This is a genomic window from Hanamia caeni (genome assembly GCF_003721595.1).
GTDB classification, from domain to species: domain Bacteria; phylum Bacteroidota; class Bacteroidia; order Chitinophagales; family Chitinophagaceae; genus Ginsengibacter; species Ginsengibacter caeni.
The window spans coordinates 1-51,964 of record NZ_RJJR01000024.1 but is presented as its reverse complement, the minus strand read 5'-3'; the positions used below and the strand labels follow the sequence as shown (position 1 = coordinate 51,964).

The 51,964-nt window shown below is 38.7% G+C and carries 50 protein-coding genes; 37 read left to right on the top strand and 13 right to left on the bottom strand.

What is annotated here, in order from left to right; translation table 11 throughout:
• Positions 1–308 precede the first annotated feature (308 nt).
• From EFY79_RS20070 to EFY79_RS20030, 8 genes are all read left to right on the top strand, one after another.
• Positions 309–803, top strand: coding sequence for a peptidase associated/transthyretin-like domain-containing protein (locus tag EFY79_RS20070; protein ID WP_123122542.1), 495 nt, complete (start codon positions 309–311; stop codon positions 801–803).
• A gap of 311 nt (positions 804–1,114) precedes the next feature.
• Positions 1,115–2,284 carry an IS4 family transposase gene (locus EFY79_RS20065; RefSeq protein ID WP_123122541.1) on the top strand — a complete coding sequence of 390 codons (1,170 nt, stop codon included), beginning with the start codon at positions 1,115–1,117 and terminating at the stop codon, positions 2,282–2,284.
• 164 nt (positions 2,285–2,448) lie between these two features.
• Positions 2,449–3,117 (top strand): hypothetical protein, encoded by a 669-nt coding sequence (locus tag EFY79_RS20060; protein WP_123122540.1) that lies wholly within the window; start codon positions 2,449–2,451, stop codon positions 3,115–3,117.
• Positions 3,118–3,302: 185 nt separating this feature from the next.
• Positions 3,303–4,106, top strand: coding sequence for an endonuclease domain-containing protein (locus EFY79_RS20055; RefSeq protein WP_123122539.1), 804 nt, complete (start codon positions 3,303–3,305; stop codon positions 4,104–4,106).
• Between the two features lie 223 nt (positions 4,107–4,329).
• Positions 4,330–4,833 carry an STM3941 family protein gene (locus EFY79_RS20050; RefSeq protein ID WP_123122538.1) on the top strand — a complete coding sequence of 168 codons (504 nt, stop codon included), beginning with the start codon at positions 4,330–4,332 and terminating at the stop codon, positions 4,831–4,833.
• Between the two features lie 178 nt (positions 4,834–5,011).
• Entirely contained in the window at positions 5,012–5,563 is a 552-nt protein-coding gene (locus EFY79_RS20045; protein ID WP_123122537.1) for a transposase, read from the top strand.
• Between the two features lie 425 nt (positions 5,564–5,988).
• A complete protein-coding gene (locus EFY79_RS20040; RefSeq protein ID WP_123122536.1) occupies positions 5,989–6,819 on the top strand; it encodes a hypothetical protein in 831 nt (276 codons plus the stop codon).
• Between the two features lie 362 nt (positions 6,820–7,181).
• Positions 7,182–9,767 (top strand): M1 family metallopeptidase, encoded by a 2,586-nt coding sequence (locus EFY79_RS20030; protein WP_158605266.1) that lies wholly within the window; start codon positions 7,182–7,184, stop codon positions 9,765–9,767.
• Positions 9,768–9,904: 137 nt separating this feature from the next.
• On the opposite strand, the gene EFY79_RS20025 is transcribed toward EFY79_RS20030, so the two are convergent.
• Both EFY79_RS20025 and EFY79_RS20020 read right to left on the bottom strand, forming a co-directional pair.
• The gene (locus tag EFY79_RS20025; protein ID WP_123122534.1) at positions 9,905–10,375 is read right to left on the bottom strand and encodes a hypothetical protein; all 471 of its coding nucleotides are present in this window, start codon (positions 10,373–10,375) and stop codon (positions 9,905–9,907) included.
• 51 nt (positions 10,376–10,426) lie between these two features.
• On the bottom strand, positions 10,427–11,200 hold the full coding sequence (locus EFY79_RS20020) for a carboxylesterase family protein (RefSeq protein WP_123122533.1): 774 nt from the start codon (positions 11,198–11,200) through the stop codon (positions 10,427–10,429).
• 166 nt (positions 11,201–11,366) lie between these two features.
• On the opposite strand from EFY79_RS20020, the gene EFY79_RS20015 reads away from it, so the two are divergent.
• A complete protein-coding gene (locus EFY79_RS20015; protein ID WP_123122532.1) occupies positions 11,367–12,593 on the top strand; it encodes an NAD(P)/FAD-dependent oxidoreductase in 1,227 nt (408 codons plus the stop codon).
• 99 nt (positions 12,594–12,692) lie between these two features.
• Here EFY79_RS20015 and EFY79_RS20010 read toward each other — a convergent pair whose 3' ends face one another.
• The 3 genes from EFY79_RS20010 to EFY79_RS20000 all read right to left on the bottom strand — a co-directional run bounded on the left by EFY79_RS20010 (position 12,693) and on the right by EFY79_RS20000 (position 14,539).
• Positions 12,693–13,085 (bottom strand): YidH family protein, encoded by a 393-nt coding sequence (locus EFY79_RS20010; protein WP_123122531.1) that lies wholly within the window; start codon positions 13,083–13,085, stop codon positions 12,693–12,695.
• A gap of 29 nt (positions 13,086–13,114) precedes the next feature.
• The gene (locus EFY79_RS20005; protein ID WP_123122530.1) at positions 13,115–13,696 is read right to left on the bottom strand and encodes a TlpA family protein disulfide reductase; all 582 of its coding nucleotides are present in this window, start codon (positions 13,694–13,696) and stop codon (positions 13,115–13,117) included.
• Between the two features lie 132 nt (positions 13,697–13,828).
• Positions 13,829–14,539 (bottom strand): TMEM175 family protein, encoded by a 711-nt coding sequence (locus EFY79_RS20000; protein WP_123122529.1) that lies wholly within the window; start codon positions 14,537–14,539, stop codon positions 13,829–13,831.
• 215 nt (positions 14,540–14,754) lie between these two features.
• On the opposite strand from EFY79_RS20000, the gene EFY79_RS19995 reads away from it, so the two are divergent.
• A complete protein-coding gene (locus tag EFY79_RS19995; protein ID WP_123122528.1) occupies positions 14,755–15,981 on the top strand; it encodes an MFS transporter in 1,227 nt (408 codons plus the stop codon).
• 104 nt (positions 15,982–16,085) lie between these two features.
• Positions 16,086–16,247, top strand: coding sequence for a hypothetical protein (locus EFY79_RS21515; RefSeq protein ID WP_158605265.1), 162 nt, complete (start codon positions 16,086–16,088; stop codon positions 16,245–16,247).
• 531 nt (positions 16,248–16,778) lie between these two features.
• Here EFY79_RS21515 and EFY79_RS19990 read toward each other — a convergent pair.
• The 4 genes from EFY79_RS19990 to EFY79_RS19975 all read right to left on the bottom strand — a co-directional run bounded on the left by EFY79_RS19990 (position 16,779) and on the right by EFY79_RS19975 (position 19,792).
• A complete protein-coding gene (locus EFY79_RS19990; protein WP_123122527.1) occupies positions 16,779–17,225 on the bottom strand; it encodes an Hsp20/alpha crystallin family protein in 447 nt (148 codons plus the stop codon).
• Positions 17,226–17,422: 197 nt separating this feature from the next.
• The gene (locus EFY79_RS19985) at positions 17,423–18,499 is read right to left on the bottom strand and encodes a hypothetical protein (RefSeq protein ID WP_123122526.1); all 1,077 of its coding nucleotides are present in this window, start codon (positions 18,497–18,499) and stop codon (positions 17,423–17,425) included.
• A gap of 127 nt (positions 18,500–18,626) precedes the next feature.
• A complete protein-coding gene (locus EFY79_RS19980) occupies positions 18,627–18,935 on the bottom strand; it encodes an AraC family ligand binding domain-containing protein (RefSeq protein WP_123122525.1) in 309 nt (102 codons plus the stop codon).
• 287 nt (positions 18,936–19,222) lie between these two features.
• Entirely contained in the window at positions 19,223–19,792 is a 570-nt protein-coding gene (locus EFY79_RS19975; RefSeq protein WP_123122524.1) for an HdeD family acid-resistance protein, read from the bottom strand.
• 345 nt (positions 19,793–20,137) lie between these two features.
• Between EFY79_RS19975 and dnaK the strand changes: the two genes are divergently transcribed.
• From dnaK to EFY79_RS19875, 19 genes are all read left to right on the top strand, one after another.
• Positions 20,138–22,051, top strand: coding sequence for a molecular chaperone DnaK (gene dnaK / locus EFY79_RS19970; RefSeq protein WP_123122523.1), 1,914 nt, complete (start codon positions 20,138–20,140; stop codon positions 22,049–22,051).
• Positions 22,052–22,357: 306 nt separating this feature from the next.
• Positions 22,358–25,039 (top strand): 4-alpha-glucanotransferase, encoded by a 2,682-nt coding sequence (locus EFY79_RS19965; RefSeq protein ID WP_123122522.1) that lies wholly within the window; start codon positions 22,358–22,360, stop codon positions 25,037–25,039.
• Positions 25,040–25,057: 18 nt separating this feature from the next.
• A complete protein-coding gene (locus EFY79_RS19960; RefSeq protein WP_123122521.1) occupies positions 25,058–26,074 on the top strand; it encodes a dipeptide epimerase in 1,017 nt (338 codons plus the stop codon).
• Positions 26,075–26,404: 330 nt separating this feature from the next.
• Complete coding sequence (gene hisG, locus EFY79_RS19955; RefSeq protein WP_123122520.1) at positions 26,405–27,256, top strand: ATP phosphoribosyltransferase; 852 nt, start codon at positions 26,405–26,407, stop codon at positions 27,254–27,256.
• 10 nt (positions 27,257–27,266) lie between these two features.
• Positions 27,267–28,550, top strand: a complete 1,284-nt coding sequence (gene hisD, locus EFY79_RS19950; RefSeq protein WP_123122519.1) for a histidinol dehydrogenase — start codon at positions 27,267–27,269, stop codon at positions 28,548–28,550.
• Complete coding sequence (gene hisC, locus EFY79_RS19945) at positions 28,550–29,602, top strand: histidinol-phosphate transaminase (protein WP_123122518.1); 1,053 nt, start codon at positions 28,550–28,552, stop codon at positions 29,600–29,602. Before hisD ends, hisC begins: the two co-directional genes overlap by 1 nt.
• Positions 29,595–30,737 carry a bifunctional histidinol-phosphatase/imidazoleglycerol-phosphate dehydratase HisB gene (gene hisB, locus EFY79_RS19940; RefSeq protein WP_123122517.1) on the top strand — a complete coding sequence of 381 codons (1,143 nt, stop codon included), beginning with the start codon at positions 29,595–29,597 and terminating at the stop codon, positions 30,735–30,737. Before hisC ends, hisB begins: the two co-directional genes overlap by 8 nt.
• On the top strand, positions 30,734–31,345 hold the full coding sequence (gene hisH / locus EFY79_RS19935) for an imidazole glycerol phosphate synthase subunit HisH (RefSeq protein ID WP_123122516.1): 612 nt from the start codon (positions 30,734–30,736) through the stop codon (positions 31,343–31,345). Before hisB ends, hisH begins: the two co-directional genes overlap by 4 nt.
• Entirely contained in the window at positions 31,345–32,067 is a 723-nt protein-coding gene (hisA, locus tag EFY79_RS19930) for a 1-(5-phosphoribosyl)-5-[(5-phosphoribosylamino)methylideneamino]imidazole-4-carboxamide isomerase (RefSeq protein WP_123122515.1), read from the top strand. The genes hisH and hisA overlap by 1 nt, the downstream gene beginning before the upstream one ends.
• Complete coding sequence (gene hisF, locus EFY79_RS19925; protein WP_199727598.1) at positions 32,067–32,828, top strand: imidazole glycerol phosphate synthase subunit HisF; 762 nt, start codon at positions 32,067–32,069, stop codon at positions 32,826–32,828. The genes hisA and hisF overlap by 1 nt, the downstream gene beginning before the upstream one ends.
• Positions 32,829–32,907: 79 nt before the next feature.
• Entirely contained in the window at positions 32,908–33,537 is a 630-nt protein-coding gene (hisIE, locus tag EFY79_RS19920; protein WP_123122514.1) for a bifunctional phosphoribosyl-AMP cyclohydrolase/phosphoribosyl-ATP diphosphatase HisIE, read from the top strand.
• 67 nt (positions 33,538–33,604) lie between these two features.
• Positions 33,605–35,434, top strand: a complete 1,830-nt coding sequence (locus EFY79_RS19915; RefSeq protein ID WP_123122513.1) for an ABC transporter ATP-binding protein — start codon at positions 33,605–33,607, stop codon at positions 35,432–35,434.
• A gap of 180 nt (positions 35,435–35,614) precedes the next feature.
• A complete protein-coding gene (locus tag EFY79_RS19910) occupies positions 35,615–37,537 on the top strand; it encodes a chloride channel protein (protein WP_123122512.1) in 1,923 nt (640 codons plus the stop codon).
• A 180-nt stretch (positions 37,538–37,717) separates the two neighbouring features.
• Positions 37,718–38,098: a response regulator gene (locus EFY79_RS19905; protein WP_123122545.1), complete on the top strand. Its 381-nt coding sequence runs from the start codon at positions 37,718–37,720 to the stop codon at positions 38,096–38,098.
• Positions 38,091–39,131, top strand: a complete 1,041-nt coding sequence (locus tag EFY79_RS19900) for an adenylate/guanylate cyclase domain-containing protein (protein ID WP_123122511.1) — start codon at positions 38,091–38,093, stop codon at positions 39,129–39,131. The genes EFY79_RS19905 and EFY79_RS19900 overlap by 8 nt, the downstream gene beginning before the upstream one ends.
• A 516-nt stretch (positions 39,132–39,647) precedes the next feature.
• Positions 39,648–40,316 carry a peptide-methionine (S)-S-oxide reductase MsrA gene (gene msrA, locus EFY79_RS19890; RefSeq protein ID WP_123122509.1) on the top strand — a complete coding sequence of 223 codons (669 nt, stop codon included), beginning with the start codon at positions 39,648–39,650 and terminating at the stop codon, positions 40,314–40,316.
• A gap of 30 nt (positions 40,317–40,346) precedes the next feature.
• Positions 40,347–40,892: a peptide-methionine (R)-S-oxide reductase MsrB gene (gene msrB / locus EFY79_RS19885; protein WP_123122508.1), complete on the top strand. Its 546-nt coding sequence runs from the start codon at positions 40,347–40,349 to the stop codon at positions 40,890–40,892.
• 288 nt (positions 40,893–41,180) lie between these two features.
• Positions 41,181–42,095 carry a Rieske 2Fe-2S domain-containing protein gene (locus EFY79_RS19880; protein ID WP_148041984.1) on the top strand — a complete coding sequence of 305 codons (915 nt, stop codon included), beginning with the start codon at positions 41,181–41,183 and terminating at the stop codon, positions 42,093–42,095.
• Between the two features lie 51 nt (positions 42,096–42,146).
• Positions 42,147–42,335, top strand: coding sequence for a hypothetical protein (locus EFY79_RS19875; protein WP_123122506.1), 189 nt, complete (start codon positions 42,147–42,149; stop codon positions 42,333–42,335).
• A gap of 116 nt (positions 42,336–42,451) precedes the next feature.
• Here EFY79_RS19875 and EFY79_RS19870 read toward each other — a convergent pair whose 3' ends face one another.
• A complete protein-coding gene (locus tag EFY79_RS19870) occupies positions 42,452–42,835 on the bottom strand; it encodes a hypothetical protein (RefSeq protein WP_123122505.1) in 384 nt (127 codons plus the stop codon).
• Positions 42,836–43,063: 228 nt separating this feature from the next.
• Between EFY79_RS19870 and EFY79_RS19865 the strand changes: the two genes are divergently transcribed.
• The 4 genes from EFY79_RS19865 (at position 43,064) to folE (ending at position 45,397) form a co-directional block, all read left to right on the top strand.
• Positions 43,064–43,609, top strand: a complete 546-nt coding sequence (locus EFY79_RS19865) for a DUF4142 domain-containing protein (RefSeq protein ID WP_123122504.1) — start codon at positions 43,064–43,066, stop codon at positions 43,607–43,609.
• A 101-nt stretch (positions 43,610–43,710) separates the two neighbouring features.
• On the top strand, positions 43,711–43,983 hold the full coding sequence (locus EFY79_RS19860; protein ID WP_158605264.1) for a plastocyanin/azurin family copper-binding protein: 273 nt from the start codon (positions 43,711–43,713) through the stop codon (positions 43,981–43,983).
• Between the two features lie 57 nt (positions 43,984–44,040).
• The gene (locus tag EFY79_RS19855) at positions 44,041–44,718 is read left to right on the top strand and encodes a sigma-70 family RNA polymerase sigma factor (RefSeq protein WP_123122502.1); all 678 of its coding nucleotides are present in this window, start codon (positions 44,041–44,043) and stop codon (positions 44,716–44,718) included.
• Positions 44,708–45,397 (top strand): GTP cyclohydrolase I FolE, encoded by a 690-nt coding sequence (gene folE, locus EFY79_RS19850; protein WP_123122501.1) that lies wholly within the window; start codon positions 44,708–44,710, stop codon positions 45,395–45,397. Before EFY79_RS19855 ends, folE begins: the two co-directional genes overlap by 11 nt.
• A gap of 365 nt (positions 45,398–45,762) precedes the next feature.
• On the opposite strand, the gene EFY79_RS19845 is transcribed toward folE, so the two are convergent.
• The 3 genes from EFY79_RS19845 to EFY79_RS19835 form a co-directional block, all read right to left on the bottom strand.
• Positions 45,763–46,929: a DJ-1/PfpI family protein gene (locus tag EFY79_RS19845; protein WP_123122500.1), complete on the bottom strand. Its 1,167-nt coding sequence runs from the start codon at positions 46,927–46,929 to the stop codon at positions 45,763–45,765.
• Positions 46,930–47,028: 99 nt separating this feature from the next.
• On the bottom strand, positions 47,029–47,601 hold the full coding sequence (locus EFY79_RS19840) for a helix-turn-helix domain-containing protein (protein WP_123122499.1): 573 nt from the start codon (positions 47,599–47,601) through the stop codon (positions 47,029–47,031).
• Positions 47,602–47,682: 81 nt separating this feature from the next.
• Complete coding sequence (locus tag EFY79_RS19835; RefSeq protein WP_123122498.1) at positions 47,683–48,255, bottom strand: helix-turn-helix domain-containing protein; 573 nt, start codon at positions 48,253–48,255, stop codon at positions 47,683–47,685.
• A 138-nt stretch (positions 48,256–48,393) separates the two neighbouring features.
• On the opposite strand from EFY79_RS19835, the gene EFY79_RS19830 reads away from it, so the two are divergent.
• The 3 genes from EFY79_RS19830 (at position 48,394) to EFY79_RS19815 (ending at position 51,556) form a co-directional block, all read left to right on the top strand.
• The gene (locus tag EFY79_RS19830) at positions 48,394–49,719 is read left to right on the top strand and encodes a multicopper oxidase family protein (RefSeq protein WP_123122544.1); all 1,326 of its coding nucleotides are present in this window, start codon (positions 48,394–48,396) and stop codon (positions 49,717–49,719) included.
• Positions 49,720–49,743: 24 nt separating this feature from the next.
• Complete coding sequence (locus EFY79_RS19825; protein ID WP_123122497.1) at positions 49,744–50,412, top strand: DJ-1/PfpI family protein; 669 nt, start codon at positions 49,744–49,746, stop codon at positions 50,410–50,412.
• Between the two features lie 289 nt (positions 50,413–50,701).
• A complete protein-coding gene (locus tag EFY79_RS19815) occupies positions 50,702–51,556 on the top strand; it encodes a GNAT family N-acetyltransferase (RefSeq protein ID WP_233578066.1) in 855 nt (284 codons plus the stop codon).
• Positions 51,557–51,964: the final 408 nt, after the last annotated feature.

Here is a 51,964-nt window from a genome sequence, read left to right as displayed (position 1 = left end):
TCCGGCGTTTTTTTTTCGTTGTCATTTTTAAAGTTTTAGTGAATGCTAAATTTACGGATAGTTGCGGAAGGCTACCGTAGGTTTAGTTCAACATTGGGTTTGGCAATAGCAGGGCTGACGTGCATTTCATCGGCTTTTGGACTACTATCATTGGTAGTTCCTGCTGAAATTTCTTTACTCAATTTTTTGTTTATAACTTCATCTTTACTACTTTTATTCGGACGTTTGGGCTAAAGAATATAAATTTTCCTGCCATCCAATGCGTACCGTTAGGTGCAAGGCGAATGTGACAGTCTTCATTTTCAATCATGATATTAAAAGCAACCATTCTATTTTCAGTACTACTTTATGTGACACATACTATTGGGCAGACAAAAACTTTGACCGGCAAAGTGATTGATAACGAGTTCCGTCCGATTTACCAAGCGAGTATATTCAATGCCGACACAGTTCTTTTAGGGAAAAGCGATATAAACGGCAATTTCAGTTTAAGTATTTCTTCAGACACGAAATCACTAATAGTTGCCTGGGTTGGTATGGAATGGAAATTCATTGACTTTTCAAGTGAATGCAATAACCTTGAGATTATTCTACAGCCAAGCGCAACATATGATTTTATGTCAGTCAGAAAAATAGACAAATTGCGTAAGAAGGAATTTGATAAATTGCCGGTTCTCCATCAACAAGCATTTGAAAAAGGTGTCTTTAAAATGAATAAACCTTGCTTCGATGACAAGTTTATTTCGATTAAAAAAAGTTTCGAGTACATAAAGAAAAGTCGGACACGAATGCCCAGCACCTAATAACTAAGGTTTCGTTTTGCCTAACGGGCAAGAAATGAAACCATAGTTGAACGAAACCGGGCAATAACAATTTAGTATGGATTTGTTGCAGAGCAGTTGCAGGGTGGCTGAAGGAGCAATTTATTATATTAAAAATAATTTTGGTATGGATTGTCCTAATAACAATACAAAAAGTATCACTAGCGTTTTGATGTTATAATAAAAAGTTCTTTGAAAGTATTGTCAATATTGAGTTTGCGAGGATTTTATCTTGGAAACGATTTGAAATTTTGAAATTTTTTTTTCGTACAATTGATTGATAATCAATCAATATGAACGAAGGCAAATATGTATTTTCTCAAATTATGGGATTAGTTTCCTACAAAAAGTTTCAAACCTTTGTCAATCGCCACTCTGGCGAATATAAAGTAAAGGGTTTTAGCTGTTGGAAACAATTTTTATGCATGGCATTTGGGCAATTAACTCACAGAGAAAGTCTTAGCGATACCATCATGTGTTTAAAAGCTAATGCAGCTAAAATGTATCATTTAGGCATTGGTGAAGTAGTGGCAAAAAGCACTCTTACAAAAGCAAATGAAAATCGTTCTTACCTGATTTATCAGCAGTTGGCGATGTCGCTTATTAAAGAAGCAAAACAATTATACCTAGCCGATGACGATTTAGAAGTATCACTAAAAGGAAACGTATTTGCCATAGACGCTACTACCATTGATTTGTGCTTATCCACTTTTTACTGGGCTACTTTTCGCAGTACAAAAGGAGGAATAAAACTCCATACACAAATAGATTTAAAAACATCTATTCCGGAATTTATTTTATTTTCAAATGCTTCTGTTCACGACGTAAATGCTCTCGATCTGATATCTTTCGAGGCCAATAGTTTCTATATTATGGATAGAGGATATGTAGACTACAAAAGGCTTTACAGGATTCATCTCTGTGGAGCATTCTTTGTCACAAGAGCAAAAGATAATATGAACTATCGGCGTTTGTATTCCCATCAAAAAGATAAAGATGCCGGAGTGATATACGATCAGACCATAATGCAAAATAACTTTTATGCTTCAAGAGATTATCCGGAAAAGATGAGAAGAATAAAATTCAAAGATGCAGAGACGGGAAAGGTCCTTATATTTCTTACTAACAATTTTAATCTGACCGCAAATGAAATTGCTCAACTGTATAAGCACCGATGGAAAATAGAATTATTCTTTAAGTGGATAAAACAACATTTGAAAGTAAAATCGTTCTGGGGACATTCAGAAAATGCAGTAAAAACACAAGTATGGATTGCTGTCTCTGTTTATGTTTTAGTAGCCATTGCAAAAAAGAAATTTATGCTAAAACAAAGCCTCTACGAAATTCTACAAATTATAAGCATATCAATTTTTGAAAAAATGCCCATAAATCAACTGTTTCAAGAAACTCAATTACAATATTTCAAAGAACAAAATCATAACCAATTGAAAATGTTTGACTAATATCAAAACGCTAGTGAAAAAGTATAATGATAAACAATTGATTTTTAAACACAATTTTTTTTTTACGGATAGCGTCTTATAACATAAATTAGCGTGTTGCATGCTATGTTCCGACAGCTCGTAATTCACAAATGTTTTAATATCAAAATCAACTACTAAAACTTTTGAAAAAGACAATTTTTATAATTATTTCCATTGCTGTTTTAGGTTTAGTTTTTTATTATTTCAAAAATATTTATGGTTGGATGGAATTTCACAAAAACACCGATACGCCAGACCAATTTATAAATAAGACCGTAAACAAAAAAGAAAATTACACAAAGGACAGTTTGACAATATCTCTTGAGTTAAAAAACCTTTTATTGCGACACGAAGATTTCTTTTATAGCAAAGAATATTTTGACGGGACTGAAATAATCATTGACACAATTGTTTATAGCCCTGACTTTAATAAATTAGGAATACTAATCCTTACTAAAAATCCAACGTCAAGACAATTGGAGCCAATCAAAGGCGACGATTATTATTTTAATGCAACAGCTTATTTGGGAATTAGAGAAAAGGATACGCTCAGTTTAAGTTGGCTTGGACCAAACTTTTCAAACTCTACTGACATAGGGGAATTATCAAATGATATTAGACAAGCTTGCTTCAGGACGTTTGTTTCTAAAGACACAACTGAAAAATATGCTTATAAATTTAACCTTAACGACACCCGTTTTTGGACAAGTAGCGTATGGCAAAGAATTGAAGCTGACAAAATAAAAAGGGAAGAATTTGAAGAAGAGAAAATAAAGCATCCTGAAAATATTTATGAACCACCAAAGAAATAACAAAGCAGGCAACACTCGCATTTATGCAAGGCTGGCTGAAGTGCTAATAATGAGCTGTGGTGCAGATTTCAACAGCAGTCCGGGCTGAAAAAACTTTGTTGAACATAGTAGTAACAATGAACTTTTAATTTATAAATTTGGCAACGGTTCCAGGCAGACGGAATTCTAATTCCAGTCCTGCATAAATGCGTGGCCGTAAGCGGCAAGCTCGACGTAAAATCTCTCACAAAAAGCATCTTGAAATGGATGATGAAAATGAAAAAATAGAAGGATGGACAAAATTAAGCGACCTAATAAATGACAATTGGGAAGGCATGATTAAGTATATCTCTACATCAGGTAAGTTACAAGCCGCTTTAGAAAACTCGCATAATTATTTTGACAAACTGAAAGCACTTAAAGATTTCTACTTAACTAATCAAAATGAAATTTTACAGACGTACAAGGAATCAAAGCACCTCTGGTATGTCAGTTACCCCGCAGATTGGACTAGTCATTTGACAAAAATTGAATATCAAGCTTGGTGTACAATACGAGAAATTGGAAGAATCGTTTTATATCCACAATTCCCAGTTGCAAATTACTTTCTTGACTTTGGAAACCCTGGATTAAAGATAGGCCTTGAATTAGATGGAAAGGACTTTCACAACGACGAAAAAGACAGAGAAAGAGATAAAGTATTGAAAGAATTTGGATGGACTATTTATAGAATTTCTGGAAAAGAAATGTTCCGAACAAATTATAAAACACTATCCGAAATGAATTTTGATGATTATGACTTTCCTGATATTCAGAAACATTTGTCCTATTGGTTACTTGAAACTGGCGATGGCGTAATTCAAGCAATGAAAGAAATATACTTTGAAGAACAGATTGATTGGGGATATATTGACGATGAAGAGTATTATGATAATGAAGATTATTTTAGGTTGCGAAAAGAGTATATAAAACTCTGCCATGAATCTTTAGACCTTCACCGATATTGTTAGACTATTTTCCAACCGCCAGCCGCTTACATGTGGTTTTGTGCAAGTGGGGCTGAAGAAATAAACATCGGCTATTGTGCAGCCATCATCAGCAGTTCCGGCTAACGGAATTCTATCAGCAAACGAACAAATAATTAGCTTTTTAATTCTATATTCGGCAGACGGTTCGGCAGAAGGAACATTGAATTCCCCACCTGCACAAAGCCCTGTTCGTTAGCTGAAAGCCATGACAAATACTCTTCAAATAAAGTATAATAAGGTTTTTGTTTATTTAATTTCTATTTTTCTAGTTGGACTCATCCTTATTATAAATTTAGCAAAGCATGTAGACGATAAGCCATTTATTATTTTGAACATTGGATTAGGAGTCTTGACGTTATTTGTTTTTTTAAAATTTTTATTTCCTGCAATTAATAACAAAATCGCTTTGGAATTAAATAATGAAGGCATTTATGATTTTGTACGCAATCAAGAAACTTCCTGGACAAATGTTACAGGGATAACAAAGATATTTTTTGGTAGAGGGCAATCTGGTTTGGGCATTTTATTATCCGACAAAAAACAATTTATTTCTCAAAAAACATTATTGAAAAGGCTATTATTGAAATATAATTCTTTTTGGTATTCAACACCATTTATAATTCTTTTTTCCTTTTTGGAGGGAAACAATGACGATATTCTTAAAGCGTTGCAAAATTATTATGCAGAAGTTCAACAGCAAACTAAATAATTTAAACACCCCGACAGCATTCAGCTTACATTGGTATTGCTAAAAGCAGGGCTGACGTGCATTTCATCAGCTTTAGTTCTTTGGTCATCTTGGGTTTCCCTCCAAGGCCGTGTCCTACTCAAAGCCTTGGAGCAAGGACATGGACGGTTAATGCAGGATAAAATTATTAGCTTAGAGTATGGCTGTAAGAACTCCGATAGAACAAACTGAAGGACTTTATTTTATAACATTTACGTGTTGCCAATGGCTTCCTTTGTTTGAAATTACTGATGGATATGATACGGTTTATAAATGGTTCGATTATCTTAAGTCGAAAAACCATTTCCTTAAGGGATACGTTATTATGCCTAATCATCTGCATGTGCTTATTGATTTTTCAGCTTCCCCGAAAAGTATTAATGCAATAGTTAGTAACGGGAAAAGGTTTATGGCTTACGAACTGGTGAAAAGATTACAAAAAAGTGGAAATGATGAAATGCTAAAAAAGCTTATGCAGGCAGTAGCAGCTTCGGATAAAGACAGGGGAAAGAAACACCAGGTATTTGAGAGATCATTTGATTGTAAGTTAATAACAACAAACCACTTCTTTTTGGAGAAACTAAATTATATTCACAACAATCCGTGCAGTGGAGTGTGGGGATTGGTGGAAAATCCGGTGGATTACAGATATAGTTCGGCAAAATATTACATCGGGGGAATGCAGAGCGAATACCCTATTAACAGTGAATAATTCAGCACGGCCGTGTCCTGCATATGCACAAAGCTGCGAGTAGACACGGCCTGGGATAAATTAATATCAATTGCAGCATTCGAAAAAATCCGAACGAGGAAGAAGGACAACGAAAAACCTAAAAAATAGAACAAGGCGAATACTTTCTCAGAAAAGATTGGGACATGCTGTCGCATCAGTCAACTGATTTCAGGACGAGACACATACTGATCGAGCCGGTTACTTAAATTCTAACGTCCCGTTTATCGATCATTTTGATGTAGTCAGAAATACAGACAACCCGGCTAACTACCAGACATCCTTTGTTTTAAGCCGTTCATCAATTACAACAAGGTAAGGCAGTTTGTAATATCGTTATGAAGTACATAGACCCGATGTTGTAATCCCAAAAATTATCCCTTTCATTTGATGAAAATTGAAACTATATGCGCTATAAATTCTTACTCCTCCCAGTAATTTCAGCCCTTTTATTTTCCTGTAAAAAAGAAAAAGGTACATATGATCCTCCGGTATCGCTACCCTCACCCGTTGTTCCGGTCCCGACAGTTTTGCTAAAGGACGTAATCATTGCCCGTCTGCCTAATCCGTATTATCATTTTGAGTATAATGCAGAGGGCAATGTCAACTTTATATCTTTTGCATCTGAATTTACCAGGTACGACGTAAACTACGATGGAGGCAGGATCAGTGAAATGCGAAATACCATTCTTGTGAATAAAGACAGATTGCAATATTTCTATGACGATGCAGGCAGGGTGAATGCCATCAGGTATGTCGATACATTTGGAATAGTGTTCAGAAAGATTAGCCTAACGTATAATGGATCAAAGCTGATTAAATTGGACAGGGAGACGAAGTCAGGTAATTTCATACCCGATAAAACAATCACCATGTCTTACTATCCCGATGGCAATCTTTCGGATCTTACCGTGCATTTTTGGGCCACGACCGGGCAGCCAGAATTCATATATACAGATCACTATGAACAATATGACGATAAACTCAGCATCGAAAACTTCAGTTTGCTGCACGACGAGTTTTTTGATCACTTCGTTTTCCTTCCGGGAGTGCAATTGCAGAAGAATAATCCTGGCAAAGTAACTCATACCAGTGCAAACGATAGCTATCGCGTAAATTATACTTATACCTATAATAACCATGAAGCCCCACTGACAAGAAACGGAGATCTCATATTTACAGGCGGCCCTAATGCAGGGCAGCAATTCCAGCTAAGCGCTGTCTATACTTATTATTAATGGGGTGAATTTTATTAATTAGCGGTCATTGTAACTGACGACACACGAACAGCAAGACGAACCAGAAATGACAAAGAAAGATATAGCCCAAGACTTTTTAGACTTGCTTCCAAAAGACATTCGCCAAAAGCATTGAACTTTCTTTTATATATTAATTCATTTTTTACTTTGAAGCGCTTTTGAGTTCCCCGAACTGCTGGGATTATTTCGTCTTTTCCTAATTGAAAAATTTGAAAAAACTGCCACAATAGCCAGGCATTCTTAATTTTTTTATAAAATTCCGCTTAATTCAAATCCGCATCTGCAAAATCGCTGCTTTCCATCGGTTTAATATTTTACCTTCGCGCCTCTAAATTTTTACTATGAAAAGAATTTTAATTGCATCATTTTTATTGATTTTTTCAGGCGCTGTTTTCGCTCAATCAGAGGACAACGGCAGCAACTACGACCAGCACAAGGCGTTTGCCCCATTTTTTTATCATTCAAATGGAAATCAATACCGCAGCGCCAGCGGCCAGCCCGGCCCGGCTTATTGGCAAAACCGTGCAGATTATAAAATAGCTGTTACGCTGGATACTACGCAGAAAGTAGTTAAAGGAAATGTTGTAATTAAATATAAAAATAATAGCCCTGACCCATTGAAATTTTTATGGCTTCAATTAGATCAAAACATTTACAGGGAAGATAGCCGCGGCCAGGCCACTACACTTGTATCCGGAGGCCGGTGGGCAAACCGCTCTTTTACTGAAGGCGATGAATTGCAATCTGTAGAAATTGTAATGAATGGGAAGACTACCAAAGCCAAATACAAGATTACTGATACAAGAATGCAGGTTTGGTTGCCCCAGCCACTGGCTGCAAAAACGGGCTCAGTAGAATTGAAAATTAATTATTCTTTCAACGTGCCTCAATACGGAACCGACAGGATGGGTAGGTTGAATACCAAAAATGGCTGGGTTTATGAAATAGCGCAATGGTTTCCCCGGATGTGTGTTTACGATGATATCGAAGGATGGAATACGTTGCCTTATTTGGGAGCGGGAGAGTTTTACCTTGAATATGGCAATATTGACTACACGATTACCGCTCCCGCAAACCTGATTATTGTAGGCTCAGGGGCGTTGCAAAATCCTGAACAATGCCTTACTGCAACTGTCAGAGGCCGGTTGGAGCAAGCCAAAAAGAGCGATAAAACAGTTACTATCGTGGGTGAAGATGAATTAAATGGCACTTCTTATTACCCTAAAAAATCAACCTTAACCTGGCATTTTGTATGCAACAATACCCGCGACGTGGCCTGGGCAGCTTCCAAAGCTTTTATCTGGGACGCAGCAAGAATTAATTTGCCAAGTGGTAAAAAAGCGTTGGCGCAATCAGTTTATCCGGTAGAAAGCGCAAAAGAAGACGCATGGAAAAGATCGACAGAATTTGTAAAAGGATCAATAGAAATATGTTCAAAGGATTGGTATGAATACACCTACCCGGTAGCAACCAATGTAGCCGGAATTGTAGGCGGAATGGAATATCCCGGAATTGTTTTTTGTTCCTATAGAAGCAGTGGCTCCGGATTATGGAATGTAACCAATCATGAATTTGGCCACAACTGGTTTCCTATGATTGTTGGCTCGAATGAGCGAAAATTTCCCTGGATGGACGAAGGCTTTAATACCTTCATAAACGGGGTGGCCACTAAACAATTTAACAATGGTGAATTTTATGAAGAAAGCGATTTGAATAAGACCGCTCCTTCTATGTTTAGAGAAGGCGCCGATGCCATTATGACTATCCCCGAGGTGACTCAGCAGGGCAACCTTGGAGTGGCGGCTTATCAAAAACCGAGCGATGGCCTGGATATTTTAAGAAAGCACATTCTTGGCCAGGAACGCTTTGATTCCGCTTTCAGAATTTATATTGACCGCTGGGCATTTAAACATCCTACCCCCTGGGATTTTTTCAGGACGATGGAAAATGTGGGAGGTGAAGATTTATCCTATTTCTGGAGAGGATGGTTTTTCACAAATTCCAAATTAGACCAGGGAATTAAAAGTGTGAATTATGTAGACAATGATCCTGCAAAAGGCGCGCTCATTACCATAGTGAATAATGATCAAATGGTTCTTCCTGTGCCTATCAAAATTGTACAGGAAAATGGAAAAACCGATTCGATTCAACTTCCTGTTGAAATATGGCAACGTGGTGGAGAATGGACTTTTCAATATCCATCTACATCAACTATTAAGACTATAACCATTGATCCAAATCATGATTATCCTGACATTAATCCTGACAATAATATCTTCTCAGGCGCGCCTTTGAAAAAAGTTCCGCAAGGCGTAACAGCAAATGATGTTATCAATAATTATTTAAAAGCAATTGGTGGAAAAGATAAAATCCAGTCGATAAAAGATTTTACGTATTTGGCGAAAGGAAATGTGCAAGGACAGGAACTGGAACTTGTTCAAAAATATAAAGCGCCAGACAACTTTTTATTGACCATTTCTTTGCCTGCCAACAATATGCAGATTCAAAAAGAATTGGTCAAAGGAGATAGCGTTTCATTAATGGCTATGGGACATGAGCAGCCTCTTGATGAAGAAATCAAAAAAAGGATTAAGGCTTCGGCGATGCCTGTACCAGAGATACAATATGAAAAATCCGGCACTGGCATTAGTTTACAGCCAACCATGGCAAAAGTGGATGGCAGAGATGCTTACGTTTTGGAAATTAATAATGAGGAAGGTGCTATCAAAGAATTTTTTGATGCGGAAACAGGATTGAAAATCAAAAAAGAAGTTGCCGGGTCGCAATCCACTACCTACGGTGATTACAAAGAAGTGAACGGCGTAAAATTTCCCTATACGATGACCGTTGTGTCACAGTTCGAGATTCCGTTTAAGGTAACAGATATAAAAATAAACAGTGGCTTAAAAGATGATGATTTTAAATAACCGATTTTACTTTTTTACTTAAATAAATGGGCGTCTGTAAAGGCGCCCATTTTATTTTCAATAGTAAACAAAGAAATTTTATTAATTTTTATTTTGGGTGAAACCAGGTGACGAAAAGCTTCGTACGCTTTGAATTTTTATTTGCAATCTGTTTTTTGCAATACAAATTTGTTATCAAATTGAATTTTAGAATGATCGGAAAAGTCCGGCTCGCCCGATTTTTCATTTAAGGGAGCATATCCTTCAATGGCCTGGTCACCCTTAATCAAAAATGAAACATATCGCTGGGATTCTAAGCCTTCGGACATGAAAGTATATTTTGCAAAAACAGTGTCACCAATCTTCTCGCCGGCCAGCGTTCCAATATTTTTGTCTTTTTCAAAATAATGATACATCAGCTTGCCCGCAACATGATCCCCCACGAGCACAAGGTTGAGCGACACAGTATCCTTTTCATTTTGCAAAGCGTAGCATAACATTAAATTCATTCGACTTATTGATTGCGTTGAATCGCTTACAATATTTTCATTAGATTTTGTTGAATCGGAATTGCAGCCTGCACACAAAATGATAAAACAGCAGGTGATAGAAGCTAAAATATTTTTCATCTTATTCTTTTAACCAAAATAGAAAATTATTTTTAAAAGAAAGTCGTCGTTTTATTTATGCTGGCGAAAAAGCCACGCCATCATCGCAGGGTCGCTGTAAGCCGCAATCCAGGAAAAATGACCGGTTTCAGGGTACATCGTAAGCCCTGGATGAGCACCGGCTTTTCGCAGCGCCTCCGCCATATCCAAAGAATATTGCGGGTTCACTGTGGGATCTTCTGAACCATGAAAAATCCATGTAGGAATATGCGCAGTTGTCGCTGCTTTCGATACATCTCCGCCGCCACAAACAGGCACTGCCGCAGCAAACATTTTTGGATAACGCTCTATGGCATCATAGGTGCCGAATCCACCCATAGAAAGGCCGGTAATGTAAATCCGATTGGTATCTACGGGAAGATTTCTTTCAACGGACTGGATAAGCGCAATTAATAACTCCATACTTCGGGAGGGAGAAGATTGCAACTTCATGTTCCCTTTATTTGTATTTGAAAAATTTGACCAGCCCTGGCCTGACGGGCATTGCGGCGCTATTACAATTGCCGGGTAGAGTTTCATTGCTTCATCTGTTGCAAAATTGCCAACACCCCATTTTAACTGCGCTTCATTATCATTGCCGCGCTCTCCTGAACCATGAAGAAAAATTACAAGAGGATATTTGCGAAGCGTATCGTAATCAGGAAACAGTTGCCTGTAAAGCAATGTATCACCATTCTGAATAAATTTTTCATAACTAAATCGTGAAGGCGCCTGGGCAGAAATTTTCTTAGCTGTAAAAGAAATTACAGAGATTAAAATTAGGAGGATTGGTTTTTTAAATTTCATCTGATTTAAATTTTGATAAAGAATTATTTTTTAATGATAGGGGGAAGTTATAACAAAAATTGAATGCCATTTTTAGAAAAAAAACTTCGATATTTTTTTGTTTACTATACTTCTCAGAAAAACAACTGAGCTACTATTTCAATAAGTTGTATTTTTCCGCATTTATATGGAGAAAGAAAAATTTGATGTAGCTATAGTAGGAGCGGGACCCGCCGGTTGTGCCGCGGCTTACAGGCTTTCAGGCAACGGGCTAAAAATAGCGCTGATTGAGAAAGAGACTTTCCCGAGGGATAAAATTTGCGGAGATGCTTTAGGCGCAGATGTCACCAAGCAATTCCATCTCATAAGTGAATCTCTTACGCAAAAATTGGCTGAGTTTACGAAAAAGATTCCTTCCAATGGCGTCCGTTTTTTTACACCAACATATCAAAAACTGGATATTCATTTTTCAAAACCCAAAAATACTTTTGGTGGTGGGTTTGTTATAAAAAGAATTGATTTTGATAATTTCTTTTTTAGCGAAACGGCAAAACTTCCGGACATTACCGTCTTTCAAAATCAAAAAATAACTGCTGTTGAAAACACGGAAAGCGCGATATTTTTAAAATCATCCGACAAGATTTTTGAAGCTGCCATCGCGCTGGGCGCGGATGGAGCGCATTCCGTTTTAAATAAAAGACTAACGGAAAACAAAGTTGAAAAAAAACATTTTTGTGCAGGAGTAAGGCAATATTTTTCCAACGTTAAAGGTTTTAATCCGGAAAATCATATCGAGCTACATTTCTATAAAGAAATCCTTCCCGGCTATCTCTGGATATTTCCGCTGGCTAACAACCAGGCAAATGTAGGCCTGGGAATGCTTTCAAGTGTCGTGAGTAAAAAGCAAATCAATCTTAAAAAAGAAATGACGCACCTGCTTGAAACCATTCCCTTCTTAAAAGAAAGATTTAAAGATGCAGTTCCGCTGACTGAAATCGAAGGGTATGGCTTACCGGTTGGATCTACAAAAAGAACTTTATCGGGCAATCGCTTTTTGTTGTTGGGTGACGCTGCGGGCCTAATCGATCCTTTCACCGGCGAAGGAATTGCAAATGCGATCCGAAGTGGAAGAGTGGCGGCCTCTCATGTGCTGGATTCTTTTCAAAAACAAAAATTCGACGCTGAATTTAACCGTGGATATGATAAAGAAATTTATTATAAAATGTGGAATGAATTTAAATTTAGCCACACACTGCAAAAACTTTTTCGTCATCCGCGCATTATAAATTTTGTAGTAAAAAAGGCAAACAAAAATACATCTGTGCAAATGCTTATCAGCAGCATGCTGAACGATATGAATTTGAAAAAAGAACTGTTAAAGCCTTCGTTTTATTTCAAATTATTTTTTACCTAAGATGATGGCAAGTAATTTCTTATTCAACTTCCCGAGCATTTGTAAGCCAAATAAAAATTCTGTTTATTTATGGCTTTACTCATCGGCCTTCCCGATTAATTATAAACCTGCACTAAAAACGAGGTAAGCGATCAATAACAGGCTCGCAATTAAAATGAAAACTGAAATAATTGTTACCAAAACTGTAGAATGAACATAAGCGCCTGCGCGTATTTGCTTTTCTGATTGCCTGTACCTGGCGTAAGAAAAGATGAGCGTGATAGTACCCACTAAAACCAACACGATGCCGACAATAGCCGAAAGACCGTGCGTCGCAGGAGGATTCAAATCAGTTTTGCCAAACAGCAACGCGATTCTTTTTACAAACAATGAAAATTTCACCACCACAAATCCAAACGCCATGATGCCAATGCTTGTTCTCATCCAGGCAAGAAAAGTCCTTTCATTTGCCAGGTGGTCTGTCGTGTTTCCTTTGCTTTTATTCGCATCCATCTTTAATTAGAATATTTTTTCAAAAATAATCACAGCAACGATTTCAATTGACTGATAAATTTTTCATTATCATAACCGGCAAGGCCGGTACGCTTCATCACAATGTTTCCTTGCTTATCCACCACAATTGTAGTAGGCAGCGTACCGCTAAACATTTCTGGCGAAACCTTGTTGCGATAATATACCGGAACTGAGAAATCGTTTTTTTCCAGATAGGCCGAAGCCTTCGTGCGATCAGCATCTTCACTCACAAAAAGAAAAACAAAACGGTTATCATTTTTTAGTGTTAGATACAAATTATTTAATGAGGGCATTTCTGCCCTGCATGGCGGGCACCACGAAGCCCAAAAATTTATGAAAACCACCTTGCCCCGTAGCATCGATGAACTTAGGATATTTCCATCGTGTGAAGAAAAGGAAAAGTCTGTGCCAGCTTGCTGTTTGATGGGCGCATCTTTTTTTATGGCTGTGTTCAACACACCTGTTGAAATGATTTGCTGAAGCACCCATGATTTTGCATTGGTATTAAAGATGAAAATTAATATTATCGCATAAAAAATTATACTACCCCAATATTTCTTAATTTTCTGAAAGGTGGATTGCAAATTCATTAATACTTTTTTGTGGTATCATTTAAATATACAAAGTAATCCCGGCTCAATAGCTGTGACAGATATAGTTTAGCATTTCACTCTTAGAGGATCAACAGTATTTAACAAAAACCTTTCGAAAAATGAAGCTTATCATTCAGATTCGGGAAGGATAACGGCTGTTTTTGCATTCACTTTTTTGGAAAACATTTCATCTGTTTCTGCTTTTTTCTCAAGGCTTCTCATTCCCCAATGGAGTAGTACAGGGATCAGCAATAAAAATAATTTTGAAAATACAGGGAAGGCAAAGGAGATTAAAAATGAAATTACAAAAACAACAGGAATAACAAGGCTTCTGTATAATCCAAGCCTGATGCGGGCTGGCGAAATTATACGGGAGAGCATTTTTCTTTTCGGATTGCTGACATACAGCCACAGCCAGCAATTCATAAAGCCGGTGAGGCACATATTAAATGTGTAAACACCGTACGGCAGTTTCAGATTTGGGTAAGAACTGTATTCACCCAGAAATCCCGAACTGAACGGAAGCAAAACAACTGTAAAGAGAAATGCGAGATTGAGCCATAATAAACCGGTAGTATATTTTATCACATACCCAAAGATGCGATGATGAACAGACCAATAATGGCCCACAATTCCAAAACTGATTACAAAACCTAAAAAGCGCAAAGACATGTGTGAAAGCGACTTCCATAAAAGTGCATCAGTCGGTGCCGTTAAATCAGGTACTCTTATTTCGATAATTAATAAAGTAATGCAGATAGCACAAACGCCGTCTGTAAAAAAAGTAAATCGTTCTAATTGAAAATCCTGTCTTTCCTTATCATGTTTTGGCTCGCGCATGCTTTTTATAATTTTATCAATTCATGGCTGTGTAAGGATTGGATTTTAATCTTCGAAATGGCTGTCCCGGCAATTCGCAGATTTTTTGAACTTACAAATATGCCGCTAAATTAATTTTTTTTATTTCGATATATACATTTTCATTTTTAGATCTAAAAAAATCCATTTTACATGTTCCATGCATCTTATCTAAATTTGCATTTCGAAAATTGAAAATGGAGAATTCAGCTACATTAGAAACTAAGCTTCAAAAAACGGTTTACCCTATTTTATTTGCCATCAGTTTTTCGCATTTATTAAATGACACAATTCAATCTTTAATTCCGGCGATATACCCGATTTTAAAAACAAATTACCACCTGAGTTTTTCGCAGGTAGGGTTAATCACGCTGACCTTTCAGATGGCCGCCTCACTTTTGCAGCCATTCGTAGGCATTTATACGGATAAAAGGCCACAGCCTTATTCTTTAGCAATCGGTATGGGATTTACACTAACCGGCTTAATTGTGTTATCCATGTCTCATCATTTTTATCTTGTGCTGGTTTCTGTTGCGCTGATAGGCATTGGATCATCTGTTTTTCACCCGGAATCTTCGCGCATGGCACATTCTGCTGCCGGAGATCAGCCCGGGCTCGCTCAATCAATTTTTCAGCTCGGTGGAAATCTTGGTAGTTCAATCGGGCCGCTGCTTGCCGCTTGGATTATCGTTCCGCATGGACAAATGAGTATTATCTGGTTTTCGTTAATTGCGCTGCTGGCGATTTTTGTGCTCACAAAAGTGGGGCATTGGTACAAGATTGTTGTTATCCGGCGCATCAACAGGGCTAAAAATAAACCAGTTGTTTTTCATCCACTATTTTCTAAAAGAAAAGTCTACTGGTCCGTGCTGATATTATTGGTGTTGATTTTTTCCAAATATTTTTATCTCGCAAGTCTTACCAGTTACTTTACTTTTTATCTCATCAATAAATTCCATGTGGGCATCCAGGCTTCGCAAATTTATCTTTTCGTATTTCTGTTTTCAGTAGCCGGAGGCACATTAATAGGTGGGCCTTTGGGCGATAGGTTCGGCAGAAAATATGTTATCTGGTTTTCTATATTGGGAACCGCGCCTTTTGCACTGGCTTTGCCTTATGCCAATCTTTTCTGGACGATAATATTGGTGGTTCCCATAGGCCTGATACTATCCTCTGCATTTTCTGCGATTTTGGTATATGCGCAGGAACTAATTCCGGGAAAGATTGGGCTGGTTTCAGGCTTATTCTTTGGATTTGCTTTTGGAATGGGAGGAATTGGTTCAGCTTTGTTGGGAAGCCTTGCTGACAAAACAAGCATCATTTATGTTTTTCATGTATGCTCATTTTTGCCATTGATAGGAATAATAACAGGCTTTTTGCCCAACATCGAAGGCACAAAAAAACGATTTAGAAAAGTAGCATGATAAATAAAAAAAGAACAGATAAGTTATAGCAAAGAAACAAATACCGCCCTTTTTAATTCCTGCATAATTATTGTATCCTGTTATTAAACTTAAAAATAAATATCATGGGCATTTTATTTATATCAATTACAGCAGGAGTAGTAATCGTGGCTTTTATTCTCATAACCTATTTCAGAAAAAATAAAGTCAAAAATAAACCAGGCGGCCCGGCCTCACAAAGTGTTGCAGAAGAAGAAACCGGCGTTGAAAAGGGAATTTATGATTAAGAGAAAGGGAATTCAAAACAAGAGTTTTTAAAAAAAAAGAAAAGTTTTTCTAAACCAATTTCTGATAATTAATAAACGGATTACCGATAAGCCGGACTCTCAGAATCCGCTTATTACAAAAAATAAGAGCCGGATAGAAATCCAGCTCGTTTTAATCCAATATCCTATGAAAAACCTGCTGCAAATATACTACCGTTTTCAATATTTAAAAAACATTTTCAAAATAAATAGTCAGGATTTAAAGGCTTTTAAAACAAAACATTGTTAAAAAATATGATTTTTAAACGCCTATGTAGAAATTCGGTAGCAGCAAATTACAAGAACCAACTTGTTTATCAGATGGGAAAGAATGAACAGCAGGCAATTTTGGTTTTTTTAAAAATTTAAACGGGAGATTTTCTGTTATGTAAAGTAAAAAAATGCCATGTATTTTTTTGCATGACATTAAAAATTTGCGCGCATTTAAAACCCACCATCACCAAAATAATAAAAAAAACACTATTTATCTTTTTACTGTTTCCCGAAAAATAATTAATATACAATTATTCGTGTGTGCGCATTGTTCACCGGCCGTGAAGCTTTTGGAATATGCAATACTACAATCCCCGATTTGTATTCAGCACTGATGAATGTGGAATCCGCATCTTCAGGCAACAGCAAATGACGGTCAAACCACTTATAACTAAATTCTTCAACTTGTTTTTTCTTTAAGGACGAGTTCATCTTATCATTATTTACAGCACAAATAGATAAAATATTCCCCTTGACATAAATTAATAATTCATCTCTTTTCACTCCTGGAATCACCACTTCAATTTTGTAGGAGCGATTTTGATCAGTGATGTTTACTGCAGGATGGTCAATATCCTTCCTGTCTGAACATTTAATGGCTTCTTTGATTTCTTTTTCGTTGAGAAGTGGAACGTATTCTCCGGGGTAGATTGAATAGTCCGGTTTACGATAAATTGTGTGTTGCATGGCCGGTTATTTTTAGTTTGATGATTACATATTTCTTTCGGTTTAATTCTAAATGCTACAATTAAAATTATTGATATTCATTAATTTATGCAAGCAAAAATTGTGCCCTCATTCTTCTGTATCGATTAATTTCATTTAAGTAGAATTGTGGAATTTTTTTCACCTGCAAATTATAATCTTGCCTCAAATGGGAATACTCAATAAGAAATAATTTCTTCAATGTTGTACATCCGGGTCGCTTTTTGAATTTCGAACGCCGGGCCATCATCTTTGATTAATGCAATTCCCCCTAAATTTTCGAGCAAACCGCCCTCAGTGATTTCAATCCGGTTACCCCGCGCGAGGAATTTTTCTATTTCGTTATTCAATTTTCGGGTAGCAGACTGGAACTGCAGGTCTGCTGATGTGTTATGAATTTCATCTTTCATAAAACTATCCACCAGCAACAGGCCATCATCTCCCTTTTTTAGAGAACTAACTACTTTGTAAAGATTACTGATTAAAGAGTGGGCTTTTTTTGCAATCTGTATTTGTCCCTTTATCAATTTGTTTTGGTGATGCTTCCATTGAGTCACAATTTTTTTCTCGAGCAATTTAATAGTGGAAGCAATTTCACCTTCATAAATTACATTTATTTTGAAAGCAATTTCATTAAAACAAAAGTTTTGACAAAATTCGTCAGCATATTGTCCATCAGTCGAATATACGAAAATTGGCTTTTCGTTTTTACCATTTACCTGCTTGATAATATTCGAAATCCGGCTGATTAAACAATTATTTTTTTCCTTGCAGAAGCTATGATCCTGGGCAAAAACCCTATGAAGTGAATTATTAAAATATTCATAGAGTTCTGCCCGGTCATTGTGAAAAACCAGCAATTCAAATTCGGGATTTTGTGAAGAATCACCCACGAGGTCAAGCAGGGAAAAAGTTTCATTAAATTGAAATACCGGCTTGCCGCTGTAATTAAGATAGATAACGTTCTCCTCTTCTTCACCTTCCAATATTATAGCCACGCTCTTCCGGTGCGAATTATAATTTAACCGGCGGAAAATGTTTTCTAATTTTATAACGATGCTATTAATTTCAGATTGGTCAAATTTCCGTTCCAACTTTAGCTGAACCATTTCCAGCGTATAATCTAAAATGGCTTGGATGGTTTTCTTTTCAACTATTGAAGGCTGAAAGGGGATAACAAGCCCCACGGATTCTATATTTACTTTGCCTTCAGCAAACTGTGTCTTTCCGGTTTGAATGTTGGATAAGGTATTCATGGTGACTTTTTTTGCGATGAATATTAATAATTTTTAGGGCCCAAAAATTTTCACTTCCCTTGCGGATGTGAAACACGCCAGGAGCATACAATCATTTTAGTTTGCCTCAATGCTTTGTGACAAATGGCTAAAAATTCAAAACCAATTCGCTTACTTTTGGTTTTATAAACTCAATTTGCCCATCATTTTCAAGCGTAATACAAGTATTAAAATCTTCCAACACCTCTAATTTATGTTCCTCATTCGCATTGATTAAAAGGGTTTCACCTTGCCCGATTTCAATTATCCTGTCCGAAAAGGTAATTCTTCCTTTTCCTTTCTTGCATATCAACAATGCATCGGACGTTGCGTGGTGCAGCGGCATTTTTTCGCCTTTCGTTAAAAAAACATTCAGCACTTTATACTTTTCACAGCTATACAGTTCTATTATTTCCATACAATTAAATTTTAGAATTCAAAGGTAGGCCAAAAGTTCATAATAAAAGTATTTAATTACTTTTATTCCTTGTAAAATCCTTACGAAATCAGAAACTTTTTCGCCGGTTTTGTTTAGGAACTTTAGGTGTTTTCTTCTGGAATAAATAGTTAAGCTGTTCTTCTCCTACCAAATGCAAACATATGTTCAATACAACAAATAACAGGTGATACTGATCAGCAAGACTGCTGATTGAGGTCATCAAAATAGAAGCCTCTAGTGAAAAAAAAAAGCGGGATGCAATCAATTTAAATTTCCTGGGTTGGGCTGGAATCTATAATGGAATTTTTATGTGCCCTGCTAATCTCAAGAGAGAAAAGCGTAAGAAAAAATCCCTGCACGATAAACAAAATCCCGATAAAAGAAATAAGGCTGAGCATGGCGATGAAAGGCCTTAAAAAAATGAATACACCAGCGGCAATGCTTAACAAGCCGGCGAGCAACACCACGGCCCAGAATTTATATTGATTTCTTCTAAAAAAAACTGATTGAAATATCCAGAAAATACCGGTAAGAATTCCGTAAAATGCAAATACATACGGAAGTGTGACAGCCGTAAGACCAATGTTTAAAAGAAGGATCAACGCTAAAATTATATCGAGAATGCCATCTGCCAATTGCCAGCGCCACCCTGTATGAATTTTCCTGGTTATAAAAGCAAACACGGCAAGAATAAACCCTGAAATAAATAAGCAGATACTGCCATATATAATCAGGCCAAGCATTCCGCTAATGGGGAACTTTAAAACATAAAAGCCCAGGAAAATAAAGATTAAACCTTTTATTGTAATAAGCCACCAGTTTTGTGATTTAATCATCGCCTGATTTTTAGTAAGATTTTTTTGTTTTCACAAAGCTAATTCTCAAAAACCATTTCGTATTATTAAAGATATAGCAAAATTTACCCACGATTAGATAAAGTTCCTAATCACTACACTCTTAACTTTTCTCTCTTTAAATTTATTCAATTAATTTGGCGGCAACCAAGTCATTGATAAACGGGAAAATAACAATCGCATTTGTTTATTGATTTACTGCAAATGGGAAATCAAATTTCATGTGATACGCCCAAACATTATCTGTCCCTGACAATTTTTCACTTTTATTCTGTTGGCACAAACCTTGTCATATATGCAGAAAATAATAAATAAAAATTACAAGTTATGGCAAAGATTATAGGCATTGACCTCGGCACTACAAACAGCTGCGTGGCAGTAATGGAAGGAAATGAACCAGTGGTAATACCCAATGATGAGGGCCGCCGTACGACGCCTTCTGTAGTTGCATTTTTGAAAAATGGAGAAAGAAAAGTGGGCGATCCGGCCAAAAGGCAGGCAATCACCAATCCTCAAAATACCATAATGAGCGTCAAACGTTTTATGGGCCACAAGTGGAATGAGGTGACAACTGAGGCAACGCACCAAAGTTATAAGTTAGTGAAGGGTGACAACGATACTGTAAGAATTGACATAGAAGGAAGACAATATACACCACAGGAGATTTCGGCAATGATTCTTCAAAAGATGAAAAAAACTGCTGAAGATTATCTTGGGCAGGAAGTTTCTGAAGCAGTTATTACCGTTCCTGCTTATTTTAATGACTCACAAAGGCAAGCCACAAAAGAGGCTGGCGAAATTGCAGGCCTCAAGGTGCGTCGTATTATCAATGAGCCAACCGCAGCTGCGCTCGCATATGGGCTTGATAAAAAAAGTGTTGATCAAAAAATTGCTGTATTTGACTTGGGTGGCGGTACTTTTGATATTTCAATTCTGGAATTAGGAGATGGGGTTTTTGAAGTTAAATCTACAAATGGTGATACACATTTAGGAGGCGACGATTTCGACAAAGTCATTATGGATTGGCTTGCTGCAGAGTTTAAAAAAGACGAAGGAATCGATCTTCATAAAGACCCGATGAGCTGGCAGCGATTGAAAGAAGCAGCCGAGAAAGCAAAAATTGAATTGTCCTCTTCTACTGAAACCGAAATTAACCTTCCGTACATCACCGCTGTAGACGGAGTTCCCAAACACCTTGTAAAAAAATTAACCCGCGCACAATTTGAAAAATTAGCTGACGAACTTTTTAGCCGTTGTCTAAAGCCGTGTGAAGCTGCATTGAAAGATGCAGGTTTGAGCAAAAATGATATTAATGAAGTCATCCTGGTAGGGGGTTCTACCCGTATTCCTAAGGTACAGGATTTGGTGGAAAACTTCTTTGGAAAGAAACCGCATAAAGGTGTAAATCCGGATGAAGTAGTAGCAATTGGGGCAGCTATCCAGGGTGGCGTGTTAACCGGTGAGGTTAAAGATGTATTATTACTTGATGTTACGCCTCTTTCTTTAGGTATTGAAACTATGGGTGGCGTAATGACCAGGTTGATTGATTCTAATACCACCATCCCTACTAAGAAAACCGAAGTATTTTCAACTGCGAGCGATAACCAGCCTGGTGTGCAAATACACGTGCTGCAAGGCGAGCGGCCAATGGCATCTCAAAATAAAAGCCTGGGTACTTTCAACCTTGATGGAATTCCTCCTGCTCCGCGTGGCGTGCCTCAGGTAGAAGTTACGTTCGATATAGATGCTAACGGTATTTTGAATGTTTCAGCGAAAGATAAGGGCACAGGAAAATCTCACAATATCAGGATTGAGGCCGGAAGCGGGCTTAGCAAAGAAGAGATTGAAAAAATGAAAAATGAAGCGAAGGCAAATGAAGCGGCAGATAAGGCAGAAAGAGAAAAAGTTGATAAAATGAACCAGGCAGACAGTCTGATATTCCAGACTGAAAAACAATTGAAAGAGTTTGGCGAAAAAATTTCTGCCGATAAAAAAGCTCCGATTGAATCTGCATTAAGCAAGCTTAAAGAAGCCCATAAAACTCAAAATATAAGCGATGTAGACACAGCAACCGCAGAATTAAATTCAGCATGGACTGCGGCAAGCGAAGAAATGTATAAATCAACCCAAGGTCAGCCACAGGACGGAGGTGGTCAACAAAATGCAGGCCCTGAACAAAATACAGAAGCAAATGCCGGCGGAGATAATGTAACGGACGCAGAGTTTGAAGAGGTGAAATAGTTTAAAACGGAATAAAATGAAAAGGCTGTCTTTCTAAAAAGGACGGCCTTTTTTATTACTTCAAAACATTATTGGATAATCATTTCCCGAGTAAGTTCTTTTTTTTTATTTACTTCGCGGCAAAATCATGTACGTCACGAAACCGTAAAGCACGCAGGTTTTATAATTAAAAGATTGGTAGGAGAAATAAAATAAAAACTTCGCTTTTTTATTTATTTACTGTTATCTCCGCGAGCTTCGGCATAATTGTGTACGATTTACATTTCAAACCAAAGAGGTAAATTGCTTCTTTAAAAATGACCAACAATGAAAATAAGTTTTTATTTAAGATACTATACCGTGATGGGTGAAGAGTTGTATGTAACAGGAAACAATAAATATTTAGGTGATAATATGCCTGAAAATGCGGTCCAAATGCGGTGGCTGGACAACGATACATGGACGGTTACTCTTGATTTACCCGATGATTTTGATGATGAAATCCACTATAAATATATACTGAAAGATTTAAAAAGTGTTTACGTTGTTGATGGAGAAGAAGATCGCTTCATTAATTTATCCGTTAAAAAGAAAAATTCTTACTTCGTTTTTGATACATGGAACAGTGCGGGCGCAATCTGGAATGTTTTCTTTACAAAAGCTTTTCGGGATATTCTTCTGCCGCCAGTCGTCAAAGTGAAAGCTTCTTTCCCCAAAAAATTTACACATATTTTTAGGGTAAAAGCGCCTTTATTAAAACCCGGCGAAGTGCTATGCCTTTGTGGATCCACTCTCCATTTAAACAGTTGGAATACTGAGGCGCCGATTTTTATGGAGCCTAAAAATAATTGGTTTACCGCCAAAGTTTTTTTAGACGAAAACGAATGGCCTGCCAGTTATAAATATGGTATATATAATATTGATGAAAAGAAATTTGTTCGCTTTGAACAAGGTGAAAACAGGTTAATAAGAAAACTTGAAGAACCCGAAAATTCCATCACTATTTTAAATGATGGCTTTGTCAATTACCAGCCGGCGTTGTGGAAGGGAGCAGGCGTGTCTATTCCTGTATTTTCGCTCAGAACCAAAAAAAGCTTTGGTGTAGGAGAGTTTATTGATCTCAAACTGCTTATTGACTGGGCAAATCAAACCGGGATAAAATTAATACAGGTGCTTCCTGTAAATGATACGATATCAACTTATACCTGGAAAGACTCTTATCCATATGCAGCAATATCTGCATTTGCCTTACATCCTGTTTACATCAATCTTGAGAAGGTGGCAGGAAAGCAATTTGCCTCTGTCATCAAACCTTTAAGCAGGAAACAAAAGCAGTTAAACCAGCTAAAAAAATTTGATTATGAGCAGGTGCTGAAATTTAAATTAACTGCGCTCAAAGAATTATTTGAGGCTATGAAAATGGACCTTATCAATGACCCCGGGTATTTTGAATTTTTTGAACTGAACCGTCACTGGCTGGTGCCTTACGCAGCATTCAGCTACCTGCGTGATAAATACAAAACTCCTGATGCGGCAACGTGGAAGAGCAATAAAAAATATAATGAACAGGCCATTCAAAAGTTTGTTGCCCCTTCACAAAAACATTACAATGAGATTTTGTTTTTTTATTTTGTCCAATATCATCTTCATCTCCAGTTAAAGGAGGTTGCAGATTATGCTCATAAAAAAGGAATTATTTTGAAAGGTGATATTCCGATTGGCGTTTCGCGTCATAGCTGCGATACATGGATTGATCCTTCTTTGTATAATATGGAAGAACAGGCAGGCGCACCGCCTGATAACTTCGCCAATAAAGGGCAAAATTGGGGCTTCCCCACTTACAACTGGAAAAAAATGGCTGAAGATCATTTTTGCTGGTGGCGCCGGAGGTTCGACAACATGAGTAATTATTTTGATGCTTTCAGGATAGATCATATCCTTGGCTTCTTCCGGATTTGGAGCATTCCGCTTGAATCGGTCGAAGGGATTATGGGCAGATTTGTTCCCGCAATTCCTGTTGACATTTCTGAATTTTTCCAAAGAAATATTTCGTTTAACCATGACCGTTATTGCAAGCCTTTTATCACACAATCGATTCTTGAAAATACTTTTAAGACCAGAACTGAAGAAGTTAAAAAGAAATACCTTGAACAGGTTTCAGGCGATCGATATGCATTAAAAGAATTTGTAAACACGCAATCAAAAGTTCTCAAAGAATTAAAGAAAAACGATGATACTGAATTAAAGCAGGGATTGTTTGACCTTATCAGCAATGTAATCCTTTTTGATGCGGAATGTTCGGGCGAACAAAAATTCCATTTTAGAATTTCTTTGGAACAAACATCTTCCTTTCATTGGCTTGACGACCATACAAAAGGCGCGCTTTGGAATCTTTACATTGATTATTTTTTTCATCGTCAAAATGATTATTGGAAGAAAGAAGGAATGGAAAAATTGCCTTACTTAAAAAGAAATACCAATATGCTTGTTTGCGGTGAAGACCTTGGAATGGTTCCTCCCTGCGTGCCGGAAGTAATGGGGCAGTTGGGAATTCTCGGTCTTGATATAGAAAGAATGCCAAAGGCTGCGGGCAAAGAATTTTTTCATCCGGCTGATGCCCAATATCTATCTGTGGTAATGCCATCAACGCATGACATGAGCACCGTTCGTGAATGGTGGCAGGAAAATCGGGAGCAAACTCAGCGGTTCTACAATTATATGCTTGGTCAATATGGCGAGGCCCCCGAAACATGCGAAACCTGGATCAGTAAAAAAATAGTTTTGCAACATTTATATTCTCCGGCAATGTGGAGTATTTTTCAGCTCGCTGATTTGACATCACTAGATGAAAACTTACGCGTGGAAGATCCTGCAGATGAAAGAATCAATGTGCCCGCTGATCCTAATTATTATTGGCACTACAGGATGAATATAAATGTTGAAGATTTGATTAAAGAGAAGGATTTCAATGAAGAATTAAAAAAATATATTGCGGACAGTGGCCGCTAAAATCAGTATTAAATAGAAATGTACCTCGAATATAAAAAGTCCAACTTAAAATTTAAGCATCCGTTTACAATTTCAAAAGGAACCAAAACACATCAGCCTTCTTTATTGGTAGAATTGGAATTATTTGGGTTAAAAGGTTATGGCGAAGCGCCTGCTATCAGTTACTATAATGTATCTGTAGAGGAAATGATTTCAGTAATTGATCAAAAGAAGAAAATGATTGAAAAATTTTCTTTTACTGAGCCCGAAAGATACTGGCATTATCTTCATCACCTGCTTCCACAGCATCCTTTCCTGGTATGCGCTTTAGACCTTGCTGCCTGGGATCTTTATGGTAAAATGAAACGGAAGCAACTATACCAGTTGTGGAACCTCGACATTTCAAAAAATCCGTTAACCGATCTCACCATCGGTATCGATACAATTGAAAACATGGTGGCAAAAATAAAAGAGACTCCGTGGCCGGTTTACAAAATTAAATTGGGAACCGATAAGGATATTGAAATAATGGAAGCGTTAAGAAAGCATACGGATTCTGTTTTCAGGATTGACGCAAATGCTGCATGGAAAGCGGACGAGGCTCTTGAAAAAATAAAAATTTTTGCCGGGCTTGGCGTTGAATTTATTGAGCAGCCTTTGGCAAAAGATGACTGGGAAGGAATGAAATTTTTGTTTGAAAATTCGCCATTGCCTTTAATTGCTGACGAGAGTTGTGTTTCAGAACATGATGTAATAAAATGTAACGGCTATTTTCATGGCATTAATATCAAGCTTACAAAATGCAGCGGCATCACGCCAGCGCTTAGAATGATACCCCAGGCGCGGCAGCTTGGAATGAAAGTGATGGTGGGAAGCATGAATGAAAGCTCCATAGGCACGGCGGCAATAGCTCAGTTATTACCATTAGTAGATTACGTAGATATGGATGGGCCTTTGCTTTTGGAAGAAGATGTAGCAAAAAGCGTAACTTTTGATTATGGTAAAATTATTTATGGGGAAGGATATGGATTGGGAATCACAGTTGATGCGTTCTGAATTTGTTAAATGAACCCAAGTACCAACTCAAAAACGACATTGCGACGCAATTACACTAATCGCTTTTGATTTTACAGTGAAGCAATAAATTTATAATTTTTTTATTTTGTTGCCAGAGGCTGTTTATTGATATTCTTCTTTTACAATTTCATTTAAAAAAAATTTTGCTCAAATAAATTTTCATCCTTTACTTTGCAAACTCAATGAAGCAAAACGTTCACATACACCATCATCATATATTACCAAACTGGTAAGCTTGTTGATTTGTATGAAAATATATCTAAAAGGGCTTACTGAAAAGTGAGCCTTTTTCATTTTTAAAAACAACAAATGTTAAAAATTGCGATTCAGAAATCAGGAAGATTGTATGAACAATCCGTGCAACTCTTAAAAGAGTGCGGAATAGAACTGAACAATGGCAACAGGCAATTGAAGGTGAAAGCGTTTAATTTTCCTGCAGAAGCCTATTTTTTGCGTGACGATGATATTCCGCAGTACGTGGCTGATAGCGTTGCTGATGTAGGCATTGTTGGCGAAAATGTGGTGTTCGAAAAAGAAAAGGACTTAAACATAGTGAGCAAGCTTGGCTTCGGCCGTTGTCGCTTGAGTATCGCCGTACCTAAAAATATGAATTATCAGGGCGGATCCGATCTCAACGGATTAAAAATTGCGACCTCCTACACAGTTTTGTTGCAAAAATTTTTAACTGAAAATAATTTAAAGGCTGACATACATGAAATCAGTGGGTCAGTAGAAATAGCGCCGGGCATAGGTTTGGCCGATGCGATATGCGATCTGGTCAGCAGTGGAAGCACCTTGTTTACCAATAACCTGAAAGAAGTAGAAGTGATATTGGATTCGCAGGCAGTATTGGTGGCCAATAAAAATCTTGATGAAGAGAACCGGAAAATTCTTGAAAATCTGTTGTTGAGAATTAATGCGGTAAAGGCTGCCAAAAATTATAAATACATCATGATGAATGCGCCGGACCATCAGTTGAAAAATATTTGTGCTTTGCTTCCCGGTATGAAAAGCCCAACCATAGTGCCATTGGCAGAAAAGGGATGGAGCAGTATTCAGAGTGTGGTGAATGAAAATGATTTTTGGGAAGTAATCGAAAAGCTCAAACAATTTGAAGCGCAGGGAATTTTAGTCGTACCCATTGAAAAAATGATTTCTTAAAGAAAAAAGTATGAACACGATTATTGAAAATCCGCCGGAAGCTGAATGGAAAGAATTGATAAAAAGGCCCGTTATCAATGCATTAAATCTCACAGAAACAGTTTCTGAAATTATCAATACTGTAAAACAGCAGGGAGATTTTGCCGTGAAAGATTATTCCTTAAAATTTCATGGGTTTGCCCCGGATGAGCTTTGGGTAACTGAAGATGACATCAAAAAATCTTCGCAGCTCATTTCTAAAAATTTGCAAAAAGCCATTTTGCTTGCAAAGAAAAATATTGAAAAATTTCACAGGCAGCAACTTTTAAAAACAAAAAAAATAGAAACTACTACGGGCGTTTCCTGCTGGAGAAAAAGCGTGGCAATTGAAAATGTAGGATTATACATTCCCGGCGGCAGCGCTCCTTTGTTTTCAACTTTGTTGATGCTTGCTATTCCGGCAAAGCTCGCAGGTTGCAAAAATATCCTGGTAACAACGCCCGCAAACGCAGGCGGCAATGTTGATCCGGCGATTTTATATGTGGCAAAAATTCTCGGCATTAAAAATATTTACAAGGCAGGTGGCGCACAGGCGATTGCTGCAATGGCTTATGGAACACAAACGGTAAATAAAGTGGACAAAATATTTGGGCCCGGCAATCAGTATGTAACTGAAGCAAAGCGTATTGTAAATATCGATCGGGTTGCGATTGATATGTTGGCCGGTCCCAGCGAACTTGCAGTGTATGCAGACGACACCTGCATTCCCGGATTTATTGCAGCAGATTTATTAAGTCAGGCCGAACATGGCGGCGACAGCCAGGTGGTGTTGGTAGCAGTAAATAAACAAATAATTGAAAAAATTATTTTGGAAATCCACGCGCAACTTCCCTCGCTTCCACGTAAGGAAATCGTTGAAAACAGTTTTCTAAACCGGCGATTTTTAGTGATTGAAAAGGTTGAAGACGCATTTGATTTTCTGAATCAGTATGCTCCCGAACATTTAATCATTGCTTCGGAACATGCAGACGTCCTTGCCGAAAAAGTGATTAACGCAGGAAGCGTTTTTCTCGGGAATTATTCGCCGGAAAGCGCCGGCGATTACGCATCCGGAACCAATCACTCTTTGCCTACCAACGGCACAGCAGTTACGCAAAGCGGCGTTTCGGTGGATAGCTTTGTAAAGAAAATCACGTTTCAAAAGCTAACTCCGGAAGGATTAAATAATATTGGCGAAGCAGTTGAATACATGGCTTCTGCAGAAGGCCTAATGGCTCACAAAAACGCGGTTACAATCAGAAAAAACAAACAATAATGGGAAGTGTAAATGTAGAATCATTGATCAGGCAGAATATAAAAAATTTAGCCCCTTATTCTTCTGCAAGAAGTGAATTCCGTGGCAATGCGGAAATATTTCTGGATGCTAATGAAAACAGCTACGGATCACCGTTAGAAGTAAATTACAGCCGCTATCCCGATCCGCTGCAATGGAAATTAAAGCAGGAAATTTCTAAAATCAAGGGCCTTCCTCCTCAAAATATTTTTATAGGGAATGGAAGCGACGAAGTGATTGACATCGCATTCCGTATTTTTTGCGAGCCTTCAAAAGATAATATAATCATTTGTCCGCCCACGTATGGAATGTATAAAGTTTGTGCGAACATAAATGATGTGGGAGTAAAAGAAGTTTTATTGACATGCGATTTCCAGTTGGATATTGAAGGCATTTTATCAGTGATTGACAATCGTACTAAACTGCTTTTCCTTTGTTCGCCAAATAACCCAACCGGCAATAATCTTCGCCGCGATGACATTGAATATTTGATAAAAAACTTCAAAGGCATTGTGGTAATTGATGAGGCGTATATTAATTTCTCAAGTCAAAAACCTTTTCTGCAGGAACTCACCAAATATGAAAATCTTATCATCATGCATACGCTTTCAAAAGCCTGGGGGCTTGCAGGACTGAGGCTGGGATTAGGTTTCGCTTCTGAACTGATAATTGATTATTTTAATAAAGTAAAGCCGCCGTACAATATAAATGGTTCATCCCAACTGTTGGGCCTTCAGGCGTTGGAAAAAATAAACGAGGTAAATAATAATATAAAGACGATTGTAAGCCAGCGGAATTTTTTGGAACAAGAACTGAAGCAATTTGATTTTATAAAAAAAATATACCCATCTGATGCGAATTTTATTTTATTGAAAGTTTCCGATGCGGGTAAGTTATATCAACATTTATTGATGAACCGTATCATTGTAAGAAACAGGAGCAGTGAACCTCTGTGCGAAAATTGTATACGGGTAACAATAGGCACCCAATCAGAAAATGAAAAATTATTAAATTCCCTGAAAAACTATGAGTAAGAAAGTTTTATTTATTGATCGTGATGGCACCCTAATTATGGAACCTCCTGTAACCAACCAGGTAGATGCATTTTCAAAGCTGGAATTTTATCCTCATGTATTTGAATATTTATCACGAATTGTGAAAGAGATGGATTATGAACTCGCAATGGTGACCAACCAGGATGGTTTGGGCTCAGAAATTTTTCCTGAAGAAACATTCTGGCCGCTTCAGAATTTCGTAATTAAAACTTTCAGGGATCAGGAGATTGTTTTTTCAGATATTTTCATCGACCGAACCTTTCCGCACGAAAATAAAAATACACGCAAACCCGGTACCGGTATGCTGGTTCAGTATATCGAAGACGAGAATTATGATCTTCAAAATTCCTTCGTTATTGGCGATAGGCTTACTGACGTAGAGCTTGCAAAAAATCTTGGCTCACAAGCCATCTTCATCAATAACTTCCAGGAATTGGGCACTTCAGAAATTACCGTTCCGCATGAGGATCTTAAAAAAGTGATAGCTCTCGAAACGCAAAAGTGGGAGGATATTTATAATTTTTTAAAACAACCGCCACGCAAAATAAGTCATCAGCGAAATACGAACGAGACGAAAATAAAAGTGGAACTGAACCTGGATGGATCAGGAAAATCTGAAATTAGAACAGGTATAGGCTTTTTTGATCACATGCTTGAGCAGGTAGCCCGCCATTCAGGTATGGATGTTAGTATTTATTGCGAAGGCGATCTGCATATTGATGAACATCACACCATAGAAGATGTGGCACTTGCGTTTGGAGAAGCCATGTTAAAAGCTTTGGGTGATAAACGCGGAATTGAAAGGTATGGTTTTTTGTTGCCGATGGATGATTCATTAGCGCAGGTGGCCATTGATTTTGGAGGAAGAAACTGGCTGGTGTGGGACGTTGATTTTAAACGGGAAAAAATAGGAGAGATGCCTACTGAAATGTTTTATCATTTTTTTAAATCGTTCACTGATGCCTCCAAATCAAACTTAAATATTAAAGCAGAAGGAACAAACGAGCATCATAAAATCGAAGCGATATTCAAAGCGTTTGCTAAATCGATCAAAATGGCAATACGACGAGACCCGTTAAATAACAGCTTGCCATCTACTAAAGGAGTATTATGAAAGTAGCTATCATAAAATACAACGCCGGAAATGTTCAGAGCGTTTTATATGCATTACAACGGTTAGGCATACACGCTTTTGTGACGGATGTTCATGAAGAAATCAAGTCCGCCGATAAAGTTATCTTTCCGGGAGTGGGAAATGCGTTATCCGCAATGGAGTATTTAAAAAACAGGAAGCTTGACGAATTGATACGCTCGCTGCAACAGCCCGTACTTGGTATTTGCCTTGGCCTTCAGTTGCTTTGTGAACGCAGTGAAGAAGGCGATACTTCGTGCCTCGGCATTTTTAAAACCACGGTGAAGAAATTTGATAATAATGTTTTTCAAAATAAAAATCTTGTTCCTGTAAAAATCCCTCACATGGGCTGGAATACAATTCGCAATCTTTCTTCACCATTAATGGAGGGCCTTTCAGAAGAATCTTTTGTTTATTTTGTTCACAGTTACTATGCAGATGTATGTGATGAAACTATTGCCTCAACTGAATATATAAATCCTTTTAGTGCTGCATTGCATAAAAATAATTTCTATGGCGTTCAGTTTCATGCCGAAAAATCTGCAGTAATTGGCGAGCGCATTCTCTCAAATTTTTTAAATAATAGCTGATGGAAATTATTCCCGCAATTGATCTTATAGGCGGTAAATGTGTACGTTTATCAAAGGGTGATTTCGATCAAAAAATTATTTATAGTGATGCTCCTTTGGAAGTAGCAAAAAGTTTTGAAGCCGCCGGGATAAAGCGCTTGCACATCGTGGATCTCGACGGCGCCCGTGGAAAGACTTTGAGCAATGTGAAGGTGCTCGAAACTATAGCAAAAAACACTTCTCTGATAATTGATTTCGGAGGAGGTATTAAAAAAACTGAAGATCTCAGGCGGGTGTTTGATGGAGGCGCTTCGATGGTAAGTGTGGGTAGTGTTACGGTTAAAGATCCTGGTATGTTTGAAAATTGGATTTGCGAATTTGGTGCGGAAAAATTTTTACCTGGCGCCGATGTTTTAAATAAAAATATTAAAATTCATGGATGGAAAGAAGACACAGGCATTGACATTTTTTCATTTATTGAAGCATTGATGGAGAAAGAAATCAGCCAGGTATTTTGCACCGATATTTCAAAAGATGGAATGCTGCAAGGGCCGGCCACAGCGCTTTATAAAGAAATATTGCTCCGCTTTCCATCATTAAAACTTATTGCCAGTGGCGGTATTTCTTCTTTTTATGATTTAGTGATTTTAAAAGAAGCAGGATGCTCCGGGGCAATTGTGGGTAAGGCGATCTATGAAAATAAAATCAGCCTCAAACAACTTGAAAATTTTATAAAAAATTAATGATGCTTGCAAAAAGAATTATTCCCTGCCTGGACATTAAAGATGGCAGAACGGTGAAGGGTATTAATTTTGAAAACATCAGGGATGCAGGTGATGCTGTGGAGCTGGCATTGTATTATTCACAGCAAGGCGCCGATGAATTGGTATTTCTTGATATAACGGCCACTGTGGAAAAGAGAAAGACCTTTGCAGAATTGGTAAAAAGAATTGCAGCAAATATCAATATACCTTTTACAGTAGGCGGCGGCATATCTTCCGTTGAGAATGCTTACGAACTGCTTCAGAATGGTGCTGATAAGGTTTCTGTTAATACGGCTGCTTTCCGTAATCCTGAACTGGTGAGTGCGATGTCAAAAGAGTTTGGAAGCCAGTGCGTGGTTTTAGCTATCGATACAAAAAAAGAAAGCGATGGCAAATGGTATGTTTACCTTAGCGGCGGGCGCACCAAAACTGATACGCTGGCTTTTGATTGGGCTGAAAAAGGGATAGATGCAGGTGCAGGAGAAATTTTGTTAACCTCAATGAATAATGACGGCACTAAAGATGGCTTCGCTCACGATATTACCGCGTTGTGTTGCGATAAATTGTCCGTGCCCGTGATCGCATCAGGTGGTGCAGGTAGTATGGAGCATTTTGCAGATGTTTTTCTTAAAGACAAGGCCGATGCAGCTTTGGCAGCAAGTGTGTTTCATTTTGCTGAAATTAAAATTCCTGAATTGAAAAAATATTTAAACGAAAAAGGAATCGCAATAAGAATTTAATTAATAAGCAAATCATTCTAAAATAAATTTCTTGCTTATTTCTGCTTTTACTGTTATTTAAAAATATATTCATCATCTCATGAAAAAAAATTATACAGATCTCGTCAATAGAATAGACTTTAACAAATCTTCCAGTGGAACGGTTCCTGCCATCATCCAGGATGCCTCCACTAATGTAGTGCTCATGCTTGGTTATATGAATAAAGAGGCTTTGCTCGAAACGATTGATTCGGAATTGGTCACATTTTTTAGCAGAAGCAAAGGCAGGCTTTGGGTGAAGGGAGAAACCAGCAAGAATTATTTGCATGTAATAGAGATTAAAACAGATTGCGATTTTGATACGCTACTTATAAAAGCAAAACCTGATGGCGTAGTATGCCACACCGGCGCTGAAACTTGTTTCAATGAGGAAAATTCCGGCCAGGATTTTTTGCGGGCGCTTGAAAAAATTATTGAAGGAAGAAAGAAGCATCCTGTTTCCGGTTCATACACTTCCACATTATTCAAAGAAGGAATTAACAGGATGGCTCAAAAAGTAGGCGAGGAGGCCGTTGAGTTGGTGATTGAGTCAAAAGATAATAATTCTAAATTGTTCCTGAATGAAGCCGCTGATCTCATGTTTCACTACCTCGTTTTATTGCAGGCAAAAAATAAAACGCTGGATAATGTAATAGAGGTTTTAGAAAAAAGGCATAAAGACGTGAAGTGATAAATTGAAATTTACGGTGAAAAAAATAAATGCTGATGGCTATACAAACGTTTAATGAAAATGAAATATGCCGAAGCCGCCCGTAAATACGCTTCCAAAGCCAACGCTAAAAGAAAAGTTTGCAGCGCTAAGTAATCTTCCGCGATTTTTCAGGCTGGTATGGGATACCAATCGTTATTATTTCATACTAAACATTTTGCTTCGCTTAATTCGTTCAACCATACCCGTTAGTATTCTTTACATTGGTAAGCTTATAATAGATGAGGTTATTTTCTTAACGCAGAATCATTCTGCGGACCATAGTTATTTGTGGAAATTAGTAGCAGTTGAATTTTTATTAGCCATAATTTCCGATGCATTGGTTCGGGCTACTTCTCTTGTGGACGGCCTTCTGGGCGACAGGTTTGCTCTTCACACCTCGGTGAAAATTATGGAACATGCAGCCACGCTTGATCTTGAACAGTTTGAAGATTCAGAATTTTATGACAAACTGGAACGGGCACGGCAACAAACCACCGGCCGCACGGTGCTCTTATCGCAATTGATGACGCAGGTGCAGGATATTATTACCATGGCTTTTCTGCTTGTAGGCTTGATGGCTTTCAATGCGTGGTTAATCCTTTTATTACTAATCGCTATTATTCCTGCATTTCTGGGAGAATCCTATTTTAATGATCGGAACTATGCGCTGACACGCGGCCAAACGCCGGAGCGGCGCGAGCTCGACTATATGCGATTTCTCGGCGCCAGCGATGCCACAGCCAAAGAGGTAAAGCTTTTTAATCTTTCTGATTTTCTGATTGACCGGTTTAAATTTTTAAGCGACAAGTTTTACCTTGATAATAAAAATCTTTCTGTCAGGCGCGCATCGTGGGGAACAGTTTTCGCATTGATTGGAAGCATGGGCTATTATGCTGCATACATTGTGATGATTGTAAAAACTGTAGCTGGCGCGATTACTATCGGTTCGCTTACCTTTCTCGCCGGTTCGTTCAGACAACTGCGTAGTTTACTTGAAAATATTTTATCCCGCTTTACCACTGTATCGCAAAGCGCAATTTACCTGCGCGATTTCTTTGATTTTTTTGAAATACAACCAAAAATTTCTGTGGCACCAAACCCGTTGCCATTCCCTAATCCGATTAAGAAAGGCTTTACTTTTGAAAACGTTGGCTTTAAATATAGCAACACTGAAAGCTGGGCCAACAGGCATTTAAATTTTACGCTGCAGGCCGGTGAAAAAGTAGCGCTCGTTGGCGAAAACGGCGCGGGAAAAACAACCCTGGTGAAATTACTTTCCCGTTTGTACGACCCTGTTGAAGGCCGCATTTTACTGGATGGTATCGATCTGAAAGAATACAATATCATTGACCTAAGAAAAAATATCGGAATTATTTTCCAGGATTTTTTGCGTTACCAGATGAGCTTTGCACAAAATGTCGCCGCAGGAAATATTGATGAACAGTTTAACCGCCCGTTGATAGAACAATCTGCAGAAAAAAGCCTGGCTCATCTTCTTGCAGAAAGATTGCCTGACAAATATGACCAGGCGCTTGGCCGCCGCTTCAACAATGGAGTGGAGCTTAGCGGTGGCGAATGGCAAAAAATTGCAATAGCAAGAGCTTATATGAAAGACGCTCAATTATTGATTTTAGATGAGCCCACAAGCGCTTTGGATGCTCGTGCAGAATATTCGGTGTTCCAGCGTTTTGCAGAATTAACGAAAGGTAAAACCGCGGTACTCATATCCCACAGGTTTTCCACGGTTCGCATGGCTGACCGGATAATTGTTTTAGATAAAGGGCAAATTATAGAGATGGGAAGCCATGAAGAATTAATAAAAAAGAATGGCCATTATGCAGAATTATTTATGCTGCAGGCCAAAGGGTATAAATAACAAGAACAATTTTCGGCATCTGTTCAATCAGGATTCAACCAAATTCTCCACAAAAAAAAATTAGAAAAAATATTCTAATTTTCAGCAAAATATATTTCCCGGCAAAATTCTTTCACCAGAAAAGATTAAATTGTGTAAGATTTTACCGTTTATTTTTCCAATTGATCTAAGCAATCCCGTATGAATAAAAAGGGAGATTCTGAAAAAAGAGCAGAAAAGCAATTTAACCACCATACACCTTCCTCAAGCGTTGCCCGTAAACTAAGTGATTTTACTACAACTCCATCGGTTATAAAATTAATTCCACTGTCTGTTATAATCGGAATTTTTGGTGCTTTTATCGCACTCATCCTTCTCGATCTCATCGCTCTTATCACCAATATTTTATATTATCAAACATTTGATTTCACGCTTGTTTCGCCGAGAAATAATACCATAGGCTGGTGGGCAGTTTTGATACCAATGGCTGGCGGTTTGATTGTCGGATTTATGGCGCGTTACGGTTCAGAAAGAATTCGCGGCCATGGAATACCGGAGGCCATGGAAACTATACTGGTGGGTGGAAGCAAGGTAGAACCAAAATTGACCATCCTTAAGCCAATAGCAAGCGCTATCAGCATTGGCACCGGTGGCCCGTTTGGTGCTGAAGGCCCTATAATATTAACCGGCGGAGCCGTGGGCTCAGTGCTGGCGCAGTTTTTAAGTCTCACGGCAATTGAACGGCGAAGCCTTTTGGTGGCAGGTGCTGTTGCGGGAATGAGCGCTGTATTCGGAACTCCTATCGCCGCAGTTATTTTGGGAGTAGAATTACTTTTGTTTGAATGGAAACCGAGATCGTTTATTCCTGTTGCGATTGCAAGCATTGTGGCAGACGCTGTCCGTCATTTATTCGTTCAGCAGGGATGGATGCGTGCTGAGCCTTTGTTTCCGGTGGGAAATATGATGGACTTGCCTACCAGCGGCCTTTTGGACGCGCTGGTATTGGGTGTGGCCTGTGGCCTGATGGCGTGGTTGCTCACAAAAGCGGTTTACGGTGCCGAAGATGCTTTTCGAACATTGCCTATACACTGGATGTGGTGGCCGCTGATCGGCGGTTTTATTGTTGGGATAGGCGGCATAATAGAACCTCATGCGCTGGGCGTAGGTTATGATACAATTGCGGATGAACTCGGGGGCAACCTTGCTGTTACAACCCTGATAAGCATTTTCGTTGTCAAATTAATTATCTGGGCCGTTGCTTTAGGCTCGGGAACAAGCGGAGGTATTCTCGCGCCAATCTTAATCATGGGCGCCGCGCTTGGAGGCCTGCTAGGAGTAATTTTTCCCGGAAAGATTCCATCAGAGTGGGCTTTGCTTGGTATGGCCGGCGCTTTGGCAGGCGTAATGCGTTCTCCTTTCACTTCCATTGTTTTTCCCATTGAACTTACACACAGCACTAATTTATTTCTTCCTCTTTTGATAACGGTCACGCTGGCTCATCTCATTAGCGTACTTACGCTGAAGCGTTCCATTTTGACTGAAAAGGTGGCGCGGCGCGGGTTTCATGTGCTGCGCGAATATGCAGTTGAACCATTAAAAGTGTTATTTGCAGAGGATGTGATGTCTACGGAGGTATTGACCATTCCCTCAGGTACGCCTTTACAAAACGCAGGAGAAATGATTAAGACGCAAAACCATTTAAGAAAGCAACGCTTGCTTCCCATTGTGAATGCAGAGGGTATTTTGCTGGGAGTGATTTCGTGGCAGGACGTATTGCAGAAAGCTTTGTCAGGAGATCTTTCAGGGAAAGTGGATGATTACATGATTAAAGAAGTGATTACTACTTTTCCTGAAGAATCGTTGCGCTCCATTGCAGATAGAATGGCCGAAAATCATGTGGGCGTTCTTCCTGTAGTTGACAGGTATAAAAAAGGGAAGCTTCGTGGCTTAATTACGCAGTATGAATTGCTGACAGCAAGAGACCGCTTGCTGCAGGAAGAGCGAAAGCGCGAAAGAATTCTGAGAATGTGGCCTGTCAACTGGTATGGATTGCACACTGAACATAGCCATCCGCCAAATGCCCCAGGTGATCCGCAGCGTGACAATCCACCAGTAAACGAATAAATTTCTTAGATTTTTTTTAGGTTTTTTTATCACGTGACTGCTTTTTCATGACAGCATGCCGGTTTGAAAAATACACGGAATTTTAAGCGTTCCCAAACATGCTGCAAGTATTTTAAAAGACATAAAGACTGTTTCATGTTTTTTTGGGTTAATAATTTAATTTGCAATAAAAAGCTGCAAATGAAAATTCTGGTAGTAGATGATGAAAGAGACATTCAGCCCCTTTTTGAACAGCGGTTCAGAAGGGAAATCAAAAGTGGCAAGGTTCAGTTTGAATTTGCCTTTTCCGGGGAAGACGCCCTGAAATATCTTGACAAACATGGCCAGGAAGCAGTTTTGATTTTATCAGATATCAATATGCCGGGAATGAGCGGGCTCGAATTATTATCACGCATCAAGAAAAACCACTACCAGCCGCCGCCGGTTGTAATAATGATTACTGCTTATGGCGATAAGGAAAATTATAATATGGCGAAAGAATTAGGCGCCGACGAATTCCTAACCAAACCTGTCGATTTCAATCTCTTAAAACAAAAGCTTAAAATATTACCAGATGTCTAAAATTTTGGTAGTTGATGATGAAGCCGACCTTGAAATTTTGATCAAGCAAAAGTTCAGGCAAAAGATCAGGGAGAAAAAATACGTATTTGTATTTGCTGAAAATGGAAAAACGGCACTCGAAAAAATTAAAGAAAGCCCTGACGTGGATATCGTGCTCAGCGATATCAATATGCCCGTGATGGATGGCCTCACCTTGCTTACAAAGCTGAATGAACAAAACAGCCTTATCAAATCAGTAATTGTTTCCGCTTATGGAGATATGCAGAATATCCGCACCGCGATGAACCGGGGCGCTTTCGATTTTATTACCAAGCCAGTTGATTTTGAAGATTTGGAACTCACAATGGAAAAGACAATCAGGCAGGTAAACCTGATGCGTGACACCGTAAAAGCCATTAAGGAAAACAACATCCTGAAAATGTATGTAGACCAAACCGTACTTAATTTTATGGGCGCCCGTGAATTTGAAAACACGCTGCTCGAAAATGAAACCATAGAAGTATCTGTTGCCTTTATTGACATTTGCCGCTTCACGTCTATCAGTGAAAACGCAGAACCTGATAGGGTGGTGAAATTACTAAACAGTTATTTTGATGTGATAGTGAAAGAAATTATCGCGCAAAATGGATATGTAGATAAATTTATCGGCGATGCCGTGATGGCAGTCTTTAAAGGCGATTTTCACCTCGACCGCGCTATCGATGCCTGCCTTTCGGTAAGAGAAGAAATTGAAAAATTACCTAACGAATCAGGTGAAGCGGGATTTTTGCCAAAAGTATCTATCGGCATCAACAGTGGGCAGGTGGTAAGTGGAAATATTGGTTCAGCGGAGCTCAAAAGGCTGGATTATACAGTAATTGGCGATGCAGTAAACATTGCACAGCGGCTACAGTCAAAAGCTGCAGAAGGGCAAATATTGATCACTGAAATATCTTACGAAAAAGTAAAGGAATCTTTTCAATGCAGAAAAGTAGGAGAGCTGAACTTAAAAAATAAAATCCTGCCGGTTATGACGTATGAAGTGTTGAGCTAAATGAGAGCGAGAGAGAGATTAGAGGGTGAGAGAGTGAGCATACAAAAAATTTCCAAAACATGACTGATACAGAATTTAATGAGCAGTTTCGCAGGCGCACACAACAATTTGCAGTAGGGGCACTTCTGAGTCAGTTCCGTTTAATACCGCCACAAATATTATAACCTGCAGTTTGGAAAATCAGGCACATCTGTCGGCGCCAATTTCCGGGCGTTTTTGCCGTGGAAGATCTAAAAATGAAAAATATTCAAAATGTGTATTGTTGTGGAGTAAGCAGATGAATGTAGTTATTTTTGAAAAAACCCAATATGGCCACAAAAATGAATTGAAATGCCCTTCCGCAGAGATTTTTGAAATTCTGAAAGTCTGTTCCAAAATAAAATCTTCTCTCCCGGCCTAACCTCTCACCCTCTCATATCTCTCACATCTCTCACTCTCTGATAATTCTTTAACACACCCTTTAATCCAATCTGTAATAATTTTACGTAAATAGGAATTACAACAACTTTATATACAATGAAAAAAATTCTTTTTTACGCGCTGCTGCCGGTGGCTGCGCTTTTATCTCTCGCATTAACTTCAGCTTGCAACAGTCCTGTTTCGCAGGCGAAGGCCGCATCAGAAAATCCTGCGTCTCGTTTTAAGGCCAAGACCGACACCGCTACGTTTGCTGCCGGATGTTTTTGGTGTGTTGATGCACAATTCAGCCAATTGAAGGGTGTTGATACTGTTATTGCGGGATTTGCCGGCGGTCATGTTAAAAATCCTACTTATGAAGAAGTGTGCACGGGCACTACGGGCCATGCGGAGGCCTGCAACATCATTTATGATCCTTCAATAATTACTTACGATGAATTGTTGGAGGCATTTTTCACTGCCCACGATCCTACACAACTCAACAGGCAGGGAAATGATGTGGGCACACAATATCGCTCAGCTATCTTTTATCATAATGCCAGCCAGGAAAAGAAAGCTGAATATTATATTAAAAAACTGAACGACGTAAATGCCTACAAAAATAAGATTGTGACGCAGGTAGCGCCCTTTACCGTTTTTTATGAAGCTAAAGATTACCATCAAAATTATTATAACAAAAACCCTGAGCAGGCTTATTGCAAATATGTGATTCAGCCGGAGCTTGAAAAGTTCAGAAGGGTGTTCAAGGATAAATTAAAAAATCCTTAATAGAAAAACTATTCTAAAAAAATTACCATTATGAAAGCAACAATTATATTAACCGCTGTCTTTCTTTTTTCGTTCGGATATGGCGGATGTCAGCAAAAGAACGGCAACTCAAACAAAGTGAAAATGACACAAACAAAAAACCCCTATTATTCCAATACGGATACCAATAAATTAAATGTATCCAATGCTGAATGGAAAAAAATACTTTCACCCGAACTGTATGCAGTAGCCAGGGAAGCTGCAACCCAGCAGGCTTTCACCGGTGAATACTGGGATAAAAATCCAAAAGGAACTTATTATTGCGCCGTGTGTGGCAATAAGCTTTTCAGGTCGGATGCCAAATTTGCCAGTTCGTGCGGCTGGCCGAGCTTTTTTGAAACTTCCCGGCCTAACAGCGTAATTTACCGCGATGATAATTCCTTCGGAATGCACCGCACAGAAGTATTGTGTGAGCGATGTGGCTCACATCTTGGCCATATTTTTGACGATGGCCCCGCGCCGACTTACAAACGCTATTGTATGAATTCTATTTCCCTTGATTTCCATCCCGACGGGGGAGGGCTCGCTCATAAATAGGTTTGAATACATTTCTCATCAACATTTTAAACGGGTAAATAAAGAAATATTCGTTTTTTATATTCTGATGAACTGGTACTTCGTCGGCAGGCGGTCACTTTCAATTTTTTGCAACCAATCGCTGCTATTTATTCCGATAAGTTTCGCTGCTCCGGGTATTGCATCAATTCTATGATAGGATTTATGGGATAAGAATGCTATTGGCATATTTGTTGGAAAGAAAAATAGAAATGAGCTCTCTCCGGCGAGAGATATTTCTTTTTATTGAATCTTGAAAACAATTTTCCTATGGCTACAAAATCGATAATGAAGGTAATTGACGAGCAGCAATGGTTAGAAGATGCCGGCGAGGCAATCCAGCCGGTGGTTATAAATGCATTTAAAGCAGGCGGCGAAACCGGTAACAAAATTAAAAATTTTCTACACGGCAAATGGCTTGGTCATGCACTTCACCCAATGGTTACTGATGTTCCGATAGGTGCATGGACCACCGCGGCTGTATTGGATTCCATGGAATTATGTGGCAGCGAAAAATACAAAGCCGGTGCAGATGCTGCGGTAAATATTGGCCTTGCCGGCGCAGCGGGCGCAGCCTTAACAGGCATCACAGACTGGACAGGTACTTCCCAGGCTGAAAGGAGGGCGGGCCTTGCGCATGCTATCATCAATATTGGTGCTACTGCGCTTTTTTTATCTTCTGCACTATTAAGAAAGAATGAAAGCTCACGCAAAACTGCTATAACGCTCTCAATGCTTGGCTATGGTCTTGCCAGCTTTTCTGCTTACATAGGTGGTAATCTTGTGTATAACCAACAAATGGGCGTGAACCACGCAGCCAGCCCTGATGGATTTCCCAATGAGTTTACAGAAGTGTGTTCAGAAGATGAATTACCTGACAATTCCATGAAATGTGTTCGTGCAGGTGAAACAAAAATTTTGCTGGCCCGGAAAAACAACCAGCTATTTGCCATCGCTGACACATGCAGCCACATGGGCGGGCCGCTTTCCGAGGGAGAATTATTACCCGATTGCCAGGTGCGATGCCCATGGCATGGCTCAGTTTTTTCTTTGAGAGATGGCAGCGTGGTGGACGGCCCAGCCACTGAACCGCAACCTGAATTTGAGGTTCGTACGCGCAATGGAAAAATAGAAGTCAAGCTGAAAGAGAATATCTCAAGCAGCTATGTGCCACCGGCAGGATAATTTGTCAAATGGCATATAGAAAATTTTTTCTAATCAATTAATTTAAACGTTATGGAAGAAAAAAATAAAAATGATCGTAAAGCCGCTGAAAAATTACGGCAACATAAAAAGTCAACTGATACATCAAAGGTAAAAAACGGATCCACAAAAGATAAAGAAAAAAAGATTCAGAAAACCGGGGAAAAATATGACGACTGGAACGACCCCACAGGTAACACTCACCTGAGTGACAAGACTTGAAAACCAGTCGCAGTCAGACTTTTGTTGGTTTTATCAGATTATAAAAACACCAACCACAGGTGATATCTTATTTAGATGTCACCTTTTTTATGAAAATAAAAACAAGGAGTAAAATTTCATTTACTGTTGCCCAGCAGCCATTTTTCTGCCTTTTCTAAAGAAGTGAACGCACAGTTATTCAGCTTACGGCTAATGCAAAGCGTTTCCCATGTATCGGCCATCTCTTTATATTGCGGCGCCACCACTACAGCAATCTTATATTCCCTGATTGTAGCCGGAAAATCTTCGGCATATCCTTTTACCAAATCAAAAAATGCATAAATATCCTCAGGCAAATGTGTTTGCCTTTCGTCAACCAATATTTTTTTAAAAGGATGCTTCACAAATTCATGGTAAAGCAATTTTGATTGTTCAATTAGTTCCTCTTTTGTTTCAATATTAGCTTGCGTTTCTATTGAAAGATAGCCGTTCTTATTTTGGGTTGTAATTGAAATTTCCATTAGTTGTTTTCCTGATTGTGCAATTTAATATGCAACACCGAATTCGCCTCCAAATTTTCATTAAAAAACAGATAAATAATCATGTGACGTTTCGTTCATTTCCCCCACCATTTAAACTTCATTTATGCCAGGCCAAGCCGCAAAATTGATTTTAAAAAAATATGATAACAATCTTGTAACCTTTTAAGCCAACTTCACTCTATTGGTTAAATAAACAAAATAAGTATCATGAAACTCATTAACACACTTACTAAGTCAGCTATATGCCTGCTGGTGAGCACTGGTTTCCTGGCTTTGCCTGCCAATGCGCAAAAAAGCCAAAAATTAACCGACCCCGAAATTGCATCAGTGGCAGTCACAGCAAATCAGATTGACATTGATTATGCAAAAATTGCCATTAAAAAATCAAAGAATCAGCAGGTAATTGATTTTGCAAAAACAATGGAAAAAGACCATGGCGCAGTGATTAAGCAGGCAGTAGCATTGGTTACAAAACTGGGAGTTACTCCTAAGGACAATGCCACCAGCCAATCACTAAATGCACAGGCAGTGAAAGAACGTAAAGCCCTTAATTCCAAATCAGGAAAGGCTTTTGATAAAGCGTATGTGGATAACGAAGTGGCCTATCACACAGCCGTAATTAATGCTGTTGAAACTGTTTTGATTCCTGATGCTACCAATAAAGAATTGCACGATTTATTAGTAAGTGCAGTACCCTTATTTAAAGCGCATTTGGAACATGCGAAAATGCTTCAGAAAAGTTTAGGAAAATGAAAAATTCAGTAGCTGTATTGGGAATAAGGGTTTGTTTATTATTCCCAATACTTTTTTTATTTAGCTGCTCTTCACCAAATAAGAAATCTGACGCAAAACAAATGGAAACAGAAGAAAATATTAGTAAAACAGATACAGTTACTATCAGCATGATGAAATTTAATCCCGACATGTTAAATGTAAGCAAAGGCGATACGGTGGTTTGGATCAACAAGGGAATGGTGCCGCACACGATTAAGTCGTACCAGGATAATAAATTCTATTCTGATACGCTTGCCCCCGGCCAGGCATGGAAATGGATAGTTAATGACAGTGCTTCGTATTTTTGCACTATCCATCCTGCCACTATGAAAGCTAAATTAATGCTCAAATAACAATAATTTTGGGCGCGAAAATTTAGGAAAAGTATTAGATGAATTTAAAAATCAGTGATGTTGGATACACAGTTTGAAAAATATGCTGACGTTGAAATAATCAGCAGAATTAATGAAGGCGAAATTAAGTTGTTCGAAATTTTAATCAGAAGGTATGACCCCTTTCTGTATAAAATAGGAAGATCGTACCGGTATAATCATGAAGACACACAGGACCTGATGCAGGACGCCTATATCAATGCCTATTGCAACCTGAAAAAGTTTGAAAACCGCTCTTCATTTAAAACATGGCTTACGCGCATCATGCTGAATGCATGCTATCAAAAAAGCCATAAATCAAGTTTCAAAAATGAAATCCGGGACGACAATTTTCAAAATGAAAAGGCCGATGTCTTGTTTGAACAATCATACAACAATGAAAAAATTGCTATGAATAAAGAACTCGGAAGGGTAATTGAAAATGCCGTACATAAGATACCCGAAGATTACCGGATTGTATTTACACTTCGGGAGCTAAACGGTTTAAATGTAGCAGAAACGGCTGAGGCCCTGGATATTTCCGAAGGCAATGTAAAGGTTCGGCTAAACCGTGCCAAAGGGATGCTGCAAAAGGAAATAAAAAAGATGTATTCGCCGGGTGAAATATTTGAGTTTAACCTGATTTATTGCGATACGATGGTAAACAGGGTAATGGTAAAAATTTATGAATTAATAAAATCGGAAAATGAAAACTGAAATTGAAATTGACAACGAAGTTGAAAGCGAAATAGATTCAATATACCTTGAAGACATAGATAAAGATTTTATAAAGTACCCTGGAAAGTCTTCAGTTGACAACAATGAAAAATTAAATGATGAAGAGAAAATTGAAATCATTGCCAGCCACTTTGGAGCCATCATGAAAACTTTGGGGCTGGATTTAAATGATGACAGTCTGAAAGATACACCCCATCGCGTGGCTAAGATGTTTGTGAAAGAAAGTTTCAGTGGGCTAAATCCTGCCAACGAGCCGTCCGTCACCCTTTTTGAAAATAAATACCAGTATAATAAAATGCTGGTGGAAAAAGGAATCACATTGTATTCTTATTGTGAGCACCATTTCGTGCCCATCATCGGGAAAGCGCACGTAGCCTATATTTCGAAAGGAAAAGTAATTGGACTGTCTAAGATAAACAGGCTGGTACAATATTATGCAAAAAGGCCGCAGGTGCAGGAAAGGCTCACTAACCAGATAGGCGAAGCTTTGAAGAAAGCAATTGGAACAGAAGACGTGGGCGTAGTAATAGAAGCCGATCATCTTTGTGTAGCATCCCGCGGAATCAAAGATACCGGCAGCAGCACCGTCACCACGTTTTACTCAGGCAAGTTTTTAAATGAAGAAATGAAGCGTGAGTTTTTGTCTTTAATTAAGTAAACAGTTGTAAGTTATAAGTTGTAAGTTATAAGTTTGAACGACCCAAACCTATAAGGTTTTCAAAACCTTATAGGTTTTTTTATAAAGTGCAATCCTGTAAATCCTTACATCATAATCTTGCATGGACAGGTAGCTACCTGCCCATACCCAACTCAGGCAAGTTTTTAAATGAAGAAATTAAGAGAGAGTTTTTGTCTTTAATTAAAAGTTGAGAGTTGAGAATGAGTAATGAATTCTGATTCTTCCAGCAAACGGACAAATAGTTACATTTTTTATTTTATCGGTTCTCTCTGCGGGGTATTCCGCCGAAGTTGATCGTGTTGCCAAATCACCGGCAGGGCTGCTGAACAGGATTGGGCTAAGCGTTAATTAAAATCAAGAGAGCGTTTTACCGCCTGCTCAAACCGGCTTCCGTACAGGCTCCTGATTCTTTCGAGGCAGATATCTATTATGTAATGATTATCCTGATCGCTGTAGCTCAAGACTCTGGTAGATTTGTTCGGGTCCGGATGCCAGCCGCGCGAATCAATAACATGTATTTCATCAAACTGCTGATCACTTAATTTACCGGTTGGAATTACGGTCAAACCAAATTTGGTTTTGATTGGCCTGCCATCTACTGACACGCTTTTTATGCTATAGGGTAACGTTCTGTTGTACACATCCATTACAGCGGCTAAATCAAATTCACTCATTCCATCACCAATTACTACTGCCACATTTTTATTTGATTGGAATAAAACTTTACTTATCATTCGGCCTTTATCGCTAAGACTTAAGGTAATACTTTCATGTGACATTCGCGGACTGGGATAAGGGTAATGTATTTCGTTAATAACGCGCTCCATTGTTTCTTTTCCAAAAAAATCACCAATCACCAATAAAGATCCTTCGCTTGCATTAGAAACACCGGCGGTGCTGTAAAGATTGCCCGTTTTTACCACCGCCTTATCTTTTACCCATACAGGTTTTTTGAAGTTTCGTTTGATGGATTCAAAATCAGACGAATGGGCTGTAAGTAGCTTGCCATCGAAAATGCCCGTAGCTGCAGCCGTAGCAGATCCATCACATACAGATAATAAAACGGTTGATGCATTAAAATGCTTTTTCACCCACTCAATTATTACAGGATCCTGTTCCGAGCTATCAGTAGCCGACAAAAAAGGAATGACTATCACATCCGGCTTAATGCCTGCTGAATCCATCCCGGAAAATGTAAACTGCGGCAGAATAAACACACCCTTTTTCATCCGGATGGGAGAATGTTTTTTTGCGACAATGTAAACGTTGGCTTTTCCTGTAGCATTAAAAAGATAAAAAGGTGCCAGCATGTCAAATAATTCAGTTCCGTCATTATTGGCAATTACCGCCACCGTTTTTTTCGCACTATCATAAAGAGGCTGCGTGGGCGGAAAGTTGTTAGCACCATTATAAGCAGGCACAGAATACACTTCATGGAGTGGCCTGTAAAGCCGCGCAAAAATAAAAAGTAACAGCATGGTGATGCTGAGGGCAATAATCAATCTTTTCATGTTTTATTTTTTAACCGGCTTGCACCGGGCGTTTGAAGGACTTACCATTGTTGAGCGAACAGGAAACCTGAGAGCGAAAAACGCCTGGTTTGTGCTAATTCAATTTTCGGAAAAAGAAAGCGCCAGTTTTTTCTTATTGATTTCTTTAAAATAGGAGGTGGTTAACCCGGTTTGTTGCCTGAATTGTGCGGATAGATGGGCGACACTATTGAAATTAAATTTGAAAGCAATATCCGACAAAGGAAAATTGGAATACACTAAAAATTCTTTGACCTTACTGATACGATATTCAATAATATATTGTTCCACTGTTATCTTTTCTGCTGCAATAAAGGCCTTGCTCGCCATCGTATAGTCCGTATGCAGCCGTTGTTTCACGAGCTCGGAAAAACGAAATGGGGTGGGAAAATCGTAATTGCCGCTGTATACTTCTTCTATCAGTTGCTTTACTTTGGTCACCATTGCTACCTTTTTGTCTTCCATCAAAACGAAGCCAAGGTTCTGCAATCTCTTCTTTAAAACATTGCTGTCATGCACGTCACTTCCGGCAAAGTTTACTTCACCAAGGGAAATGTCAAGCGGCGTGTAGCCAAGGCTTTCCAGTTCGTTTCTTACCGATAATAAGCACCGGTTACAAACCATGCCTTTAAGAAAAATTACCTGCTGCTTCATGTTAGTATTTTTTTGAAGCGCAAAGATGAAATCAGTGAGGCTAAGAATTGTTATAGAATAACGGGGAAGATTTATATAATTTCATGTACCCACCTCGTCAAGAGGCTTACGGCCGATTTCTTTTGCAGATTGCTTGTATTGAGAAGGTGTCAGCCCGGTAATTTTTTTGAACTGCAGCGAAAGGTGCTGTACACTGCTGTAGGATAGTTTAAAAGCAATCTCATTCAGGTTTAATTCATCGTAGGCAAGCAATTCCTTAACCCGTTCAATACGCTGAAGGATAACATACTTTTCAATGGTGATGCTTTCGATAGAGGAAAATAATGCTGACAAATAATTATAGTCTGTATGAAGCTGTTCCGCTAATATCACTGACAGCTTCTTGTTCATCAAAAGCTCATCATCACTATGTATGTATTTAATAATGCAGGATTTTATTTGTGAAATGATGGAAGCCTTACGGTCATTCAAAAGGTCAAATCCCAATAAATTTAATTCCGCATTTAATCGTAAAAATGTCTCATCATCCAGCCTGTCGTACAGGACAATTTCTCCCAGTTCTACTTTTTCATAAGGAATTGAAAGCCTATCCAACCGTTGCTGCACCATCATAATGCAGCGATTGCAAACCATATTTTTTACGAAGAGAATCATAAGCAATAAAGGTATTTATTTCCAAAATTTCACACAGGAAATTTTATAAATTTTTCGATTTAAAATATAATAAGATTTTTTGCACGCAAAATAATTTTGCATCCTCAATTTATCATTTATAATTCAAACTTTTTTCAAATGCAACCAACCAACAGCATCATTGAATACACACTAATCGCCAGCGAATTTGACTGGGAATTAAGACCCGGCAAAACTATTCGCGCCTGGGGCTTTAACCAGCAACTTCCCGGCCCTGTTTTAAAGGCAAAACAAGGGGATACACTCGTCGTGAACGTTATCAATAATCTTCCGGAAGCAACCCTCATTCACTGGCATGGCATCCGCCTCCCGGCCACTATGGATGGTACAGGTGAAGTTCAAAAGCCTATTGAGCCCGGTGAAACATTTACCTATCGCTTTGTGTTGCCTGATGCAGGTACCTTCTGGTATCATTCTCATCAGAATGAGACCGTGCAGATGGAAAGGGGTATGTATGGCGGTATAGTAATAGAAGCAAAGAATGACCCGGTGGTGGATAATGACCGGATATTATTGATTGATGATATGACGCTTACGAAAAATAACAGCTTTAAAAACCGTGGAGCAGCAGGCCGCTGGATGGAAAGGCATGATGGGAGAGAGGGCGAAACGCTCCTGGTGAATGGTAAAGAGTCTTTCACGCTTCACATGAATGCCGGGCATGTTGAAAGATGGCGCCTTGTAAATTCAGCCAGTGCGCGGTATTTCAGGTTAAGTCTCAATGGTAAACCTTTTAAAGTAATTGCGACCGACGGTGGTTTACTGGAGTGCCCAAGAGAGGAAACGGAATTATTAATTACCCCCGGCGAACGCTTTGATATCCTGGTAGGGCCTTTTAATGAAGGTGAAATTTTTCAAATTGAAACGCTTCCCTACAACCGGGTCACTTTTGGAAGACCTAAAAAACACAAATATGCTACCGTACATGTAATGGCTGAACAAAAATCCAAAGCCCTTGTACCGGATAAATTTGACGAAATACCCATACTTGCCCCACAAAATGCAGCGGTTAACCGTACGGTGAAATTGTCAGTAGTGCCCAGCCTGAAGCGGGGGATTGACTTCGTAGTAAACGGAGAAAGGCATTGTAATGACAAGCCCGTAATGGTAGGTGATTTACAGGTGTGGGAAGTAATGAATACAAGCCTGATGGATCATCCTTTTCATTTGCACGGATTTTTCTTCCAGGTGCTGGAAGAAAACGGCGAGGCACCGGCATACAAGGCATGGAAAGATACTTACAATTTAAAGCCGAAAAGCAGGGTCAAAATTGCATGGATGCCTGATAACCGCCCGGGGCGTTGGATGTATCATTGCCATATCCTGGAGCATCATGCTGCCGGAATGATGGCTCATTTTGAAGTGGTGGATCCTGCACGCCAGGATGAAAGGCTGCCCAAATCCGTTCACAGTTGCCACGCTTAATTTAATAATCTTAAAACGAATCTCATGCAAATTGTTATTTTATTATACAAAGGATTTACGGCACTGGATGTCGTGGGCGCCTACGAAATTCTCTGTCGTTTGCCGCAGGCAAAAGTAAAATTTGCTGCAAAGGAAAAGGGAGTAATTGAAAGTGAATATGAAGCGATGAAAATGGTAGCCGGTTACAGGCTTGACGAAATTCAGAAAGCGGACATCCTGCTCATACCTGGTTCTACCTACGCCTTCATGCAGGTTGCGAAAGATAAAGAAACCCTTGAGCACATTTGCCGTATTGACACGACAACGAAATGGACAACGAGTGTTTGTACCGGTGCTGTTATCCTGGCCGCAGCTGGGCTTCTGAAGGGAAAGAGCGCCACCACCCATTGGGCGGTGATGGAAAAATTACCGGCCTTTGGAGCTTTGCCTGTTTCAGAACGATACGTGCAGGACGGCAAGATAATTACCGCCGCCGGGGTAAGCGCCGGAATTGATATGGCATTGTTCTTAACAAAAATGATTACGGACGATGAGCAATCAAAGATGGTGCAACTGGTGACAGAATATTATCCCGAACCGCCAACAGGCATTGCCAAATTGAACCTGGTATCAAAAGAGGTTAAGGAAAAAGCAGGCGCATTTTTAAGAACGGAAATTATAAAAATGAGTGGAGCAGAAGCTGTTTTGAGTTAATATCGAAAGTTTGTTATATGCCTGCCTTTCACTATGGCAGGCATTTTTCATTTTGAATACAGTCTGAAAAAAATGGAAGCAAAAGAATCCATCAGGGAGCAGATAAAAAGTAATTTTATTTCAAGCTGTTGCTCATCGGCGCGTACCCGGCATGTTGTACCAGCACACAATTGTTCAGCGGCTCAAATGATTGCATCAATCCTGGAATTATATAAATCTCTCTGTTCAAATTGTAACGATACACTTTTCTGCCCCGATAACTTTGCATTATTAATTCACATACATAAAATTGTTTAAAAAATGGAAACAACAACTAAAAAATGCAATTGCGGCAACGCTGGTTGCTCTTGCGGCGACAATTGCCCCGGGGCTAATTGCACTTGCGGATGTACAATCTGCGCTTAAAAAATCAACCGGGAGAAGCAAGTCTTTTCCCGGTTTTTATTTTCTAAATCCTATAACTATAATTATGTCACTCTACACTTTTTCAGGTAAAACATCACTGCCCTCAATAGCATCCATTCCAGGATTAACTATTGAAGAATCAAATAATGTGGATATGCTTTCCGCGATGGCCGGCATCACGCCAGAGGAAGTTGGTAAGCGCATGTCGGATGATCACCTTGCATTCATAGCCTTTATGAATAACATTCCTGCTGCATTTGGCTGGATGGCCACCGGCACCGCATTCATCGGTGAGCTTAATCATGAAATGATACTTCCTGTAAGAAACCGTTACTTGTGGAATTTCCGCACATTGGAACAATTTCGCGGCAGGGGCATATACCCGGTGCTCCTTCAATATATCATCCGCCATGAAGAAAAGCGGGCCGATACGTTTTGGATTATTCATGCACCTGAAAACAAGTCTTCGCTAAAAGGCATTCAGAAAGCAGGATTTGAATTTGCCGGTAAATTGTATAAAAGAAGCGGTACCACAACTATTGAGTCTACAGCCCAATCAATTTCTCTCAGGCAGCAGTTAGCGGAAATGAATATCACTATTTCAGCAAAAGATCCGGCCTCCTGCTGGAACTGCAGCAGTCCTTATTTAAAAAAACGTTCCAATGAGTGTTGCTGTAGTAAAGAAGGCAATGATTGCATTGATAATCACCTAACTTCCTTTTCTTACTTTACAAATTAGTGAAGAAAAAGCAAGCATGCAGTTGTTATGTCACTCATTATTTTCTATGTCTCATTTGTATGGATAAGAACATCGATTCTGACAACTACAAAGTCATTACTCCCCAGTCGTTTCTTTTTCTATCATCTTTCTGATAAGTTATAAATAATGTGTTATTTTGTTATGCCCTCAGTAAACGGACAAATAATTACATTTTATATCTTATCGAATCACTCTGCAAGCCATTACCGGCGGCGAATTTTACACCATCCACCACTAATCCTCAGCCAATAAAAAAGGCCAATTCCCTGAAGAAGAACTGGCCGTTTTATTAACTAGTTAATCCTTAATAACCCAAGTAATCCACAAATAGGAAAGGTTTGGGGATAAAAAGGCCAGATAAATTTTGCAGAAGAAATGAAATTTGTA

What these genes read in the sequence shown, in the direction of transcription:
- EFY79_RS19855 (WP_123122502.1), top strand. Translation starts at nt 44,041, where the DNA reads ATGTTGGATACACAGTTTGAAAAATATGCTGACGTTGAAATAATCAGC.
- msrA (WP_123122509.1), top strand. Translation starts at nt 39,648, where the DNA reads ATGAAAAAAATTCTTTTTTACGCGCTGCTGCCGGTGGCTGCGCTTTTA.
- EFY79_RS19915 (WP_123122513.1), top strand. Translation starts at nt 33,605, where the DNA reads ATGCCGAAGCCGCCCGTAAATACGCTTCCAAAGCCAACGCTAAAAGAA.
- hisG (WP_123122520.1), top strand. Translation starts at nt 26,405, where the DNA reads ATGTTAAAAATTGCGATTCAGAAATCAGGAAGATTGTATGAACAATCC.
- EFY79_RS20000 (WP_123122529.1), bottom strand. Translation starts at nt 14,539, where the DNA reads ATGCGCGAGCCAAAACATGATAAGGAAAGACAGGATTTTCAATTAGAA.
- EFY79_RS21515 (WP_158605265.1), top strand. Translation starts at nt 16,086, where the DNA reads ATGGGCATTTTATTTATATCAATTACAGCAGGAGTAGTAATCGTGGCT.
- EFY79_RS20025 (WP_123122534.1), bottom strand. Translation starts at nt 10,375, where the DNA reads ATGAAAAATATTTTAGCTTCTATCACCTGCTGTTTTATCATTTTGTGT.
- EFY79_RS20065 (WP_123122541.1), top strand. Translation starts at nt 1,115, where the DNA reads ATGAACGAAGGCAAATATGTATTTTCTCAAATTATGGGATTAGTTTCC.
- EFY79_RS19990 (WP_123122527.1), bottom strand. Translation starts at nt 17,225, where the DNA reads ATGCAACACACAATTTATCGTAAACCGGACTATTCAATCTACCCCGGA.
- EFY79_RS19975 (WP_123122524.1), bottom strand. Translation starts at nt 19,792, where the DNA reads ATGATTAAATCACAAAACTGGTGGCTTATTACAATAAAAGGTTTAATC.
- EFY79_RS19980 (WP_123122525.1), bottom strand. Translation starts at nt 18,935, where the DNA reads ATGGAAATAATAGAACTGTATAGCTGTGAAAAGTATAAAGTGCTGAAT.
- EFY79_RS19995 (WP_123122528.1), top strand. Translation starts at nt 14,755, where the DNA reads ATGGAGAATTCAGCTACATTAGAAACTAAGCTTCAAAAAACGGTTTAC.
- EFY79_RS19840 (WP_123122499.1), bottom strand. Translation starts at nt 47,601, where the DNA reads ATGAAGCAGCAGGTAATTTTTCTTAAAGGCATGGTTTGTAACCGGTGC.
- folE (WP_123122501.1), top strand. Translation starts at nt 44,708, where the DNA reads ATGAAAACTGAAATTGAAATTGACAACGAAGTTGAAAGCGAAATAGAT.
- hisD (WP_123122519.1), top strand. Translation starts at nt 27,267, where the DNA reads ATGAACACGATTATTGAAAATCCGCCGGAAGCTGAATGGAAAGAATTG.
- EFY79_RS19825 (WP_123122497.1), top strand. Translation starts at nt 49,744, where the DNA reads ATGCAAATTGTTATTTTATTATACAAAGGATTTACGGCACTGGATGTC.
- EFY79_RS19830 (WP_123122544.1), top strand. Translation starts at nt 48,394, where the DNA reads ATGCAACCAACCAACAGCATCATTGAATACACACTAATCGCCAGCGAA.
- EFY79_RS19845 (WP_123122500.1), bottom strand. Translation starts at nt 46,929, where the DNA reads ATGAAAAGATTGATTATTGCCCTCAGCATCACCATGCTGTTACTTTTT.
- EFY79_RS20070 (WP_123122542.1), top strand. Translation starts at nt 309, where the DNA reads ATGATATTAAAAGCAACCATTCTATTTTCAGTACTACTTTATGTGACA.
- EFY79_RS19960 (WP_123122521.1), top strand. Translation starts at nt 25,058, where the DNA reads ATGTACCTCGAATATAAAAAGTCCAACTTAAAATTTAAGCATCCGTTT.
- EFY79_RS20045 (WP_123122537.1), top strand. Translation starts at nt 5,012, where the DNA reads ATGGCTGTAAGAACTCCGATAGAACAAACTGAAGGACTTTATTTTATA.
- EFY79_RS19875 (WP_123122506.1), top strand. Translation starts at nt 42,147, where the DNA reads ATGGAAGAAAAAAATAAAAATGATCGTAAAGCCGCTGAAAAATTACGG.
- hisIE (WP_123122514.1), top strand. Translation starts at nt 32,908, where the DNA reads ATGAAAAAAAATTATACAGATCTCGTCAATAGAATAGACTTTAACAAA.
- EFY79_RS19905 (WP_123122545.1), top strand. Translation starts at nt 37,718, where the DNA reads ATGAAAATTCTGGTAGTAGATGATGAAAGAGACATTCAGCCCCTTTTT.
- msrB (WP_123122508.1), top strand. Translation starts at nt 40,347, where the DNA reads ATGAAAGCAACAATTATATTAACCGCTGTCTTTCTTTTTTCGTTCGGA.
- EFY79_RS19910 (WP_123122512.1), top strand. Translation starts at nt 35,615, where the DNA reads ATGAATAAAAAGGGAGATTCTGAAAAAAGAGCAGAAAAGCAATTTAAC.
- EFY79_RS20020 (WP_123122533.1), bottom strand. Translation starts at nt 11,200, where the DNA reads ATGAAATTTAAAAAACCAATCCTCCTAATTTTAATCTCTGTAATTTCT.
- hisF (WP_199727598.1), top strand. Translation starts at nt 32,067, where the DNA reads ATGATGCTTGCAAAAAGAATTATTCCCTGCCTGGACATTAAAGATGGC.
- EFY79_RS19870 (WP_123122505.1), bottom strand. Translation starts at nt 42,835, where the DNA reads ATGGAAATTTCAATTACAACCCAAAATAAGAACGGCTATCTTTCAATA.
- EFY79_RS19900 (WP_123122511.1), top strand. Translation starts at nt 38,091, where the DNA reads ATGTCTAAAATTTTGGTAGTTGATGATGAAGCCGACCTTGAAATTTTG.
- EFY79_RS19880 (WP_148041984.1), top strand. Translation starts at nt 41,181, where the DNA reads ATGGCTACAAAATCGATAATGAAGGTAATTGACGAGCAGCAATGGTTA.
- hisB (WP_123122517.1), top strand. Translation starts at nt 29,595, where the DNA reads ATGAGTAAGAAAGTTTTATTTATTGATCGTGATGGCACCCTAATTATG.
- EFY79_RS19965 (WP_123122522.1), top strand. Translation starts at nt 22,358, where the DNA reads ATGAAAATAAGTTTTTATTTAAGATACTATACCGTGATGGGTGAAGAG.
- hisC (WP_123122518.1), top strand. Translation starts at nt 28,550, where the DNA reads ATGGGAAGTGTAAATGTAGAATCATTGATCAGGCAGAATATAAAAAAT.
- EFY79_RS20050 (WP_123122538.1), top strand. Translation starts at nt 4,330, where the DNA reads ATGACAAATACTCTTCAAATAAAGTATAATAAGGTTTTTGTTTATTTA.
- EFY79_RS20040 (WP_123122536.1), top strand. Translation starts at nt 5,989, where the DNA reads ATGCGCTATAAATTCTTACTCCTCCCAGTAATTTCAGCCCTTTTATTT.
- hisH (WP_123122516.1), top strand. Translation starts at nt 30,734, where the DNA reads ATGAAAGTAGCTATCATAAAATACAACGCCGGAAATGTTCAGAGCGTT.
- dnaK (WP_123122523.1), top strand. Translation starts at nt 20,138, where the DNA reads ATGGCAAAGATTATAGGCATTGACCTCGGCACTACAAACAGCTGCGTG.
- EFY79_RS19865 (WP_123122504.1), top strand. Translation starts at nt 43,064, where the DNA reads ATGAAACTCATTAACACACTTACTAAGTCAGCTATATGCCTGCTGGTG.
- EFY79_RS20010 (WP_123122531.1), bottom strand. Translation starts at nt 13,085, where the DNA reads ATGGATGCGAATAAAAGCAAAGGAAACACGACAGACCACCTGGCAAAT.
- EFY79_RS19860 (WP_158605264.1), top strand. Translation starts at nt 43,711, where the DNA reads ATGGAAACAGAAGAAAATATTAGTAAAACAGATACAGTTACTATCAGC.
- EFY79_RS20005 (WP_123122530.1), bottom strand. Translation starts at nt 13,696, where the DNA reads ATGAATTTGCAATCCACCTTTCAGAAAATTAAGAAATATTGGGGTAGT.
- hisA (WP_123122515.1), top strand. Translation starts at nt 31,345, where the DNA reads ATGGAAATTATTCCCGCAATTGATCTTATAGGCGGTAAATGTGTACGT.
- EFY79_RS19835 (WP_123122498.1), bottom strand. Translation starts at nt 48,255, where the DNA reads ATGATTCTCTTCGTAAAAAATATGGTTTGCAATCGCTGCATTATGATG.
- EFY79_RS20015 (WP_123122532.1), top strand. Translation starts at nt 11,367, where the DNA reads ATGGAGAAAGAAAAATTTGATGTAGCTATAGTAGGAGCGGGACCCGCC.
- EFY79_RS19985 (WP_123122526.1), bottom strand. Translation starts at nt 18,499, where the DNA reads ATGAATACCTTATCCAACATTCAAACCGGAAAGACACAGTTTGCTGAA.
- EFY79_RS20055 (WP_123122539.1), top strand. Translation starts at nt 3,303, where the DNA reads ATGCGTGGCCGTAAGCGGCAAGCTCGACGTAAAATCTCTCACAAAAAG.
- EFY79_RS20030 (WP_158605266.1), top strand. Translation starts at nt 7,182, where the DNA reads ATGAAAAGAATTTTAATTGCATCATTTTTATTGATTTTTTCAGGCGCT.